Annotated in this window: 53 protein-coding genes and 1 pseudogene (1 of these 54 cut by a window edge); 37 read left to right on the forward strand and 17 right to left on the reverse strand. The window is 57.7% G+C overall.

Features of this window, described 5'->3' with window-relative positions:
• Both glyA and ACR0J2_RS06415 read left to right on the forward strand, forming a co-directional pair.
• Positions 1-176 (forward strand): annotated as a pseudogene (gene glyA, locus ACR0J2_RS06410) (serine hydroxymethyltransferase); the annotation flags it as partial.
• A gap of 18 nt (positions 177-194) precedes the next feature.
• On the forward strand, positions 195-1,172 hold the full coding sequence (locus ACR0J2_RS06415; protein ID WP_321253770.1) for a CoA ester lyase: 978 nt from the start codon (positions 195-197) through the stop codon (positions 1,170-1,172).
• A gap of 208 nt (positions 1,173-1,380) precedes the next feature.
• Here ACR0J2_RS06415 and ACR0J2_RS06420 read toward each other — a convergent pair whose 3' ends face one another.
• Positions 1,381-3,189, reverse strand: coding sequence for a caspase family protein (locus ACR0J2_RS06420; protein ID WP_480812038.1), 1,809 nt, complete (start codon positions 3,187-3,189; stop codon positions 1,381-1,383).
• A gap of 180 nt (positions 3,190-3,369) precedes the next feature.
• Here ACR0J2_RS06420 and ACR0J2_RS06425 point away from each other — a divergent pair, with 180 nt between their 5' ends.
• The gene (locus ACR0J2_RS06425; protein ID WP_480812039.1) at positions 3,370-4,023 is read left to right on the forward strand and encodes a DUF928 domain-containing protein; all 654 of its coding nucleotides are present in this window, start codon (positions 3,370-3,372) and stop codon (positions 4,021-4,023) included.
• 38 nt (positions 4,024-4,061) lie between these two features.
• On the forward strand, positions 4,062-5,927 hold the full coding sequence (locus ACR0J2_RS06430; RefSeq protein WP_480812040.1) for a CHASE2 domain-containing protein: 1,866 nt from the start codon (positions 4,062-4,064) through the stop codon (positions 5,925-5,927).
• Between the two features lie 372 nt (positions 5,928-6,299).
• Here the strand turns inward: ACR0J2_RS06430 and ACR0J2_RS06435 are convergent, their stop codons facing one another.
• Positions 6,300-7,397 carry a Gfo/Idh/MocA family protein gene (locus ACR0J2_RS06435; RefSeq protein ID WP_480812041.1) on the reverse strand — a complete coding sequence of 366 codons (1,098 nt, stop codon included), beginning with the start codon at positions 7,395-7,397 and terminating at the stop codon, positions 6,300-6,302.
• A 12-nt stretch (positions 7,398-7,409) separates the two neighbouring features.
• A complete protein-coding gene (locus ACR0J2_RS06440; protein WP_480812384.1) occupies positions 7,410-8,120 on the reverse strand; it encodes a GntR family transcriptional regulator in 711 nt (236 codons plus the stop codon).
• Between the two features lie 105 nt (positions 8,121-8,225).
• On the opposite strand from ACR0J2_RS06440, the gene ACR0J2_RS06445 reads away from it, so the two are divergent.
• From ACR0J2_RS06445 to ACR0J2_RS06470, 6 genes are read left to right on the forward strand one after another with little or no spacing between them, the layout of a single operon-like run.
• The gene (locus ACR0J2_RS06445; RefSeq protein WP_170806398.1) at positions 8,226-9,380 is read left to right on the forward strand and encodes an LLM class flavin-dependent oxidoreductase; all 1,155 of its coding nucleotides are present in this window, start codon (positions 8,226-8,228) and stop codon (positions 9,378-9,380) included.
• Positions 9,380-10,270, forward strand: a complete 891-nt coding sequence (locus ACR0J2_RS06450; RefSeq protein WP_480812042.1) for an aldo/keto reductase — start codon at positions 9,380-9,382, stop codon at positions 10,268-10,270. The genes ACR0J2_RS06445 and ACR0J2_RS06450 overlap by 1 nt, the downstream gene beginning before the upstream one ends.
• Positions 10,270-10,785, forward strand: coding sequence for a flavin reductase family protein (locus ACR0J2_RS06455; RefSeq protein WP_480812043.1), 516 nt, complete (start codon positions 10,270-10,272; stop codon positions 10,783-10,785). Before ACR0J2_RS06450 ends, ACR0J2_RS06455 begins: the two co-directional genes overlap by 1 nt.
• Before the next feature lie 53 nt (positions 10,786-10,838).
• The gene (locus ACR0J2_RS06460) at positions 10,839-11,426 is read left to right on the forward strand and encodes a TRAP transporter small permease (protein WP_170614655.1); all 588 of its coding nucleotides are present in this window, start codon (positions 10,839-10,841) and stop codon (positions 11,424-11,426) included.
• Positions 11,427-12,716, forward strand: coding sequence for a TRAP transporter large permease (locus ACR0J2_RS06465; protein WP_170680333.1), 1,290 nt, complete (start codon positions 11,427-11,429; stop codon positions 12,714-12,716). It begins immediately after the preceding gene.
• 24 nt (positions 12,717-12,740) lie between these two features.
• Positions 12,741-13,802: a TRAP transporter substrate-binding protein gene (locus ACR0J2_RS06470; RefSeq protein WP_170680335.1), complete on the forward strand. Its 1,062-nt coding sequence runs from the start codon at positions 12,741-12,743 to the stop codon at positions 13,800-13,802.
• A 29-nt stretch (positions 13,803-13,831) separates the two neighbouring features.
• Here the strand turns inward: ACR0J2_RS06470 and ACR0J2_RS06475 are convergent, their stop codons facing one another.
• Entirely contained in the window at positions 13,832-14,302 is a 471-nt protein-coding gene (locus ACR0J2_RS06475) for a tetratricopeptide repeat protein (protein ID WP_170680337.1), read from the reverse strand.
• 27 nt (positions 14,303-14,329) lie between these two features.
• On the opposite strand from ACR0J2_RS06475, the gene ACR0J2_RS06480 reads away from it, so the two are divergent.
• Positions 14,330-15,589, forward strand: a complete 1,260-nt coding sequence (locus tag ACR0J2_RS06480) for a cytochrome-c peroxidase (RefSeq protein ID WP_480812385.1) — start codon at positions 14,330-14,332, stop codon at positions 15,587-15,589.
• Positions 15,590-15,619: 30 nt separating this feature from the next.
• Here the strand turns inward: ACR0J2_RS06480 and ACR0J2_RS06485 are convergent, their stop codons facing one another.
• Positions 15,620-16,243 carry a TetR/AcrR family transcriptional regulator gene (locus ACR0J2_RS06485; RefSeq protein WP_321253792.1) on the reverse strand — a complete coding sequence of 208 codons (624 nt, stop codon included), beginning with the start codon at positions 16,241-16,243 and terminating at the stop codon, positions 15,620-15,622.
• A 137-nt stretch (positions 16,244-16,380) separates the two neighbouring features.
• Between ACR0J2_RS06485 and ACR0J2_RS06490 the strand changes: the two genes are divergently transcribed.
• From ACR0J2_RS06490 to ACR0J2_RS06520, 7 genes are all read left to right on the forward strand, one after another.
• Positions 16,381-16,845, forward strand: a complete 465-nt coding sequence (locus tag ACR0J2_RS06490) for a (2Fe-2S)-binding protein (RefSeq protein ID WP_170680341.1) — start codon at positions 16,381-16,383, stop codon at positions 16,843-16,845.
• A 3-nt stretch (positions 16,846-16,848) separates the two neighbouring features.
• A complete protein-coding gene (locus tag ACR0J2_RS06495; protein ID WP_480812044.1) occupies positions 16,849-19,035 on the forward strand; it encodes a xanthine dehydrogenase family protein molybdopterin-binding subunit in 2,187 nt (728 codons plus the stop codon).
• Between the two features lie 138 nt (positions 19,036-19,173).
• Entirely contained in the window at positions 19,174-20,493 is a 1,320-nt protein-coding gene (locus ACR0J2_RS06500) for a glutamine synthetase family protein (protein WP_170806403.1), read from the forward strand.
• 59 nt (positions 20,494-20,552) lie between these two features.
• Positions 20,553-21,233, forward strand: a complete 681-nt coding sequence (locus ACR0J2_RS06505; RefSeq protein WP_480812045.1) for a type 1 glutamine amidotransferase — start codon at positions 20,553-20,555, stop codon at positions 21,231-21,233.
• On the forward strand, positions 21,233-22,591 hold the full coding sequence (locus ACR0J2_RS06510; protein ID WP_480812046.1) for a glutamine synthetase family protein: 1,359 nt from the start codon (positions 21,233-21,235) through the stop codon (positions 22,589-22,591). Before ACR0J2_RS06505 ends, ACR0J2_RS06510 begins: the two co-directional genes overlap by 1 nt.
• Positions 22,592-22,603: 12 nt before the next feature.
• A complete protein-coding gene (locus tag ACR0J2_RS06515) occupies positions 22,604-23,908 on the forward strand; it encodes an NAD(P)/FAD-dependent oxidoreductase (protein WP_480812047.1) in 1,305 nt (434 codons plus the stop codon).
• Positions 23,909-24,039: 131 nt separating this feature from the next.
• Positions 24,040-25,254 (forward strand): DegT/DnrJ/EryC1/StrS family aminotransferase, encoded by a 1,215-nt coding sequence (locus tag ACR0J2_RS06520; protein WP_480812048.1) that lies wholly within the window; start codon positions 24,040-24,042, stop codon positions 25,252-25,254.
• A gap of 52 nt (positions 25,255-25,306) precedes the next feature.
• On the opposite strand, the gene phaR is transcribed toward ACR0J2_RS06520, so the two are convergent.
• The 3 genes from phaR to ACR0J2_RS06535 form a co-directional block, all read right to left on the reverse strand.
• Positions 25,307-25,861, reverse strand: a complete 555-nt coding sequence (gene phaR, locus ACR0J2_RS06525) for a polyhydroxyalkanoate synthesis repressor PhaR (protein WP_170614643.1) — start codon at positions 25,859-25,861, stop codon at positions 25,307-25,309.
• A 134-nt stretch (positions 25,862-25,995) separates the two neighbouring features.
• On the reverse strand, positions 25,996-26,442 hold the full coding sequence (locus tag ACR0J2_RS06530) for a phasin family protein (RefSeq protein ID WP_170614642.1): 447 nt from the start codon (positions 26,440-26,442) through the stop codon (positions 25,996-25,998).
• A gap of 130 nt (positions 26,443-26,572) precedes the next feature.
• Entirely contained in the window at positions 26,573-28,375 is a 1,803-nt protein-coding gene (locus ACR0J2_RS06535; protein ID WP_170614641.1) for a class I poly(R)-hydroxyalkanoic acid synthase, read from the reverse strand.
• A 111-nt stretch (positions 28,376-28,486) separates the two neighbouring features.
• Between ACR0J2_RS06535 and phaZ the strand changes: the two genes are divergently transcribed.
• Positions 28,487-29,758 (forward strand): polyhydroxyalkanoate depolymerase, encoded by a 1,272-nt coding sequence (gene phaZ, locus ACR0J2_RS06540; protein WP_480812049.1) that lies wholly within the window; start codon positions 28,487-28,489, stop codon positions 29,756-29,758.
• Between the two features lie 38 nt (positions 29,759-29,796).
• Here phaZ and ACR0J2_RS06545 read toward each other — a convergent pair whose 3' ends face one another.
• The 4 genes from ACR0J2_RS06545 to ACR0J2_RS06560 form a co-directional block, all read right to left on the reverse strand.
• Positions 29,797-30,513, reverse strand: a complete 717-nt coding sequence (locus tag ACR0J2_RS06545; RefSeq protein ID WP_480812050.1) for an alpha/beta fold hydrolase — start codon at positions 30,511-30,513, stop codon at positions 29,797-29,799.
• 83 nt (positions 30,514-30,596) lie between these two features.
• A complete protein-coding gene (locus tag ACR0J2_RS06550; protein WP_480812386.1) occupies positions 30,597-31,211 on the reverse strand; it encodes a hypothetical protein in 615 nt (204 codons plus the stop codon).
• A gap of 73 nt (positions 31,212-31,284) precedes the next feature.
• A complete protein-coding gene (locus ACR0J2_RS06555) occupies positions 31,285-32,277 on the reverse strand; it encodes an alpha/beta hydrolase (protein ID WP_480812051.1) in 993 nt (330 codons plus the stop codon).
• A complete protein-coding gene (locus ACR0J2_RS06560; RefSeq protein ID WP_480812052.1) occupies positions 32,277-33,026 on the reverse strand; it encodes an alpha/beta hydrolase in 750 nt (249 codons plus the stop codon). Before ACR0J2_RS06560 ends, ACR0J2_RS06555 begins: the two co-directional genes overlap by 1 nt.
• A gap of 218 nt (positions 33,027-33,244) precedes the next feature.
• Between ACR0J2_RS06560 and thrS the strand changes: the two genes are divergently transcribed.
• The 5 genes from thrS (at position 33,245) to ACR0J2_RS06585 (ending at position 37,929) form a co-directional block, all read left to right on the forward strand.
• The gene (gene thrS, locus ACR0J2_RS06565; RefSeq protein ID WP_480812053.1) at positions 33,245-35,203 is read left to right on the forward strand and encodes a threonine--tRNA ligase; all 1,959 of its coding nucleotides are present in this window, start codon (positions 33,245-33,247) and stop codon (positions 35,201-35,203) included.
• Between the two features lie 221 nt (positions 35,204-35,424).
• Positions 35,425-35,727, forward strand: coding sequence for a BufA1 family periplasmic bufferin-type metallophore (locus tag ACR0J2_RS06570; protein WP_170614635.1), 303 nt, complete (start codon positions 35,425-35,427; stop codon positions 35,725-35,727).
• A 71-nt stretch (positions 35,728-35,798) separates the two neighbouring features.
• Complete coding sequence (bufB, locus tag ACR0J2_RS06575) at positions 35,799-36,656, forward strand: MNIO family bufferin maturase (RefSeq protein ID WP_170680367.1); 858 nt, start codon at positions 35,799-35,801, stop codon at positions 36,654-36,656.
• On the forward strand, positions 36,653-37,414 hold the full coding sequence (locus ACR0J2_RS06580; protein ID WP_480812054.1) for an HvfC/BufC family peptide modification chaperone: 762 nt from the start codon (positions 36,653-36,655) through the stop codon (positions 37,412-37,414). Before bufB ends, ACR0J2_RS06580 begins: the two co-directional genes overlap by 4 nt.
• Positions 37,411-37,929, forward strand: coding sequence for a DoxX family protein (locus ACR0J2_RS06585; RefSeq protein ID WP_170614632.1), 519 nt, complete (start codon positions 37,411-37,413; stop codon positions 37,927-37,929). Before ACR0J2_RS06580 ends, ACR0J2_RS06585 begins: the two co-directional genes overlap by 4 nt.
• Before the next feature lies 1 nt (position 37,930).
• Here the strand turns inward: ACR0J2_RS06585 and ACR0J2_RS06590 are convergent, their stop codons facing one another.
• Positions 37,931-38,299: a hypothetical protein gene (locus ACR0J2_RS06590; protein ID WP_480812055.1), complete on the reverse strand. Its 369-nt coding sequence runs from the start codon at positions 38,297-38,299 to the stop codon at positions 37,931-37,933.
• A 41-nt stretch (positions 38,300-38,340) separates the two neighbouring features.
• Positions 38,341-38,658 carry an ArsC/Spx/MgsR family protein gene (locus ACR0J2_RS06595; RefSeq protein ID WP_480812056.1) on the reverse strand — a complete coding sequence of 106 codons (318 nt, stop codon included), beginning with the start codon at positions 38,656-38,658 and terminating at the stop codon, positions 38,341-38,343.
• 215 nt (positions 38,659-38,873) lie between these two features.
• Between ACR0J2_RS06595 and ACR0J2_RS06600 the strand changes: the two genes are divergently transcribed.
• Complete coding sequence (locus ACR0J2_RS06600; RefSeq protein ID WP_008758035.1) at positions 38,874-39,080, forward strand: cold-shock protein; 207 nt, start codon at positions 38,874-38,876, stop codon at positions 39,078-39,080.
• Positions 39,081-39,522: 442 nt separating this feature from the next.
• Here the strand turns inward: ACR0J2_RS06600 and thyX are convergent, their stop codons facing one another.
• The gene (thyX, locus tag ACR0J2_RS06605) at positions 39,523-40,434 is read right to left on the reverse strand and encodes an FAD-dependent thymidylate synthase (protein ID WP_170680383.1); all 912 of its coding nucleotides are present in this window, start codon (positions 40,432-40,434) and stop codon (positions 39,523-39,525) included.
• Between the two features lie 177 nt (positions 40,435-40,611).
• Between thyX and ACR0J2_RS06610 the strand changes: the two genes are divergently transcribed.
• From ACR0J2_RS06610 to ACR0J2_RS06630, 5 genes are all read left to right on the forward strand, one after another.
• Positions 40,612-41,040 (forward strand): VOC family protein, encoded by a 429-nt coding sequence (locus ACR0J2_RS06610; protein ID WP_170614628.1) that lies wholly within the window; start codon positions 40,612-40,614, stop codon positions 41,038-41,040.
• A gap of 680 nt (positions 41,041-41,720) precedes the next feature.
• A complete protein-coding gene (locus tag ACR0J2_RS06615; RefSeq protein ID WP_170619677.1) occupies positions 41,721-42,746 on the forward strand; it encodes an ABC transporter substrate-binding protein in 1,026 nt (341 codons plus the stop codon).
• A complete protein-coding gene (locus ACR0J2_RS06620) occupies positions 42,747-44,960 on the forward strand; it encodes an ABC transporter permease (RefSeq protein ID WP_480812057.1) in 2,214 nt (737 codons plus the stop codon). It abuts the gene before it with no gap.
• 11 nt (positions 44,961-44,971) lie between these two features.
• Entirely contained in the window at positions 44,972-46,033 is a 1,062-nt protein-coding gene (locus ACR0J2_RS06625; RefSeq protein ID WP_480812058.1) for an ABC transporter ATP-binding protein, read from the forward strand.
• Entirely contained in the window at positions 46,034-46,600 is a 567-nt protein-coding gene (locus tag ACR0J2_RS06630) for a histidine phosphatase family protein (protein ID WP_480812059.1), read from the forward strand.
• A 3-nt stretch (positions 46,601-46,603) separates the two neighbouring features.
• Here the strand turns inward: ACR0J2_RS06630 and ACR0J2_RS06635 are convergent, their stop codons facing one another.
• A complete protein-coding gene (locus tag ACR0J2_RS06635; protein WP_480812060.1) occupies positions 46,604-47,395 on the reverse strand; it encodes an inositol monophosphatase family protein in 792 nt (263 codons plus the stop codon).
• Positions 47,396-47,557: 162 nt separating this feature from the next.
• Here ACR0J2_RS06635 and ACR0J2_RS06640 point away from each other — a divergent pair, with 162 nt between their 5' ends.
• The 7 genes from ACR0J2_RS06640 to ACR0J2_RS06670 all read left to right on the forward strand — a co-directional run bounded on the left by ACR0J2_RS06640 (position 47,558) and on the right by ACR0J2_RS06670 (position 55,100).
• The gene (locus tag ACR0J2_RS06640; RefSeq protein ID WP_480812061.1) at positions 47,558-48,583 is read left to right on the forward strand and encodes a LacI family DNA-binding transcriptional regulator; all 1,026 of its coding nucleotides are present in this window, start codon (positions 47,558-47,560) and stop codon (positions 48,581-48,583) included.
• Positions 48,584-48,679: 96 nt separating this feature from the next.
• Positions 48,680-49,984 (forward strand): ABC transporter substrate-binding protein, encoded by a 1,305-nt coding sequence (locus ACR0J2_RS06645; protein ID WP_170614621.1) that lies wholly within the window; start codon positions 48,680-48,682, stop codon positions 49,982-49,984.
• A gap of 108 nt (positions 49,985-50,092) precedes the next feature.
• Positions 50,093-50,959, forward strand: a complete 867-nt coding sequence (locus ACR0J2_RS06650) for a carbohydrate ABC transporter permease (protein ID WP_170375757.1) — start codon at positions 50,093-50,095, stop codon at positions 50,957-50,959.
• A 12-nt stretch (positions 50,960-50,971) separates the two neighbouring features.
• Positions 50,972-51,802 carry a carbohydrate ABC transporter permease gene (locus ACR0J2_RS06655; protein ID WP_170614620.1) on the forward strand — a complete coding sequence of 277 codons (831 nt, stop codon included), beginning with the start codon at positions 50,972-50,974 and terminating at the stop codon, positions 51,800-51,802.
• 12 nt (positions 51,803-51,814) lie between these two features.
• Positions 51,815-52,819, forward strand: a complete 1,005-nt coding sequence (locus ACR0J2_RS06660) for an ABC transporter ATP-binding protein (protein WP_170619674.1) — start codon at positions 51,815-51,817, stop codon at positions 52,817-52,819.
• Positions 52,816-53,589 carry an L-iditol 2-dehydrogenase gene (locus tag ACR0J2_RS06665; RefSeq protein WP_170806423.1) on the forward strand — a complete coding sequence of 258 codons (774 nt, stop codon included), beginning with the start codon at positions 52,816-52,818 and terminating at the stop codon, positions 53,587-53,589. Before ACR0J2_RS06660 ends, ACR0J2_RS06665 begins: the two co-directional genes overlap by 4 nt.
• Positions 53,589-55,100 (forward strand): mannitol dehydrogenase family protein, encoded by a 1,512-nt coding sequence (locus tag ACR0J2_RS06670; protein WP_480812062.1) that lies wholly within the window; start codon positions 53,589-53,591, stop codon positions 55,098-55,100. Before ACR0J2_RS06665 ends, ACR0J2_RS06670 begins: the two co-directional genes overlap by 1 nt.
• Positions 55,101-55,200: 100 nt before the next feature.
• On the opposite strand, the gene ACR0J2_RS06675 is transcribed toward ACR0J2_RS06670, so the two are convergent.
• A protein-coding gene (locus tag ACR0J2_RS06675) for a molybdopterin-dependent oxidoreductase (RefSeq protein WP_480812063.1) crosses the window boundary here: on the reverse strand, positions 55,201-57,016 show its 3' portion. Its footprint extends 824 nt past the window's final position; the window shows 1,816 of its 2,640 coding nt (coding positions 825-2,640); the start codon falls outside the window, past its right edge; it ends in the stop codon at positions 55,201-55,203.

Here is a 57,016-nt window from a genome sequence, read left to right on the forward strand (position 1 = left end):
CCGGCACCACACGAGGCTTTGGCGAGGTTGAATTCCGCCAGATCGCGGACTGGATCATCGAGGTCGTCGACGGCCTCGCCGCCAATGGCGAGGACGGCAACGGCGCGGTCGAGGCCAAGGTCAAGGCCGAGGTCGCAGACCTCTGCGCCCGATTCCCCATCTACCCGAACCTGTAAGACGAAGGACCCAAACCCATGAGCTTTCATTCCATTGAACAGGCCCCCGCCCGCCTGAACCGCAGCGAACTGGCCGTCCCCGGCAGCCAGCCCGGCATGTTCGAAAAGGCGGCCAAGTCCGATGTGGACGTCATCTTTCTTGATCTGGAAGACGCAGTCGCACCGGACGAAAAGGAACAGGCACGCAGAAACATCATCGGGGCGCTGAACGATATCGACTGGGGCAACAAGACCATGTCGGTGCGGATCAATGGTCTGGATACTCACTACATGTACCGCGATGTGGTGGATGTGGTCGAACAGGCTGGAGAGCGGCTGGACCTGATTATGATCCCCAAGGTTGGCACCGCTGCTGATGTCTATGCCGTCGACATGATGGTCACGCAGATAGAAGACGCAAAAGGCTACAAGAAACGGATCGGATTCGAACATATCATCGAAACCGCGCTGGGAATGCAGAATGTCAGCGAGATTGCAGCAGCCTCGAAGCGCAACGAAAGCCTGCATTTCGGGGTCGCGGATTATGCGGCTTCGACCCGCGCACGGACCACGATCATTGGTGGTGTGAACCCGGACTATTCGGTTCTGACCGATCCTGACGCCGGGGCCAACCGGGCAACGCATTGGGGTGACATGTGGCACTATGCATTGGCGCGCATGGTCGTGGCGGCACGTGCAAATGGTCTGCGCCCCATCGACGGGCCATTCGGCGACTTCCAGGACCCCGAGGGATACAAGGCAGCCGCAAAGCGCGCCGCTGTTCTGGGTTGCGAAGGAAAATGGGCCATCCACCCCAGCCAGATCGCACTTGCGAACGAGGTGATGTCGCCCGGTGATGCCGAAGTGACAAAGGCCCAGCGCATTCTGGAAGCCATGGCCGAGGCCGAAGCTGCCGGAAAAGGCGCGGTTTCGCTGGATGGCCGCCTGATCGACTATGCCTCGATCCGGCAGGCCGAGGTGATGGTGGCGAAAGCGCGTCAGATCGCCGCTGCCTGACGTCACTAAATTCAGGTCTCACTTAGGACCTCTACGCATCCGCCAATAAGATCGCATTGGCGGATGCAAGCCCTGTCCCAATCTCCACGCAGACAGGCGAACAGACGCGGCTCAACGTTTCGGAAATGTGCGGCCTGACGCCTGACAATTCCGGAAGCTTCAAAACCTGACCAGGTCAAGGATTCAGGATTACGCCCGCTGGCGGTCGTCAGTTCAATCTGGCCTCCAACACGACCGAACGCACGTACCCACCCGAGCCATCGAACCATTTGGAAGGCACGACATTGCTCAGATCCCGCCTGCCGCGCTGCTCATACTGAAACTGGGCGAAAGCCTTGTTGCCTTTGCCGTGCGTCGTGTTGGGTTTTGACGGCAACCAGTTTGTGTATTTGACCGGCTCACCGCTATACCAGCGCCAGCCGATTATTGCATTGCCTTCACCGGGGTCCTTTCTGAAACCGAAATACGGCCCCGCCTTGTAACTGTAATTCGTCCTGCTGTCGTATCCGACGTCAAAAAAGGACGGGTCATTGGCAATCATGCGAACAATAAACGCATTCTCTTCGGCTGATGTTATTGCAGCAAGATCGACACCGCATTTCTGGGCTTCGCCGCGAGCATTCCGAATGTTGCCCGAGAAAACCATCACAATGTAAAGGCTGTCGCGAAACGTACCGTAGATGCTCTTTCTCAGCCCAAGACAGCCCAGGATCGACGTGATTTCCTCAGATTCGCCGAGCAACTCCAGTTCTTCGACGTTCTGACGAACTGCGAACGGGTTGCTGATGAAACTGTCGTCCGCCCCTTTTTGCAAACCGATCCCCAGACTGGCCAGCACGGCAAGATCTGCGTATCCGGTCTGCTCAAAACCATTCTCGGCCTGAAAAGACCGTATTCCAGCGCGTGTCCTTGGGCCAAAAGCGCCATCGGGCGTCCCAACATCAAAACCTGCTTTATTGAGTTCTTGCTGCAAACGCATTTTCTTTTCTCGATCCGGCAGCAACATGTCTTCCAACACACCGATACGCCCATCTTTTTTGACCCAATTTGGTGTTATTTCGGCCATACGGTTCAGCACTTCCGGTTCGACAATCGACGCCGCGCGGTATTTCTGGCTAATCAGACTCCAGCCCCGCATCGTGTTGACCGTCATCGCTGCTTCCATTTCGTCTTTGCGAGTTACAGTCGGTGCCAACGGAACAGGTGTAGCGGGTGCCTGTAATGCCGCCGTTTCCAGGCCAGGGACCAGAAAAATGTCCTGACCCGGAAGCGATCCATAGATGAAAGGCTCTTGAAAACCGTCCGTCAGTTCAAACACCCGGTCTCTTACCCGGCGGAACATCTTGCCCAGCTCCAACCCCGGCTGCTCGATATGCTCCAAAAGCGCCTGCGCGTAAGGGCTGTTCCGGCCTTCGCCATCCTGCGCCAGTGTGCCCCCGCGGGCGGCATATCCAACAACCACACCGCCCGGTTCCACCGCAGCCAGCCCGCGCCCGACCGACCGGGTCGCCGAAACGCGTGTCATCTGCGCCAGGAAAGGATTGTTCCGACAGGCGTCGACCAGCACGATTTTCAGCCCGGGGGCATCTGCAATGGCGTTCACGATCGCATCCAGACGGATGGCCTCGAACTCGACGTCCCGATCGCTTTTCAGCGTTGCGTTTACCGGTATCAGGTAGTTCGTGTTTTCGATTTCGATCCCGTGGCCGGCAAAATACACAAAAGCCACATCAGCGGCGGCGGCGGTTTCCGCAAAGTCGCGCAATGCGATGCGCATACCGTTGTAGTCGAGGTTCAGGCTTTCGGTGACTTCAAACCCAATGCGCCTGAGAGATGCCGAGATATCTTCGGCGTCATTGGCCGGGTTACTCAAGTCCGATACATGCTGATACGCGGAATTACCGATTACAAGCGCGACCCGGTTTTCCAGGGCTTCAAGCCGCAATGGTATCAGCAGGACAAGCAGGCCAAAGGACAGAAGCCAGATGCCAGTTCTCCAACAGCGACCAGAAGACATGCGCACTCACCCGAACTCATTCAAACAGCGCTGAGGACTTTAGCACAACTCTGCTCAACCTCAGAATCCGCCAGGGCAACGGGACACAGACGCGTCCCAAACTGGACTCTGACTTAGATCATGCTTACCGTTGCTTTTGAATGTTCTGTTTTATTAAGGGTTTACTGCGCGAGGCTTCGGGTGCCGTCGATCAGGGTTACAAAATTCGCACTGTTGTTCACGCTGGCACTGCCGGTGTTCTTTGACACTGGCGCTTTGGCGGCAAGTGAAGAACAAGTCACCAACGGGTCCAACGACGTTGTGTTTATCCCCCCTGAGATTGGTGCGCCCGGAGACCGAATGGGGGCCGGCACACGCGGCACACTTTCGGGCGATGACACAGAAATGCTGACGTTGTTGGTGCCGGAAGGTGGCGGCCTGACAACTCTTTCATCCCCCCCATTGGTCTGGCGTTTGGCACACGGCCACCGGGGAAACCTGATCATCGGCCTCAATCCACTTGGATCATTGGGCGTGGAGTTGCAATTACAGGGCCCATTTCCGCCGGGCGACTACGGGCTGGATCTTGGCAGGTCCGATTACACGCTGGAAACCGGCCGCATCTACGAATGGCATGTGGCGCTGATCGACCAGCAATCTGGCGCTGTTCTGGAGCGAGCGACAGCTTTGATCGAGCGGTTTCCGGATCAGATGAAGGCTCAGAACCCCGCAGCGGCAGGTCTTTGGTTCGACGCGCTTGCGCAACTGGTTGAAATTGGCCTCAGCGGTCGCGTGAGGGCCACTGACGCAACCGGGTTCGGGCAGCTTCTAGAAACAGCCGGTGTGGGCCGTTGAAATCAGAAGGTCAAAGACAGGCATGGCTGAGACCGTCAATGCTGATGCCAGTCTGGCAAAGCTGGGCACTGGTCGGCTTGATCACCCTTGTTGTCGGAGGTCTATTGGTCGAATTGCGGTTGAAGGGTCTGCTTGAGCCTCTCCAACGTGCCCAATACGACTGGACCACGTCGGTGCTTGCAACCTCTGAACAAACGAAAGATGTCCTTCTTGTCGCCATTTCCGACGACGATCTCGGGCAATGGGGTTGGCCAGTCCCCGACGCGCAGATCGCACAGCTGACGGAAACCTTGCTGGCTGCCGGCGCGACCGCAGTCGGGATCGATATATACCGGGATGTTCCTGCGGGCGATGGCCGGGACAGGCTGATCAACATACTGAACGATCCCAGAGTTGTCGTGATCTCGAAACTGGCCGACGCAGGCGGGACAGGTATCGACGCACCTGCAGGGGTAAAAACCGGGTTTTCGGACATTCCGATTGACCCCGATGGCGTTGTGCGGCGCGCCCTTCTGCTGGTCAACACGCCGGATGGGATCGCAGTGTCGCTATCAATGCAACTGGCGGCGATTTTTTCATCAAGCCCCCCATTGCAAAGCGACCCGGATAATCCGCGTTTTCTGGCCTTTGGGACAACGACCGCAGAGCCATTGGCCAAAGGGCAGAACTTGTTTCGCAACGCCGATACCGCCGGTTATCAGATCATGATCGATTATCTGAATGATCTTCCGATTGCCCACCGAGTCCCCGCAGCAGATGTATTGGCTGGGAAAGAGCTGGCGCAATTCGACGGAAAGACTGTCATCATCGGTGTTACCAGCCACTCGGTTAAGGACTACTTTTCGACACCCCTCAATCGGGCAACCGGGGCCAGTTTCACTTTCGGCGCGGAAGTTCACGCAGCCATTGCGCAACAGCTGATCGACTATTCGAATGATTTGCGTTCTCCGTTGAGCTCTCTGAGCGACCTTGCCTCCTCTATCATCATCCTGCTTTCAACATTTGCCGGCGCATGTGTGGCTGTATTCGTTCGAGTGACTTCGCGGGCCATCGGTTCGGCGACGGTGGGCGGGGCGGTCTTATTTGCCGGTCTGTCCGCCCTTCAAGCGGCAGCCCTGCTGGCGCCTGCAGCGACCACGTTGTTGGGCTGGGCTATTGGGTTTCTCATCGGGTTCGCCGTTATCGCCGGAATTTCACGCAACCAAAGACGCGCCATCGTTCAGGTGTTTTCATCACACCTGTCCGAGGAGCTTTCCGCCGAAATATGGCAGCAGCGAAAAAGACTGCTGTCCGGTGGCAAGCCAAGATCCCGCCGTCTGTTCGTCACCGCACTGCTGGCCGATATCGAAGGTTCAACGCGGGTCGGCAATTCGATGGATGCGGAAGATTTCATGGTGTGGGTATCGCGCATATTGGACAGGTTGGGTGAAATCGCACGCGAACATGGCGGGTTTGTCGAAAAGTTCACCGGAGATGGAATCCTCGTCGTATTTGGCGCTCCGATACCAAGCGAGACAGAAAGCCAACGGCAGGTCGACGCCCAGTCAGCCCTGCAATGTGCGCGCGCCATGCGCCAGGCCGCGATCGCACTGAACGCAGAATTGAACGATCAGCCGAAATACAATCTGCGAATTGCACTGAACAGCGGCGAGGCATTGGGAGGAACGCTGGGCGTGAGCGGCTCGCTGCACTACAATGTGATCGGTGACACAATCAACGTGGCCGCAAGACTGGAAAGCTGGACAAAATCCCTTGATCGCGACAGCGGCGGGTTCCGCCCTGTGTGCATGACCATGGCCACTGCGCGCACCATTGACCCCAATCGTGAATGGCCCGTGCTGTCCTCATTCCTTCACGACGATGGGGTTACCGATATTCAGGTCGTCGCCGTCGAAATGGAATAATGAGTACGGCCTTCTGAAAAATGTGCCGTGCTGGCAGAGCGTCGTGGGCACTCAACCTCCGCAATTGCATAGGTGCCTGCGCACCCCTCCACGGAAACAAGGGCTAGTACTGAACGCAGGAGAGTCAGGCAGTCTTTTGCACATAGGACTTTCCGCGATTTCAAAACGCCAGCGGATTGCCCTTGAAAGTAGTGCAGCGACGTCTCTTTTTGTGTGAAGAACCAGAATCAGTATCACAATCTTCAGCGACGCTCGACCACGTTAAGGTTACCGATCAAAGTATTGAATTGTCACTGCTCTGCATCGCTACACCAACCGAAAAAGAAAACTGCCTGCGCGATGTTTGATGACGAACATGGGCTGATCCACTCCTCACTCCAACAAGCGAACAGTCTCGCCCGTTTCCAGCGCCTTCTGGGCGGCAAGACCCATCTTCACGGCCCAGATACCATCACGCAAACTCACATCCGGGCCCGCCTTTTTGCCGCGCAACAGATCCAGGAACCCTTTGTGCTGATAGAATGTCGACCCGTTGTGATCCCCCGCCGCCAGAAGACGGGGATCGACGGGGATTTCCTGCGCGACAGGTCCTTTCGGATCCCGCGGGCTTAGAATAACCTGCGGCACCGGCGGCTCACCCAGATGCTTTGGCCAGAACCGGCCCGGCCCCGGCACCAGTGCTTCGATTTTTGCCTCCGGACCCACGGCCGAAATTTCTTCCTGATAGCGAGAGCCTTCCGCAAACATGCACAATTCCAGCATGGCTCGTGCGCCATTGGCAAAGTCGACAAGCACATAGCCGTGATCAAGAATATCAGGCACCTCGCCGTCATAGCTCTCGTTCAGATGGTTTACGGCCTGTCCGCCGCTGGCCGAGATGCGCACCGGGTCAGAGTGCAGGATCAGGCGCATCAGGTCGAAGAAATGGCAACATTTCTCGACAAAGGTTCCACCGGTGTTGCGATTGAACCGGTTCCAGTTGCCGACCTTCTCCAGAAACGGAAAGCGATGTTCGCGGATCGTCAACATACGGACCCCACCCGTTTCCCCGATCTTCTCGATCAGCGCAGCTATGGGTGGCATATAGCGATACTCCATCGCTACCCAGATCGGATGCGGATAATCGCGCTGCAAACGCTCCATCCGCGCCGCATCCTGCGGGTCGGTGAACAGGGGTTTTTCTACCAGCAGCGGCAGCGGGCGCATCTGAGCGATCTCGCAGATCTGCTCGACATGCAGGTGGTTCGGGCTGGCGATAACCAGACAGTCCAGCTCATTGACCGCCAGCAACTCCTGCACGGACCCCACCAGAACCGCATCCGGTGCGATGGCTTTCGCGGCATTTGCCATTGCCGGGTCAGGTTCGAAAATCGCCGCAACGCGCGCGCCTTCCAACAAGCCGATATTGTGCAGGTGTTCCTGCCCCATCATGCCGCATCCGATCAGCCCGTAATTGATGACCCGGGTCATGCGCGTTTCCTTTTACTTCAAACGTTGGACATAGGTGGCCCGATCGGGATCGAACCATGTTTTTGAGAACTCAACGGGCGCCGCCCCTTCAGACCAGCTGAACCGCTCGATATACCCTACGATCTGACCGGCGGGCTTGGTAAAGTCAGGTGGTGTCCAGTCGGGCAGCGCACCGACCGAAACCCGGTCCTCGGCCCGGGTGATCCAGAACCCCAAATGGTGCTGGTAGTAGCGGTAGAGAGAATCCGACAGCAGGTTGCGATCAATCCGACCGGCTGATTCGTCCAGCCAGATTTCCTCGACCGCGATAATTGTGTCATTCAGATAACGCATCCGGCGCACGCGGGACCCGGTTTCGGCGGTACCAAAATTTGGCAGATCAGACGGCTTGCGCAGATAGTCGACCGACAGGATATCCGCCCGCGGCAGGCCGCCCCCTTCGGGCAGTTCCAGCCGGAACATCGCGTAAACGCTGTTCTGGGTTCCCGTCTCGCGAACATAGTTTCCCGAACCCTGAATGCGTTCCAGCATCCCCTTTTTCTCAAGCTCCGATAGCGATTTTCGCAGCGTCCCGACCGAGACCTGAAGTTCGGCCGCCATATCCCGTTCGGGCGGCAGGCGTTCCCCGTCGATAAGACGGCCCGCCGCAATATCGCGGATCAGAAGTTCCGCGATCTGAACATAGATCGGCAATGCGTTTGGGTTTCGGCTGGTTGGGGACACGTCTGGCGCTTCATTCGGTCGCAGGAAAAATTGATACACTATTGATCTACATCAATGCGGTTGCTACGCAAGAGGAAAGTGGAAACCGCGCGGAGAACGACTCAGATGACCATCGTCCCCATCACTTCGCCCGATCTGGACGCGGCAGAAGTATCGTGGTTCGCGGCGCTGTGCTCGGACGATTATCAGTTTCTGGGCGTGCCGGATGGCAATCTGCGGTCCAGCTGGGAACATTGCTCCGGCATCGTGAAAGAAGCTGAAGCGCAAGGGTTTCGAAACATTCTGTGCCCCTCGTCCTATCAGGTCGGGCAGGACACGCTGAGCTTTGTGGCGGGCTGTGCACCAATCACAGATAGGATCAATTTGCTGGCCGCGGTTCGCTGTGGCGAAATGCAGCCAATCATGCTGGCTCGTACCATCGCAACGCTGGATCACATGCTGAAGGGGCGGCTGACGGTCAATATCATCTCGTCCGATTTTCCCGGCGAAAAGGCTGAAAGCGCCTATCGTTATCAGCGCTCTCGCGAGGTGGTGGAAATTCTGAAACAGGCCTGGACCCAGGATGAGATCAATCATGCGGGCGAAGTCTATAACTTCTTGGGCCTGACGACCGATCCGGCCAGGCCCTATCAGACCGGTGGTCCGTTGCTGTACTTCGGCGGCTATTCTCCGTCGGCCCTGGAACTTTGCGGCGAGCACTGTGACGTCTATCTGATGTGGCCGGAAACCAAGGATCAACTGGCCGAACGGATGAAAGCCGTCCATGCGGTCGCCGAGAACTACAACCGAACACTGGATTACGGCCTGCGCGTGCACATGATCGTCCGCGATACCGAGGCCGAAGCGCAGGAATACGCGGACTACATCGTCTCGAAACTCGACGATGAATATGGGCGCGCCATTCGTGAACGCGCGCTAGATGCAACCTCGCTGGGTGTGGCGCATCAGGCCAAGAACCGCGATCTGGCGGATGAATATGGCTATGTCGAACCCGGTCTGTGGACCGGCGTTGGCCGCGCAAGGTCCGGTTGCGGAGCCGCGCTGGTCGGGTCGACCGATCAGGTTATGTCCAAGATCGAAGAGTATCGGAAAATGGGCATCCGCGCGTTCATCTTCTCGGGCTATCCGCACATGGATGAAGCCAGGCACTTTGGCGCCCGCGTATTGCCCAATCTGAAAACCTGCTCGCTTCCCGAAGAATACGGGCGCGTGCCAAAGACGACCCCGGCCACACCGCTGGGCAACGGAGTTCGCCGCTGATGCAACGTGTAAAACTATCGGACACGCTGGAATTGAGCCGCCTTGTCTACGGAATGTGGCGGCTGGGCGATGACACTGATACCTCGGCGAACCATGTCGAAGCCAAAATCCAGTCCTGCCTGGATCAGGGCATCACCACCTTCGATCAGGCTGACATCTATGGCGGCTACGCAGCCGAAGCTGTGCTGGGTGCTGCGATGCGCGCCAATCCCGGCCTGCGCCAGCGGATGGAAATCGTTACCAAATGCGACATCATCGCACCTGTCGGGCGGTATTCGGATGCGAAGGTCAAATACTATGACACCTCGCGCGCGCATATCCTGCAGTCGGTCGACACCTCGCTTTCGGAAATGGCCATCGACCATATCGACTTGCTGCTGATCCACCGCCCCGACCCGTTGATGGACCATCATGAAACTGGCGCAGCACTGGATGAAGTTGTCACCAGCGGCAAAGTGCGCGCGGTCGGCGTGTCCAACTTCCGCCCTTGGGACTGGACACTGCTGCAATCGGCGATGAAGACCCAACTGGTCTCCAACCAGATCGAGATTTCTTTAGGCGAGATCAGCCCCTTCACCAATGGCGATCTGGCGTTCCATCAGCAGCATGGGCAACCGGTCATGGCGTGGTCGCCGTTGGGCGGCGGAATGTTGATGGCCGGGAACCCTCCGGTCGGAGTGGTGGCAGACGAAATCGCGCATGAGTTCGGGGTGGACCGGGCCGCCGTGGCGGTGGCTTTCCTGCTGGCGCATCCGGCGGACATTCTGCCGGTGCTGGGCACCAACAACCTGGAACGGATCAAGCGCATCTCGGACGCACTGAAGGTCAATCTGGATCGTGAAAGCTGGTTCCGCCTGTACGAGGCGGCGCTGGGGCATGAGGTACCATGATGAACGCAATTTCAAAGGACCTGACCCGCACCTTCATTCCGCACAAGGACGACACCCGCAGCCTGCGCGACGCCTTTGGCCGCTTTGCCACCGGTGTTACCATCGTCACCTGTGACAGCAAAGACGGACCGATATGCATCACGGCGAACAGCTTCTCGTCCTTGTCACTGGATCCGCCTCTGATCATGTGGGCTGCAGACCGCAATTCGCGCCGGTTCCCCTATTTCCACAAGGCGCGGCATTTCACCGTTCACGTGTTATCGTCTGAACAGGACGCACTTTGCTTTGGCTGTTCCAAGGACGCCCATGCGCTGCGTGACATCCGACATGAGCGTTGCACAAACGGAACGCCGCTGTTGCCGGATTGTCTGGCACGTTTTGAATGCGAGCAGCACGCCTATCACGATGCAGGCGATCACGTGATCGTGGTGGGCAAAGTCCTGAAGGCCAGCATGAGCGACGGAGACGCACTGACCTTCTATGCCGGAAAACTCGGCCAATTCGCGAAGAAATAAGCGCGTTCTGACGACTGCGGGACGAACCCGCAGCTGAACTTGGGAGGATCCGCATGGGCGGACTGGCATCGGTGCTTGCACCGATTGCATTCGTGAACGAAACCGTGCTGCGTCTGGGCCGCGCGGTTGGCGTTGTTGCGATTGCATTGATGGTGATCGCAATCCTGATTCAGGTGTTCTTCCGATATGTCCTGGGCAACGCTCTGCCCTGGCCGGATGAAGCCGCCCGGTTCTGCATGCTCTGGATGACCGGCCTGATGGCTCCGACGGCTTTTCGGCGTGGCGGCTTCGTGGCGATTGACATGTTGCAACGGTTCTTGCCACGCCTGCTGGGCCAGTCCCTCAATCTGTTCTTGTTGCTGATCTCGCTGATCGTCCTGCTGGTCGCCGTCAATATCGGCTGGTCTGAAGTCACAGGCTTTGGCGGCAGATTTGCCACTGCTGCTTTGTACCTGCCAACATCGTTCGGTTTCGATGAATGGTACCGTATTCCCCGCAGTTGGATGATGGCCTCGCTGCTGGTAGGGATCATCCTGCTGATCTCGGTGAATATCGAGCTGATCCTGCGATCCCTGATCACCATGCTGGGCGGCGCACATCTTCTGCCGGAAATTCCCGAAGCAGCCGTGGGGGCCGAATAGATGCTGATCTGGTTCCTGCCCACTTTCCTGGTTTTCCTGTTGATTGGCCTGCCGGTCTTTTTCGCGCTGCTGGCCGCGCCGGGTATCCTGCTGTGGCTCAACGGCCAAACGAATGACATTACGCTGCTCTATCGCAATGTCTATAATGGCATGGACAGCTTTCCGCTGATGGCCATCCCCTTCTTCATGCTCGCCGGAGAACTGATGAACCGGGGCGGCATCACCATTCGCCTTGTCGAGTTCTCGCAGGCCCTGATGGGGCACCTTCGCGGTGGACTGGCACATGTGAACGTGCTGAGCTCGATCCTGTTCGCCGGCCTCTCGGGCTCTGCCGTGGCCGACACATCCGCCTTGGGGTCAATGCTGATCCCAGCGATGGAGAAACAGGGCTATACCCGCAAATTCGCCGCGGCGATTACGGCGGCCAGTTCGGTTATCGGGCCGATCATCCCGCCCTCGGGCATCATGATCATCTATGCCTATGTCATGGGTGAAAGCGTCGCCGCCCTGTTTCTGGCCGGAATTGTACCCGGGATCATGGTCGGCGTCGGTCTGATGGTGATGATCAAGTTCATGGCTGATCGCTATGATTTCCCGGTCGCCAGCCGGAAATACACCTGGGATGAACGCCGCCAGGCCAGCCTCAAGGCGTTCTTTCCGCTGATGACACCCGTGATCATTCTCGGCGGCATTCTGGGCGGCATCTTCACGCCGACCGAAGCCGCTGCTGTCGCGGTCGGCTATGCGTTCATCATCGGTTTTTTCGTCCTGCGCACGCTGACACTGAAGGAAGTGCCTGAGGTTCTCAGTAATGCGGGCATGACCTCGGCCGTTGTGTTGCTGCTGGTCGGCGCCGCGATGGCATTCAAGACGGTGGTCAGCCTCAGCCACGCGCCCGAACAGCTGGCCTCGCTGATCCTCAGCCTGTCCGAAAATCCGTTGATCCTGCTGTTTCTGATCAACCTGCTTCTGTTCATCGTCGGCATGTTTCTGGACGCAGGTCCCGCGATCATCATACTGGGCCCGATCCTTGGCCCCATCTTCACCAGCCTAGGCGTCGATCCGATCCATTTCGCCATTATCATGAGCGTCAACCTGACTGTTGGTCTCGCCACGCCACCCATGGGGCTGGTACTGTTCGTGGCCGCCGCCGTGTCGCGCGAACGGGTCGAAACCATCGCCAAGGCGATCCTGCCGTTTCTGGCAGTCGAAATCATCGTGATCTTTCTGATCACCTATGTCCCCGCACTATCCATGACGATCCCGAGGATAACGGGATTTGCAAACTGACTGAGTACCACAGGGAGGAAACGCATGCTCAGACAATTTATCAAAACCGCTGCGGTGGCCACATCGCTTGTGGCCGCGTCCGCCATGGCCGCTGCGGCCGCAGATTACACGCTGCGGGCAACTGCGAACTCGAATGAAAACGACGAAGACTACGACGGCCTGATCGTTTTCAAGAACTATGTCGAGGCCGCGTCGAACGGAGCTATCGAGGTCGAGTTGTTCATCGGAACACAGCTGTGTTCGAACGGCGCGGAATGCCTGCAGGGCGTGGCTGACGGCACCATCGACATCTACATTTCCACTTCCGGCGGGGCCTCGGGCATCTTCCCATATGTGCAGGTTCTGGACCTGCCCTATCTGATGGCCGATGACCGGATTGCCGAGCATGTGCTGTCCGGTGACTTCACCCGCACCATGCGTAACATGGCGCTGGAAGATTCTGGCGGCGCGATCCGCCTTATGACCATCGGCAACACCGGTGGCTGGCGCAACTTCGCCAACACACAGCGCCGCATCGCCGAGCCTGCCGATATGGAAGGTCTGAAAATCCGTACCGTGGTCGCAGACCTGCCGCAGGAACTGGTGAAAGCACTGGGTGCATCCCCTACGCCGATCCCGTGGCCTGAGCTGTTTACCAGCTTCCAGACCGGCGTCGTTGAGGGCTCGAAGAATGGCATCACGGACATCATGGGCATGAAATTCCCTGATGCGGGTCTGCAATTCGTCACGCTGGATGGCCACGCCTACATGGGGGCGCTGTGGTGGATGAACAACGCCAAGTTCCAGGAAATGCCCGAGGACCTGCGCCGTGTGGTTGTCGACGGCTTCTATGCGTTGCAGCAGGCCACCTTTGCCTCGCCCAAGCGCAAGTCGATTCAAGCTTATGAGGATTTCGTCGCCGGTGGAGGTGATCTTTATGTCCTGACGCCCGACCAAAAGGCTGCGTTCAAGGAAGCCGCAACCCCCGTCTATGAGTGGTTCCAGTCCAACGTGGCCCGTGGTGATGAGATTTTTGGTGCGCTGACCGACGCGGTTGCTGCGGCTGAGGCCGACGTGAACGCGTCACGTGACGCGGATCTGAACTGATCTGGCGGGTCGGGCCTGTGGCCCGGCCCTCACCGAAACGGGTACATCCACCCTTTGTAATCGTTCACCAGAACATGCGCCCTTTCGATCTGCTCCGGCGACATTTTCTTGACCACTTCCTCAAGGCTGATCGCCGCGTCGGGATCGCCGCCAATGGCGCTGAGCGTGTACCACATGTAGGCCCGCACCAGATCGGGCGCGGGCATGCCAAGACCCAGCTCATAGTACCAGCCCACACCAGACTGCGCCCCGGGATGCCCTTTCATCGAGGCCCGCAGGTACCATTCGAACGCCCGTTCGTAATCCTGCGCGACTCCAAGACCCAACCCGTACATCACACCGATCAACTCTTCGGCTTCGGCATTGCCCGATCGGGCGGCCGGCAACAATTCCTCGCGCGCAGCTTCGAACTCTCCGGCCTCCATCATGTCGCGGGCCTGTTCCAACTCGGCCAGCGCAGGCGTCGCAAGACAGAAAAGGGCAAATACAAACTGGCGCATGGGGTGGCTGCTCTCCTTTGGGGCGGGATGGCGGCAGCGCAGGACTTGCCGCGCCCTTTGACCGACGATGACTTCATTTCTTTTGATATGAAACAGGCCGCCATTGGTCATCAACTGTTTTACGATCCAATCCTGTCGGGCAACCGGAACATCGCTTGCGCCCATTGCCACCATCCGGATTTCGGAACATCTGACGGGTTATCGTTGGGTATTGGTGAGGGCGGACAGGGGCTGGGACCGAAGCGTACCCCCGGAACCGGAGCCGACAGAATCCGCAAACGTATCCCGCGCAATTCTCCGGGTCTGTGGAACCTTGGCGCGAAAGACATTCACACGGTTTTTCACGATGGACGGCTCAGTGTTTCCGACGTCTACGGCAACGGCTTCAACTCCCCTGCGCAGGAATGGCTGCCGGAGGGGCTGAATTCTCTTCTGGCCGCGCAGGCGCTTTTTCCACTGACATCACAATTCGAAATGGCCGGGAACGTGGCTGAAAATCAGGTCACCGGAGCGGTACATGACCGGATCGACAAAGGCTGGCCGATCCTAGCCAAGCGTGTTCGTACCGAGCCTCGGTATGGCCCTGCCATGGTCGCGGCCTTCGATGAAATCGAAACCACCGAAGAAATCACGATCACCCAGATCGCCAATGCGCTGGCGGCTTTCATGGCCATCGAATGGCGCAGCACGGACAGCCCGTTCGACCAATTTCTGGCGGGCGATGCCGATGCCCTTTCACTTAAGCAGAAAAACGGCATGAACCTGTTTTATGGAAAGGCAAAATGCGCCACCTGCCATTCCGGGCCTTTGATGTCAGATCAGAAGTTTCACGCGTTGGGCCTGCCGCCCTTCGGCCCCGGCCGCACCCGACAATGGGACCCTTTTGTACGCGACGTGGGCCGAATGGGTGAAAGTGACCGGCTGGAGGACGCCTACCGTTTCCGCACCCCGATGCTACGCAACGTTGCCCTGACCGCACCTTACGGCCATAACGGCGCATTCCCGGACCTTGAAAGCATGATCCGCCATCATCTGGACCCACAAACCAGTCTGGCGAACTGGACACGCGACATGGCGGCTCTGCCCCCGGTTCCCTGGCTTCAGGATGCGGACTTTGTCGTTTGGGACGACCGGTTTGAAATGGAACGTCAGCGCAACAAGGTCGATATTGCCCAAGTCACATTGACCGACGCGGAAATCGACAACCTCGTGGCCTTTCTGCATTCCTTGACGGGTGTCAGCGTAGACGCCCCGCCCTTTGGCGTACCAGCAGGGTTCGTTCCCTAGCGCATCTTACTCAAAACAAAGAAAGGGTTCTCAGGGTCTAGACGCCGCGGCTCCCGGACCATAGCGGCACAGCATCATATCGACGCTGCTTTCGATGGTTTCGGTCATTTCCGCGTGGCTGAGCACGCCGCCACTGAACATCATGGGCCAGAACGCCTTTGCCTTGATCAGTCCGATAAACTCCTTACCCGCCTGATCAGCGTCTTCGATCTGCAACTGGCCGTCCTTGGCGGCGTCTTTCAACATGGCGATGAATGTCGAGGTCTTGTCCAGCTTGCCCTGTGCTGCCGCCGCCAGATCCGGGTTGCGCAAAGTTTCGCTGATAATCATCCGCGACATCGCAATCACGTCCGGGCGCATCAGAATCCGGCCCTCAGCCCAGGCCAGATCCGTCAACTGCTCGCGAATATCGCGCCCCGGCTGATACCGGATCTCCAGGACTTCGGCAAAACGGCCGGACAGTTCGGCTACAATTGAACGAAAGAGATTTTCCTTACTTTCAAAGTACTTGTAAAGCGTGCGCTTTGACACTTCGGCCCGCGCCGAAATGCGATCCATACTGGCAGAAGCAAAGCCCTTGTCCTGAAACTCGGCCACGGCGGCCTCAATGATCTGGGCGTATTTGGACTCATTCGGTGAATTGCATTCGTTCATGTTCCACCTATAGACCCATCACGTCCGGCCGGTCAAACAACTGTGTAAACTTGAGAGTTTACACAAGCTGATTTGACACTTAAGGTAAACGCGCCAGTTTACCGATTCAGGTATCCAGCCCAACAGGAGAACCCCTCATGGCTCTGACATTGAAGTTAAACGGTGAAACCCACACGGTCGACGCCGAACCCGGCACGCCCCTGCTCTGGGTGATCCGGGACGAACTCAAACTGACCGGCACCAAGTTCGGGTGTGGTGTCGCATCGTGCGGTGCCTGTACCGTACACGTGAACGGCGAACCAGTTCGTTCGTGCCAGACCTTTGTAGAAGACATTGAAGACGCAGAAATCACCACAATTGAAGCCGTTGGCGACGGAAAGATCGGCGCAGCAGTGCAACAAGCCTGGGTCGAACTGGACGTGGTCCAGTGCGGTTATTGCCAGTCCGGTCAGGTGATGTCGGCGGTCGGACTTCTGTCAGAAAACCCAAAGCCCAGCGTCGAAGAGATTGATGACTACATGTCCGGCAATGCCTGCCGCTGCGCCACTTACCAACGCATCCGCGCCGGTATTCAGCGCGCTTCTGAAATTCTGGAGGCCTAATCCATGACCATCAACACTTCTCGCCGTGGATTTCTGAAAGGCGCTGCTGCCGCTGGTGCCGTCCTGCTGGTTGGCGCCCGCCCCGATGGCGTTCTGGCTGCGGCCTCATCCGAGACTGCGCAGTTCAACCCGTTCGTGAAAATTGACGCCGATGGCACCGTGACCGCCATCGTCAAGCACTTTGAAAAGGGTCAGGGCCCTGCAACCGGTTTGCCAACGCTGATCGCCGAGGAAATCGGCCTGACCATGGATCAGATCGAATACGAGTTCGCGCCCTCTGATCCGAACGTCTATAACAACCTGCTGTTTGGCCCCTTCCAGGGCACGGGCGGGTCGACCGCGATGGCAAACTCGTGGCTGCAGTACCGCCAGGCCGGTGCTGCTGCGCGTGAAATGCTGATCACTGCGGCTGCCCAAAGCTGGGGTGTGGATGCGTCAGGCATCACTATCGAGGAAGGCATTGTCAAGGCGGGCGACAACTCCGCACCGATTGCGGAGTTCGTTGCGGCGGCCTCTCAATTAGAGGCTCCGGCCGAGCCGCGCCTGAAAGACCCGTCAGAGTTCCGTCTGATCGGCAACGAAGCGGTGCGCCGCAAGGACTCGGCCATCAAGGGCAATGGTCAGGCTATGTATGCCATGGACGTTCACCTGCCCAACCAGATGGTTGCCATGATCAAGCGCCCGGAGTCGAAGGGCGGCGTCGCGCTTGGTTTTGACGACAGCGCGTCGAAAGAGGTTAAGGGTTACATCAACGCCGCCGTCCTGCCCAACCAGGCGGGCGTCGCGGTTTATGCCGAAAACACCTGGGCCGCGATTCAGGCACGTGACGCGCTTGAGGTCGAATGGGACATGTCGGGTGCCGAAACCCGCGACTCGGATCAGATCAGGACCGAGATCATGGCCGCCCTGGACGCTGAACCCACGTACAACGTGAACAAGGCAGACGTTGCGGCTGTGGCGGCGGCCATCGAAGGCGCGGAAAAGGTAGTCGAAAAGACCTTCTACTTCCCGCTGCTGGCGCATGCGCCGATGGAGCCGCTGAACTGCACCATCGAACAGACGGCCGAAGGCGACATCGTCCTGCATGACGGGGCGCAGATGCCAACCGGCCCGCATATGGCCTATCAGCAGATCTTCCAACTGCCGCCTGAGAAGATCCACATCAAGACGATGCTGGCCGGTGGCTCGTTCGGTCGTCGCGCAACGCCGGATGCGGATTATCAGGTCGAGGCCGCGCTGGCTTTTGTGATCACCGACCGTTCGCGCCCTGTGAAACTGGTCTGGACACGAGAGGATGACATTCGCAGCGGTTATTACCGACCTGCATTTGGCCACAAGGTGCGTGTGGGTCTGGATGGAGAAGGCAACATCGTTGGCTGGCAGCATCAGGTGGCCGGACAATCGGTGATCAAAGGCACGCCGTTCGAAGCCGTTCTGGTAAAAGACGGGATCGACCACAGTTCGATCGAGGGGATTGCTGACAGCCCGTACACAATCCCCGGCATGGCTCTGGGTCTGACCGACACGCCCAAAGCTACAACCGTTCTGTGGTGGCGCTCGGTCGGTCACACCCACACCGGCTACGTGATGGAGGCCATGATGGACCTTGTCGCCGAAACAGCGGGCCGTGATCCGGTGGAGTTCCGTCTGGCACATCTGGCAGATACCAGCGACGCCGATCAACAGCGCAAAGCAGGCGTCCTGAAACTTGCCGTTGAAAAAGCTGACTGGGGCAACGCACCGGCAGGTCGCGCGCAAGGGATTGCCGTGCACAAATCCTTCGGATCCTACGCGGCTCAGGTCGTCGAGGTTTCGGGCGATCCAGAGAACGGCATCAAGATCGAAAAGGTCACTTGCGCCGTGGATTGCGGGATTGCGGTGAACCCCGATGTGGTGCGCGCCCAGATGGAGGGTGGTATCGGCTACGGTATCGGTCATGTCATGCGGGATCAGATCACGCTGACCGGAGGTGTCGTGGACCAGTACAACTTCCCGGACTACGAGCCTTTGCGCATCGGCGACATCGCAGAGATCGAAGTTCATATCGTACCTTCCGCCGAGGCCCCGACCGGTGTCGGTGAGCCGGGCACCCCCCCCTCGGCCCCAGCCCTTGCCAACGCGATCCGCGCGCTTTCGGGCATCAAGGTGACCTCGTTGCCAATGGCGGAAAACGGCGTCAACTTCGTCTGACGTCCTGTGGTCCCGCGCCAGCGTTGGTTGGCGCGGGACTCAAAGCCTTCTCCGCCTACAGGATAAATTTGATCAAATTCCGTGACAAGACGCGCGGTCTCGACTACATCTCGGGAAACGAGAGTATTGGAGACCAAAATGGACCTGAGCGCCCTGCCCGGTTTTCGTGTTGCTGCCTGTGACCTTAACGGTCAGATGCGCGGCAAACGCGTGCCGTCCTCTTATGCAGAAAAGCTGAACAAAGGCGCGGTCCGCATGCCGTTTTCGGCGCTGAATGTCGATCTTTGGGGCGCGGATATCGAAGGCAGTCCGCTGGTATTTGAATCCGGCGATGCCGATGGGATGCTTCTGCCGACCGATCGCGGACCGATTCCCATGCCCTGGCTTGATGCCGAAACCGCGCTGGTCCCGATGTCATTATATAATGACAAGTCCGAGCCATACGCAGGGGATCCCAGACATGCGCTTGCCGCAGTTCTGGCCGACTATGCAAAGCGCGGCTGGTCCGTGATCGCGGCAACTGAACTGGAGTTCACGCTGCTTGATGCATCGGGATCACAACCCGGAGCGCCTGCCAATCCGGTCACGGGTCGCAGATTGTGCGACGAGGCTGTCCTGTCCCTTGCGGAGTTGGACGCCTTTGATGCGTTCTTTACCGAGCTCTATGACGGTTGCGTGGCCATGGACATCCCCGCCCAAACCGCCATTTCTGAAAGCGGAATCGGCCAGTTCGAGATCAACCTGAACCATCAGGAGGCCATGCGCTGCGCCGATGACACGTGGCTGTTCAAGGCCTTGACCCGTGGACTGGCCCGCAAACACGGCTTTACGGCGACCTTCATGGCCAAACCTTATCCGCAAGACGCAGGCAACGGGATGCACGTCCATTTTTCCGTGGTCGATTCATCGGGCCGCAATGTGTTTGACAATGGTGGCCCCGATGGCAGCCACGAGTTGCATGCGGCTGTTGCAGGCTGTCTTGCCGCGATGCCGGGCAGTACGCTGGTTTTTGCCCCTCACGGAAACTCCTACACGCGCCTCGTGCCCGGGGCGCACGCTCCAACCGGGGCAAGCTGGGCTTATGAGAACCGAACCGCTGCCATCCGTATTCCCGGCGGCGCGCCGGTGGCACGTCGAATTGAACATCGCGTGGCTGGTGGCGACATCAACCCCTACCTGATGCTGACAGCTGTGTTGGGGGCAGCATTGGCCGGTATCGATGACGGGTTGCAGCCGCCCCCGCCGATTACCGGAAATGCCTATGAAATTGCCGGGCTACCGCAATTGGCAGGCGACTGGTCCTCGGCCATATCCGCGTTCGAGGCCGACCCGATGATCCGGCGGATCTTTCCCGCTGAACTGATCCGTAATCTTGTCATGACAAAACGGCAGGAGATCGCGCGGTTTTCCGAGCGCGCGCCAGAGACGCACTGGCTCAGTTACCTCGAGGCCGTATGACCCCCTTGCCCGCGATAAAGGACTCGCGTAGAATAAAATTTGATCAAATTTGGTGAATCATGAAAATCGGAATCCTAGTTACCGGCCACGCACCTGAACAGCTGGCTGACGACTTCGGCGAATATGATGCGATGTTTCGCGCCCTGCTGGATGGTCATGACTTCGAATTCGTGACCTTCCAGGTGGTCGACAATCAGTTCCCGAAGGACGTCTCTCAGGCTGACGGTTGGATCATCACGGGATCGCGTCACGGCGCTTACGAAGATCATCCGTGGATACCCCCGCTTGAGGACCTGATCAGGGAAATCCAGAATTCCGGAAAGCCGCTGATCGGCGTGTGCTTTGGCCACCAGATCATCGCCAAGGCGCTGGGTGGAACGGTAGAAAAGTTCCAGGGCGGCTGGGTTGTCGGACGCACGGATTATGAACTGGACGGCGAGACGGTTTCCCTGAACGCCTGGCATCAGGATCAGGTAACCCGGTTGCCCGAAGGCGCACGCGTGGTTGGTCAGAACGGGTTCTGCCGCAACGCAATGATCGCTTACGGAGACACGATCTGGACGGTGCAGGCGCATCCCGAATACTCCGATGACTTTATCGAGGGCCTGATGAGGACGCGCGGAAAAGGCGTGGTCCCGGACCCCATTTTGCAGGATGCGGCCAACCGCACGCGCGGACCGATCGATAATCCCGCAATTGGCCGTCAGATGGCAGAATTCCTGAAGAAAGAGAGGGCCTGATGGCCGACTGGAAAAATCAGCTGCCAGAGGCAGCGCGCGAGTATATTGAAGGCCAACGTCTGGATGAGGTCGAGTGCATTATCTCGGATCTGCCGGGGATTGCCCGCGGCAAGGCCGTGCCTGCATCAAAATTTGCCAAGCAATCCTATTTTCATCTGCCCGACAGTATCTTCTATCAGACGATCACGGGTGACTGGGGCGAGGCAGCGGGCGAAGATGGCTTCATCGAACGCGACATGATCCTCAAGCCGGATTTCTCGACCGCTTCGGCGGCGCCCTGGACGGGTGACTGGACGCTACAGGTTATCCATGACGCCTATGACCGGGACGACAATCCGATCCCGTACAGCCCGCGCAATGTACTGAAACGCGTCGTGCAGCTTTATCATGACCGGGGCTGGAAGCCGGTCGTCGCACCCGAGATGGAGTTCTTTCTGGTCGCCCCCAACGTCGATCCGGCGCAGGAAATCAAGCCGATGATGGGCCGTTCGGGCCGTCCGGCTGCAGCGCGGCAGGCATATTCGATGACTGCGGTGGACGAGTTCGGCCCGGTGATCGACGACATCTATGACTTTGCCGAACATCAGGGATTCGAAATCGACGGCATCACGCAAGAAGGCGGCGCGGGCCAGTTAGAGATCAACCTGCGCCACGGCAGCCCGGTGAAACTGGCCGATGAGGTCTTCTACTTCAAACGCCTGATCCGCGAAGCTGCACTGCGTCACAACTGCTTTGCGACCTTCATGGCCAAACCCATCGAGGACGAACCGGGCTCGGCGATGCATATTCACCACTCGATCATTGATATCGAAACCGGTGAGAACATCTTTTCCGGGCCGCAGGGGGGCGAGACGGACGCGTTCTATCATTACATCGCCGGATTGCAGAACCACCTGCCCGCCGGTCTGGCCGTCATGGCACCTTATGTGAATTCCTATCGCCGCTATGTGAAGGACCACGCCGCCCCGATCAATCTGGAATGGGCGCGTGACAATCGGACGACGGGCATCCGTGTTCCGCTGTCCAGCCCCGAAGCGCGTCGCGTTGAGAACCGCATCGCGGGTATGGATTGCAACCCCTACCTGGGCATCGCCCTGTCTTTGGCCTGTGGGTATCTGGGACTGACACAGCAGGAACGGCCCCGGCGCCAGTTCTACGGCGACGCCTATGAAGGCGACGGTGACATCCCGCAAGTCATGGGCAGTGCGCTGGATCTGTTTGACGAGGCCACAGCCCTGCACGAGGTTCTGGGACCGGAATTCGCCCGCGTCTACAGCATCGTCAAACGGGCGGAATACGAAGAATTTCTGCAGGTGATTTCCCCGTGGGAGCGCGAGCATCTTCTGCTGAACGTTTAAGGTACTTGCGCGATGAACCTGCTCTATTCCAATGACCGCAAGGCGGAATACCCGCCCAGTTGGTATGCCGCGACCGCACATGCGGCTGATCCTAGTCCTGCCCTGACCGGCGATTGCACCGCGGATGTCTGTGTTGTCGGTGGCGGATACACCGGCCTGTCCGCAGCGCTGCATCTGGCTGAAGCCGGATTTGACGTCGTTCTGCTGGAAGCGCATCGCGTGGGCTTTGGTGCCTCGGGGCGCAACGGCGGCCAGTTGGGCAGCGCGCAGCGAATGGATCAGGAAGATCTGGAGCGCCTGGTTGGCGATGATGACGCCGCCAAGCTTTGGGATCTTGCCGAAGACGCCAAGGATCTGGTCAAGTCCCTGATCTCCAAACACCGGATTCAATGCGACCTGAAGCCCGGAATCGCCAATCTGGGGCTAAGCAAATCAGATCGGGTCGGACTGCATTCTCATGCGGAACACCTGTCCAAGCGGTATGGCTATGACGAGATGCAGTTGCTGGACCGCGAGGCGGGCCATGCGCTCTGCCCTTCTCCGACTTATCAGGGCGGGTATCTGGATATGGGGGCAGCGCATCTGCACCCCCTAAACTACGCTTTGGGACTTGCGCAGGCGGCCCGAAAGGCTGGTGTTCGTATCCACGAGGGGACCGAAGTCCTTAATATCTCGGATGGTAATGGCGTAAGTCTTCGGACGGCACAGGGAACAGTCAAGGCTGACCACGTCATACTGGCCTGTAATGGCTATCTCGGTGATCTGAATCGCAAGGTTGCCGAACGTGTCATGCCCATCAACAATTTCATAGCGGCCACCGAACCGCTGGGAGACGACGCCGCGCGCGTCCTGACGCGGGATGTGGCCGTTGCCGACACAAAATTCGTTGTGAACTATTTCCGGCTCAGCGCGGATGGCCGCCTTTTGTTTGGCGGCGGCGAAAGCTATGGCTATCGCTTTCCCACTGATATTGCAGCAAAAGTCCGCAAACCGATGGTCGAGATCTTCCCGCATCTGAAAGATGTCAGGATCGATTACGCCTGGGGTGGAACTCTGGCCATAACGATGCGTCGGATGCCTTATCTGGCGCGACTTGCCCCGAATATCCTGTCTGCCTCAGGCTACTCAGGTCACGGGGTCGGCACGGCCACCCATGCTGGTCAGTTGATGGCTCTGGCCATTCAGGGACAGGCCGAAGGATTCGATACGATGGCGCGCGTTCCCGCCCAACCGTTTCCCGGCGGCCCTGCCCTGCGCAGCCCACTGCTGGTTCTTGCCATGACGTGGTTCGCCTTGCGCGACCGTCTGGGCCTTTAGTCTGATCTGGGGATCAGGACCGACTAAACTTGCGACAATTTGGTGAAATTTCGCCGACGGGCGATTACGCTCTTGGCTTGTCGGCGTTGTGAATTTATATTTACAAAAGTTAGAATTCAGGAAAACCAAATATGTCGCTGCCACCCAATGTTCACGAAGCCGAACCCATCCCCGCAGCCGCGCGCGAAGCGATTGATGCGCTGATGCAATCCGGCGACCTGTTTCGCTACACAGCACCCCAGGATTCACCCGTCGCACTGCTAGAGGCGGAATTTGCCGCGCTTTTGGGATCCAAATACGCTTTGGCGGTTTCATCCTGCTCGGCCGCACTGTTCCTGTCCCTGAAGGCGCTGGGTTTGCCACGGGACGCGCGGGTGCTGATACCCGGCTTCACCTTTGCCGCAGTGCCATCTTCCATCGTTCATGCCGACTGCGTCCCTGTCCTGTGCGAGGTTGGAGAAAACTACCGCATCGATCTAAAGGATTTTGAGGCCAAGCTGGACGGCGTTCAGGCGGTCATCATCAGCCACATGCGCGGCCATACCTCGGATATGGATGCCATTATGGAGCTGTGCAATGCGCGCGACATCCCTGTAATCGAGGATGCGGCCCACTCGCTTGGCACCACCTGGCACGACCGCAACATCGGAACGATCGGCAAAATGGGCTGTTTCTCGTTCCAGTCCTACAAAATGATCAACGCGGGCGAAGGCGGTATTCTGATCACCGATGATGCCGATCTGGTGGCGCAGGCCGTTATCATGTCGGGTGCCTATGAGCATAACTGGAAAAAGCATAAAACCCCGCATGGCGATAACTCGCCCGAGTTGGATCTGGCATTTGCGCGCTGGCAGAACCGGTTGCCGCTATACAACCTGCGCATGAGCAACCTCAGCGCCGCCGTTATCCGCCCGCAAATTCCGGAACTGGCCCGTCGTGTCCGGGACGGCCTGGCAAATCACGACTACGTGGCGGATCGTCTGAACGCGTCACCCAACATTTCCGTGCCCGCCCCGCTTGATCCTGAAAAGCGCGCACCGGATTCAATTCAGTTCAACCTTGTCGGCATGAACGAGGACGAGATCCGCGCCTTTGCAACCGCAGCAGAGTCTCGCGGTGTGAAAGTGCAGGTTTTTGGCCTGAGCGAGGACAACGCGCGCGCGTTCTGGAACTGGCAGTTCTTGCCGGAAACGTTCGACCTGCCGGAAACCCGCGCAATGCTGATGAAAGCTTGCGATGTTCGTCTGCCCGTGCGCCTGACCCGTGAAGAACTGGATGTGATTGCGGATATCCTGCTGGCTTCGGTCGGTGACGTGACAGCGCCGGCGATGGCTTTTGGAACCTGAAAAACCAAAAGGCCCGCCGCTGGCGGGCCTTGTTAGCTTCGGGTCTTCACCCTCAGTTCAGTTTGGATAGTTTTTTCTGCAGCTCAGCCAGCTGCTTTTTGATCTCATCCAGGTCTTCTTTAGGCTCTTCCTTCGCCTCGTCGTCCTGGGTCGGCGCCGACCACCCGCCCGACAATCCGCTGGTCATCGCCTTCAGGAAAGCCTGCTGCTGCGCCTGCATCGCCTCAAACCCTGGCATGTTGCTCATGGGGTTCATGGCGTTCATGTTTTCCATCATCTTGCTTTGGCTTTCGCGCAGCATTTCGAACGAGCTTTGCAGAAATTGCGGCATCATGCCCCCACCGGGCACCATGTAGCTGCGCACAAGATCGTTCAGCACGTTTACCGGCAGAACGTTTTCACCCCGGCTTTCATGTTCAGCGATGATTTGCAGCAGGTATTGCCGCGTCAGGTCGTCCCCGGATTTCAGGTCGATTATCTGAACTTCGCGGCCATCCCGGATAAATCCGGCGATATCTTCAAGTGTTACGTAGTCGCTGGTCTCGGTGTTATACAGCCGGCGACTGGCATAGCGCTTGATCAATAACGGTTTTTCTTGGTCCGACACCCTTTACCCTCCCCAAGGATGATGCGTTGCAGCACAGGTTATGCGAGTGCAGCACAAAAAGAAAGGGCAGGTCAATCGACCTGCCCAGCGCGATGGCACCAAATGGGAGGAGAGGGTGCGCCTCGCGGACGTTCTTACTTGGCAGCGGTTGCCTTTTTGGCCGCAGCAGTCACGTCGTTGGTGGCTTTCTTGACAGCCGAGCTTGCTTCTTCAGCAGCTTCTTTGCCGGCAGCCATCAGCAGTTCGACGGTTTCGCTCTGCAGTTTCTTGGCGATTTCAGCGAAAGCAGCCATGTTTTCAGCAGCAACTTCAGCCGAAGCGCTGGCGAAATCGGTTGCGGCTTTTGCGTAGTCGGCAGGCTCTGCCTTTGCTTTCGACATTTCGGTCAGTTTGGCCAGAGTGTCTTTGGTCCATTTGCTGGAGATTTCTGCCGATTTTTCAGCAGCTTCCAGAGCAACGCCCGACAGCTTTTCGTTCAGCGAAGCGGTCGATTTGAACGCGTCTTCCAGTGCGGTTGTGTCAACCGGGAATGCACCCATCATGTCTTTCATGACGGCGGTAAAATCCTGAGTCTTTGCCATTGTCTTAATCCTCTTTGCTGGACCGGGCCCACCCCGGCGTTCGTCAGCTTGAGGACAATATGCTTTCTGCATCGCAGCATTTCAAGTTCTTTTTGCTGCGATGCAGAAAAAATTTAGTTTCAGAATTAAATCAGCGATTTGCCTTGACCAGAACATAGGTCCCTGGGGCCGGACACAGGCTCGGATGTTTCGAATCGCCCGTTTCGCGGGCCGGTATCTGTTTGCCAGACCGCTTTTTTAGCCAGGCTTCCCACATCGGCCACCAGGATCCTTCGTGAAAATCCGCTTCTTTCAACCAGGTGTCCGCGTCCGTCTTCAGGTCCGGGTTCGTATAGTGCCCGTATTTCTTCTTGCTGGGCGGGTTCACAATTCCGGCAATATGACCGGATTCCGAAACAACAAAGGCTTTCGAGCGCGATCCCATCTGCTGAACACCGCGATAACAATCCTTCCAGGCTGCTATGTGGTCCGTCTCGCACGTGATGGCCATCAACGGGACATCCACGTCGCTGATATGCAGATTTTCGCCCAGCAGTTTGAACCCATCAGTAACAAATTCATTGTTCTGACAAAGCCCGCGCAGGTATTGGATTGCCATTCGGCCCGGTAGGTTTGCGCCGTCTCCGTTCCAATACAGCAAATCGAATGCCGGCGGTGTTTCACCCATCATGTAGCTGCGGATTGCAGGTGTGTAGATCAGATCCCGCGACCGCAGGAAGGACATTGTGCGTCCGATAATCCAGGCCTTTAGGATGCCATCCTTTGACACCTGATCCTCGATCCCGTCCACAAAATCGTTCTGCAGGAAAGGCGTGAACTCGCCCTGCTCTCCGAAATCGGTCAGCGTTGTAAAGAACGTGGCCGATTTGACCGATTTATCACCACGTTTCTTCAACAGCGAAAGCGTCAGGCTAAGCGTAGTGCCGGCAATGCAATAGCCCACGGCGTTTACCTGTTTGACCTTGCAGATATTCTTGGCCTCTTCGATCGCGGCCAGAAACCCTTCTTCGATATAGTCCTCAAGTCCGATATCTGCATGTGAACTGTCTGCGTTGACCCAACTGACGACAAACAGGGTATAGCCCTGCTCTGTCACCCACTTGATCAGGCTGTTCTGCGCTTTCAGGTCCAGGATGTAAAACTTGTTGATCCAGGGCGGGAACAGGACAATGGGCGTTTCATGGACTGTTTCGGTCGATGGCTTGTACTGGATAAGCTCCATCATGCGGTTGCGAAACACCACATCGCCGGGCGTGGTCGCGATGTTTCCACCGATCTCAAACGCGCTCTCATCCGCCAGCCGAACCACAAGTTCGCCGTCGTTGGCCTCAAGATCCGCAACCAGGTTCTCCAACCCCTGGATCAGCGACTGACCGTCGGTTTCGATGGCTTTCTCGAGTGCGTCAGGGTTGGTAGCCAGAAAGTTGGTCGGAGCCATCATGTCGATGATCTGACGAGAGAAGTAGGCCAGTCTGCGCTTGTCCTTGTCTTCAAGGTCTTCAACCGAGGCTACGGCTTGCGAGATCGCTTCGGCATTGGTCTGATACTGTTGACGGATAAAGCGGAAATAGGGGTTGTTTTCCCACATCGGGTTAGAAAACCGCCGGTCTTCGGGCAGTTTGTCTTCGGTATCAGGCTCACCTTTAGACAATACCTGCTGTGCTTCGGCAAAGTTCAGAACCGACTTGCCCCAGAACTCGATCTGATGCTCAAGCAGCTTGGCCGGGTTCTGCATCGCTTCGGCCCAATAGGCCGTTGCTGCTTTTGCAAAAAGCTCTTGATTCGGGCCATCCAGGGCGGGGGTGTGCGACTTTTTTCCAGCCATCACTTCAACAAGCCGTTTCGAGAGGTCTTCGACTTTGGACAAATTTTCCTTAAGACGTTCAATATGTTCGTCCGACAGGTCCGGCGTATTGTCTTCGGTAGTTGTCATTATAAGGATTCCCCCCTAACGTCGCTGCTATGCAGAATAACGTCGTGAACGCGTAGCGCAAAGCGGCGAATGGTCCGAAATCTCAGGATAATACTCAGGAGGCCCGAATACATGCGCTATATGATGACGTATGACCTGATGGAAACCATGCGCAATACCAACCAATGGTTGGGTGCAACCGCCAGCGCCATGGCCTCTTATCCGCTTTTCGCAATGGCCCCGAGCCCTGCGTTCAGCATGATGGCTGCCTGGGGAGAGGTTACCGAACGGACGTTTCAGCGCATGGTCGTCAAACCGGACTGGGGTATTCGGACCTTCACCTGCGAAGATGGCAAGGACCACCTTGTCGACATCACAACCGTTGTCGAACGCCCTTTTGGCGATCTGATCCATTTTCGGGTCAACGGTCGCGAAGAACAGCCGCGCAAGGTTCTGCTGGTGGCGCCGATGTCCGGGCACTACGCCACTCTGTTGCGCTCGACCGTCAAGAGCCTGCTGGTAAATTGCGAAGTCTACATAACCGATTGGCATAACGCGCGTGATATCCCGGTGTCCGAAGGCAAATTCGATGTCGAGGATTACACGCTTTACCTTGTCGATTTCATGAAGGAACTGGGTCCGGACACACATGTTGTTGCCGTGTGTCAGCCCGCGCCGCTGACACTGGCCGCAACAGCCTATCTGGCGGAACATGATCCGAAGGCGCAGCCCAGCACACTGACGCTGATCGGCGGCCCAGTCGATCCGGATGCCACCCCGACCGAAGTTACCGATTTCGGGCGCAGAGTGACAATGGGCCAGCTGGAAGAGACAATGATCCAGCGCGTCGGTTTCAAATACAAGGGCGTCGGCCGCATGGTCTATCCCGGCCTGTTGCAACTGGCGTCGTTCATGTCGATGAACGCGGACCGTCACTCCAAGGCGTTTTCGGATCAGATTCAGCGAGTTATGCGCAACGAAGCCTCAGACCACGACGCCCATAACCGGTTCTATGATGAATACCTCGCAGTCATGGACATGACGGCCGAATTCTACCTGTCCACTGTGGAACGTGTTTTCAAAAATCGCGAAATTGCCCGAAATGAGTTCATTGTGGCCGGTCACAAGGTGGATATCGGGAAAATCACAGATGTCGCGGTCAAATCCGTTGAAGGGGCCAATGACGACATCTCGGCCCCTGGCCAGTGTATTGCGGCACTGGACCTGTGCACCGGTCTGCCGGACGGCAAGAAGGCCAGCCATGTCGAACCCGGGGCCGGTCACTACGGCATCTTTGCCGGGCGCAGCTGGCGCGACAATATCCGGCCCCTGGTGATCGACTTCATGAACGCCAACAGCCGCAAACCCCAACACACGGCCGCAAACAAGAACAAAGTGGCCTGATCCTAAGCCTGAGGCAGGCCACCTTTTTCCAAACAGCGTTATATGTGACTGATCCGCGCCGGACGGGAAAGCCAGCGCTGCATTGCATCCGTTACGGCTTGCGGCGATTCCAGCATTGGCACATGCCCGGCGTCGTCAATCACCTGCAACTCCGCATTCGGAATGAGCTCGGTCATAAAGGCATGTTTTCGCACCGGTGTCAGCGTATCATGCACCCCACACAGGATCAGCGTCGGGACATTGATCCGCCGCAATGCACCCTGCTGATCCGAGCGGCGCTGAAGGGCGCGCATCTGGCGCACAAACAGGTCAGGACCCAATTCTACCGCCATCGTCAGAAGTTCATTCAGAATCGGGATGCGGTTGGGCCCCGGGGCCAGCGCATCCGAACCGATAACATCGCGCATGATGTCTTCAAGTCGCCCGGCCTGCGCACCCACTATCAGATCCTCGCGCGCTGCGGCCAATTGCGGGGTGTCTGCCTGCGCATCGGTCGACATCAGACACAGGCGCGAGACTCGCTCGGGCGCGCGGCGTATAATCTCAAGCGCAACGACGCCGCCCATACTGAACCCGGCCAGCGCAAAACATCGAGGCAACACATCCAGAAGCGAAGAGGCTATCTCCTCAATCCGCTCACCGGTCGAGACCGGGGCCACGGTCACTGCACGCTCATGCGACAGGACAGTCATTTGCGACTGAAACAGCCGAGCGTCGCACATCAATCCAGGCAAGAATACCAGCGGCTCGATCACGCGGGGCCTCCACCCTTCCGCCAATCCCGGCGTCTCCGTTTCTTTCAGGATGGAAGTTTTGCAAGTGGCCGACAAGCTGTTATTCAGGGGTATCGGATGGCCCGGAACCCGGGGAAATCACTGTAACGCCCGCGTCGTGTTTTGGCATCTTCTTCTGGCTCTGCACCGGGCCGCAACAGACATCCGCGTGGCGCGATGTAACTGTCGATCCGCCTTTGCGGCTTTGGTCGCCAAACCAGGTTAAAGGCGCACAGTTTCGGGAAAAACCAAATCTCCGAATAATCCAGATGATCATGCATCCACCAGGCCAGATCGCGCCAGTCCCGCCCTTCGTCATATTGATCCGCAAACCATGGAATGACGATGGACGCCCCGGCTATTCTGGCATCCCCGGTTCCACGATCCCAGATGTGGCACTCCAACGGATGGTCGTTCCGCGCGCAATTCAGCCGGTTTTCGTTCCCGAATCTGTTCAGAGACGGCGACCGGTATCCCGACCGAACGGCCACCCGGCCAAATGTTTCTTCCAGCGGGTCCAACAGGGTCTGGCAAAACGCCCGGCCAGTCTCGATGGCCAGGTCCGGGTTTTCTGGCAGGTTCTGCTTTTCGTGGAAATTACCGATTTCGGAATACAGGAAGTCACGCATGAAAAAATGCCGGGACAGGCGCACCCGGCCCAAGGTCTCAAGGCTCCACATGCCGCCCGGCTTGCGCATTCTCAACCTCCGCCCAAGGCATCGCGCCTGTGCCGACTTGGTGCTTCTCCCGGCATCATTCCACACCCAGCTCCTTTAGCCAGCCCAGTATGCCTGCGACGGTTACATCGGTCTGCCCGGGTGACATCAGACGTCCGGCAATCACGTGCGAAGACGGATCGTCCCCCGGCCCCATCGTCACAAGATGTACTGTCGCGGGCGCGCCCCAGGCTTCTGCAACCCTATGTGTTCGGTCAGGCCGCACCACCTTATCGTCATCTGAAAACCAAAACAGAGCAGGAGTTTTTGCTTCTGCGAAGTCCAATTCATTGACAGCCTCGACCAGCACGGTCAGTGGCACCACCGCCTCCCATGGGTAGACTGTCGACCAGTATTTGTTCTTTTCCGGGTTCGGCCCTGACACATCCCTGTCCTGCCCCATGATCAGCGGCAACCAATGCCGGGCCCAAGGCAGGCCAGGAAGCCAAGCCGCCGTCGTGTTCACACCGAAATTAGGTGAGACAAAGACCAGACCCACTACATCGCGGCTCAGATCCTCATCCAATGCGGCCGCCGCGGCCAACGTGCCACCGGTCGAGGTCGAGATCACCACCACCCGGTCGCCCACCGCCCGCGCCGCCGCCAAACCTTCGGCGTAGTCCTGCATCCATCCCGAAGCCGTACCTTCGGCCATGGCGTCGCCGCTCCGCCCGTGACCTTGCAGACGCGTGTAGACCAGATTGGCCCCCAGCGCATCAGCCACCATATCGGGCACCGGGCGAATTTCTTCGGAAGATGCCGAAAACCCGTGAACGTAAAGCACGGAAACAGGCGTTCGCTGCTCCTTATATCCGTCCTGCCAGATTACCCGCTTTTCAACACTCGGCACGATGTCGTCAAACGCAGACTCAGTGCTTTCGAAATAGACCTGCACGCCTTCGCCGAATTTCCTCGCATCAAAGTCTGGGTGCAGATTGACCTCTTCGCGGGGACCGAACCAATAGATCACCCCGCCGGCCAAAAGCACCACAATCAGAAAACGTCCGAGAAACCAGCCAAAACGCCGCATCAGCGATCCCCCATCACATCCAGCACGGCGTCTTCAATCAACCCCAGACAACGATCATCCGAGAACCTGTGATCGGCGTCCTTGACCAGCAACAGACGCATGTCTGGCCCTGCCGCACGCTCCAGCAAACGCATGGCGGTTTCGGTCGATACGGCAGTGTCTGCCGTTCCCTGCAAAAAACGGACCGGAAAAGGCAAACGCAACGGATCGCGCAAAACCAGATGTTCCCTTCCATCCACGATCATCCGCTTGGTGACGACATAGGGCTCCATGTAGTCCGACGGCAGTTCCACATGCCCATCCGACTCGATTGCCGCTTTCTGTTCGGCAGAGAATGAGGCCCAGTACCCGTCCTCGGTGAAATCCGGCGCGGCCGCGATCGTAACCATCCCGGCAATCCGGTCAGGCAATTCGCGCGCCAGCAGCAGGGCCTGCCACCCGCCCATGGACGATCCAACAACAATCAACGGTCCATCGGTCAATGCGGAAACCGCGGCCACGGTATCCTGATGCCAGTCGCCAATACATCCCTCCTCGAACGAGCCGGAGCTTTCCCCATGCCCGGAATAGTCGAACCGCAGAAAGGACTGCCCCCGCGCGCGCGCCCATGCCTCCAGATGAACGGCCTTGGTGCCCTCCATATCCGACTTGAGCCCGCCCAGAAAAACTATGGTCGGCCCCGCGCCCTCGCTCTTGTGATAGGCCAGTCGGCGACCTTGCGCCGTTTCAAGAAATTCCGTCGCTGCCATGAAATCCTCACTTCCTTGTCAGCATCATGCACGCCGCTCGCCCAAGTGCAATTCCCTGACCATTTCATCTTTTTGAAAATACTCCGGGGAGCGCGAGGGGCTGGCCCCTCGCCTGCGCGGTGCTTGACACTCTGCCTTGCACCTGCCAAAGCATCCGCACACACATAACCCGCAACCGGGCGTTCAGTGGGCGCCAAACCGACGAGGAGAGCCAGATCATGGCCCTGGATTCCCAATCCGTCTCACTCACCTTTCCCGATGGCAATGCACGTTCTTATGACGCAGGCGTAACGCCCGCGCAGGTGGCTGCCGATATCTCAACCTCACTGGCAAGAAAGGCCATCTCGGCCACTGTGAACGGCCAGCACTGGGACCTGCAATGGCCCATCGAAGCGGATGCCGACATCGCCATCCACACCATGAAGGACGAGGTTCAGGCCAATGAACTGATCCGTCACGACCTGGCGCATATCATGGCCCGCGCCGTGCAGGAAATCTGGCCCGACACCAAAGTCACCATCGGACCGGTCATTGAAAATGGCTGGTACTACGACTTTGACCGGGCGGAACCTTTCACGCCCGAAGACCTTGGCCTGATCGAGAAAAAGATGAAGGAAATCATCAACAAGCGCGACCCTGTGACCACCGAGGTCTGGGATCGTCAGCGTGCGATCGATTTCTACACCGCCAATGACGAGCCCTATAAGGTCGAACTGATCGACGCCATTCCGGGCGACGAACCGCTGCGCATGTACTGGCACGGCGACTGGCAGGACCTGTGCCGTGGCCCGCATCTGCAACACACCGGGCAGGTGCCGGGTGACGCGTTCAAGCTGATGTCCATCGCGGGCGCCTATTGGCGCGGCGACAGCAGCCGCGCGATGTTGCAGCGCATTTATGGCGTGGCCTTCACCGGCAAGGAAAAGCTCAAGGCCCACCTGCATATGCTGGAAGAAGCCGCCAAGCGGGACCACCGCAAGCTGGGCAAGGAGATGGACCTTTTCCATCTGCAACCCGAAGCACCGGGCCAGATCTTCTGGCACCCGAATGGCTGGACCATCTATACCCAGTTGCAGGACTACATGCGCCGTCAGCAGAAACGCGGCGGCTATGTCGAGGTGAACACGCCGCAAGTTGTGGACCGCAAGCTTTGGGAAGCCTCCGGCCACTGGGACAAATATCAGGAAAACATGTTCATCGTCGAAGTGGACGAGGAGCACGCGCGCGACAAGGCGATCAACGCGCTCAAACCGATGAACTGCCCCTGCCACGTGGAGATCTTCAAACAGGGCCTCAAATCCTATCGCGACCTGCCGCTGCGCATGGCCGAATTCGGATCGTGCAACCGGTACGAACCGTCGGGCGCGCTGCACGGCATCATGCGGGTACGCGGGTTCACCCAGGATGACGCGCATATCTTCTGCACCGAAGAGATGATCGCGGACGAGACCAAGCGGTTCCTCGACTTCCTGTCGAATGTCTACAGGGATCTCGGGTTCGAGAATTTCAAGGTCAAATTCTCGGACCGCCCCGAGGTGCGTGCGGGCACGGATGAACAATGGGACAAGGCCGACGAGTTGCTGAAAGCCGCCTGCGATGCTGCGGGCTGTGCCTATGACCTGAACCCGGGCGAAGGCGCATTCTATGGACCGAAGCTGGAGTTCGTTCTGACAGATGCCATCGGACGCGACTGGCAGTGCGGCACCCTGCAGGTGGACTTCATCATCCCGGAACGTCTGGGCGCGACCTATATTGCGGCGGATGGTGAACGGCACACGCCGGTCATGCTGCACCGTGCCTGCCTCGGATCGTTCGAACGTTTCATCGGCATCCTGATTGAGGAACATGCGGGCAAGCTGCCGTTCTGGCTAGCGCCGCGTCAGGTCGTCGTGGCCTCGATCACTTCCGATGCGGACGATTATGTCCTGGAAGTTGTCGAAACGCTGAAAGCCGCCGGTGTCCGTGCCGAGGCCGACATCCGCAATGAAAAGATCAACTACAAGGTCCGCGAGCATTCGGTCGGCAAGGTGCCGGTCATTTTGGCCGTCGGACACCGGGAAGTTGATGAGCGTACTGTCAGCGTCCGGCGCCTGGGTGAAAAACAAACGCAGGTACAGTCACTTGATGCTGTAACAAAAGAGCTGGCTCAGGCCGCAACCGCGCCCGACCTGCTGTAACATTCGGCGGCAATTCGCCCTGAATCCGGCCCCACATCCGGGGCCGGATTGAAACAAAATCTAATTTTCATTTCAAAAACAATTTGTTAACCTGCAAGAGGGCATGACGCTCTTTGACGGGGTTGTGAGACACGGGCTCGTGAATTCAACTATGAGCTTCAAGCCACTACCTTTGTCATTGTCGAACACAGACATACGCAGTCACTAAAAGGATTAACGAGATGTCGAACACCGCAAAAACCCTTGTCATCGCAAGCGCAGTCGCAGCCGCTGTTTCTGGTGCCGCAACCACCGCAACAGCGCAAGCGAAAGAGAAATGCTATGGCGTTTCGCTGGCCGGTCAGAACGACTGCGCCGCAGGACCCGGCACCACCTGCGCGGGCACCTCGACCGTAGATTATCAGGGTAACGCATGGACCTTGGTTGACGCAGGCACCTGCGCCGATATCGAATTGCCCAAAGCCGCTGATGGCGCGGCCCGCAAAGGTTCGCTGGAACCGCTCGAGCGTGATCTGCCGGCATAAGGCCAGCCACACGAGATTACCGGGGCGGGCAATGTCGCCCGCCCTTTTCGTCGTGATCAGGAAAAATGCTCATGCTGGATGATGCACTCAGATCAAACCGGTTGCCTGCGGCACCCGGTGTTGGCTACAAACCGCAACATTTTGCGCAAATCCTTGAACACGCGAAACCGGTGGCGTGGCTGGAAATCCATGCCGAGAATTATATGGGCGACGGCGGTCGCCCGCTGGCGCAGTTGCGTCACCTGTCCGAACAATTTCCCATTTCCGTTCATGGCGTTGGCCTATCCATCGGTGGCGAAACGCCGCTGGACCCGGATCATCTGGCCCGCCTTAAACATCTGATCGGCTGGCTGAACCCCGCCAGCTTTTCCGAACATCTGGCCTGGTCTACGCATGACAGTCACTTTCTGAACGACCTGCTGCCCCTGCCCTATACTGATGCGACGCTGGATCGCGTTTGCGACCACATCGATCAGTTGCAGGAAACCGTTGGCCGCCAGATGCTGCTCGAGAACCCGTCCAGCTACCTCGCGTTCGAAGAAAGCACATGGTCCGAACCCGATTTCCTGCGCGAAATTTCGCGTCGCACAGGCTGTGGCCTGCTGCTGGATGTGAACAACGTATTTGTATCTGCCACAAACCTGGATTTCTCGCCTCAGGGCTATATCGATGCCTATCCGCTGAACAAGGTCGGCGAGATCCATCTAGGCGGACATGATGAGGATGAAGACGATCACGGGCACCCGCTGTTGATCGACAGCCATGGGCGCGAAGTGGTCGATCCGGTCTGGGCACTGCTGGATTATGTTCTGGAGCGTTCGGGCCCGAAACCCGTTCTGATAGAATGGGATACCGACGTCCCCGAATGGCCCGTTTTGCGCGCCGAAGCCGAACGCGCGCAGTCAGCGCTGGACCGGGTTCCAGCATGAGCGTTTCTCAGTCGGTCTTCCATTCCGCGTTGCTGGATGCGTCTGTTTCGGTTCCCGACGGGTTGCTTGACGCGGCGGACCAGCCCGCCGGGCGCAGGTTCAGCGTCTATCGCAATAATGTCGCCGTCTCGTTGACCGAAGCGTTACATCAGGCTTTTCCCGTCATCGCCAAGTTGCTGGGCGCGCAGAACATGGACGGTCTTGCCGGGATGTTCTTGAGACAGCACCCCCCGTCTTCCCCGTTGATGATGTTCTATGGCGAAGCGTTCCCCGGTTTTCTGGCTGATCTGCCACAACTTGCGCATCTGGGATATCTGCCGGACATGGCGCGCCTGGAACTGGCTCTGCGCCGATCATACCACGCCGCCGACTGCACACCTGCGCCAGCTGACGCCCTGAATTTGTCACCCGAAGACATTATGCGATCGCGGCTGAGCTTTGCTCCTGCGATGCAGGTCATGCAATCGGATTGGCCGGTACACGCGATCTGGCGTTTCAATACTGAAGACAATGCCCCAAAACCCGAACCCGGCCCGCAAGACGTTCTGATTACGCGTCCCGAATATGACCCGATTCCGCATCTTTTGCCCGTGGGCGGCGCCAAGTGGATCAGCCATCTGCAAACAGGCGACACAATCGGTGAAGCGTATGAAAAAACGGCTGAAACCTGGCCCGAGTTCGATCTTGGAACCACACTGGCCATCCTATTGCAGGGCGGCGCAATAACCTCTGTGACTATTGAAAGGCTGGAGACATGACTGCTCTGATCTCAACCTACAACAACACGATGGAAAAGGTGGACCTGGCATCCAATTGGCTGACACCGACGCTGGCACGACTGGTGTTTGTCGCCGTCCTTCTGGTTTATTACTGGAACTCAGCGATGCTGAAGATCGATGGCTCGATCTTTTCGCCATCCGCAGGTGCCTTTGGCCAGATTTTCCCCAAGGCGGCCGAAGCCGTTCTGTATGATGTCAGCCAGATGACCTTTTTACAGCGTATCGTGATCTTCTTTGGAACCGTCGCCGAGTTCGTTCTGCCGGCATTGTTGCTGGTCGGGCTGTTCACACGCCTGGCCGCACTTGGCATGATCGGGTTTGTCTGGGTGCAAACCCTGACCGACGTAACGGGCCATAACGTTCCGTTGGGCAGCCTGTTCGACAACGCCATCTCGCTGATGGATCAGCGTGTGATGTGGACCTTCATGTTCCTGGTCATTGTCATCAACGGCGCAGGTCCAATATCGCTGGATCGGCTGTTGCGACTGAAGTGAACTAGAAATGAGCCTTGGGCTGGTCAGGTTTTCCCGCAGCCAGCCCAAACAGGCCGGCAACTGCTGCAAAAGCGACCGGGAACATCGTAAACGCGTTGAAACCAAAGGCATAGTACATCCCGACGGCCGACAGCAGCAGCAAGACGCCGGCGATCAGAGCACGGGCATGGGCCATGGCTCCGCCCGCTATGGCGAGCAACGGCGCAAGGATCGAAGTGGTCTGCACCAAAGTGGCGTTTTCGACCTGCTCGGCAACGCCTTCGATCTCGCCAAACCGGTTGACCAGTTCGACGTAGCCATAGCCGAAAAAGCCCACGACCATTCCGATCAGCCCGGCGATAACACCCAAGATCATTGCAGCGTTACGCATAATCTTCCCTTCTGTCTGCGCTTGAGCAGATAGTCATCCGATCACGCAACTCCAAGTGCCGTACGTGTTTCCGGCGTCCAGCCCAGCAACAAAGCCCCCCCGGATTCGATCAACGGGCGTTTCATCAACGTCGGGTAATCGGCGAGAAGCTCTTGCGCTGGACGCGACCGCTGTTCTTGGTCCAATCCACGCCACGTTGTCGAACGGGTGTTCAGCAAGGCTTCGCCGAATTGCTCCAGTGCCTGAGACAGCACCGAGGCCGGGACACCCTGGGTCCGGACATCCACAAACTCTGCATCTGGAATTGATTTCAACGCCTTACGGCACGTATCGCAAGTCTTCAAACCATAAAGGCGCATCTTACTTCTGTTCCTGTTTCTGCTTGGGATTTAGGCAAAATCACCGGTTTTCTTCGGTAATTCTTGATTTTTTACTTCACCGTGCAATGTTGAAAAAGACGAAACACGCAATTCGGGCCGTATCGTTTGGGCGAAACAGTGATGTGTTGCGGTTACGTCAACCACTGCCCCCACCAATTTGTGGGACAACGTGAAAGTAGAAGGAGACACGGGAAATGCCAACTGGCACCGTGAAATGGTTCAATACGACCAAAGGCTATGGATTTATTGCTCCCGATGAGGGCGGCAAGGACGTTTTTGTTCACATCTCGGCCGTAGAACGATCCGGTCTGACCGGGCTTGCTGACAATCAGAAGGTCTCGTACGAGTTACAAGACGGACGTGACGGCCGCCAGATGGCAGCTGATTTGAAGCCTCTTTAACCCCCCGCCAAGTGTGGGAAGATCAATAAGGTCGGCGGCCAATTTCAGGCCGCCGACCGTTTCAAAAGGTCCCAATCCTTACCCTCGCGCCGATTTCGCTCCGGCATGAGTGTGCTCGTCTTGTCCCATCGCAACGATACAGGACGTGCCGCTGGAATGGGTAACAACCATGGTTCAGTCACCCGATTTGCTGACCCAGACTTCCATGATCAACTCGGGCGCCTGCACCCCAGAGGCTGCACGGCTTGCACCGCACTGACGCTCGGGTTTCGAGTGCAATCTTGATGTGGGCTCGCAAATCACCTCGGCGATCGGGGATTTTGCAGGTGCGGGATTGGCCCGTATCATGCAGATCCCAAAAAAGCATACTGCACATAACATGCGGCCAGCGTGACAGCCGCATGGCACGATTTAAGGACCACCAACAGTTCGGAGACTTGCATCAACCCTGCCGGATCACGTCCTCGAATTCGCGCCATTCACGCGCTGTCATGCCAGAGTTTTCCTGCGTAACGGCCTCACCCGCCAGCATTCTGCGCAAGCTGTCGACCATCTGCGCGGATAGATTCACGGCACCCAGGCGGTAGTCTTCGAAGGCCCTGTAGGCAAAGGGAACCCAGTCTGCCACGATTTTGCACATTGTGTCGGCATAAACCCGAATCTCGTACTGGGCATGCGGGTCAGCGCGCAGCCGCAGGAAGTGGAACAGGTTGTGTAGATCGACCTTCCAGTACCATTGCGTGTAAACATTGGCGGGTAGGTTCATCCGCGCAAGTTCACGCGCCAGCCCCTGCTGCCCTTCCTGGCTGATCATGGCTTCGTAATTGTCATAGCACCGCGTGCTGTCGGCTTTGAGAATTTCCAATACACGCGCCGCTTCTTCGCCCTCCAGGGCTGAGCCCCGCCCCTGGTTGTTCACCTCGGACTGGGCCGCCACATGGTCGGGGGCCGGGATATAGAATTCGCGATCCAGAATGGAGTACCGCGCCGAGTATTCGTTCACATTGGCCGTACGATGACGAATCCACTGGCGGGCCACAAAGACCGGAAGTTTTACGTGCAGCTTGATCTCGCACATCTCGAACGGGGTCGAATGCCAGTGCCGCATCAGATAGCGGATCAGCCCCTCGTCATTCTGCACCGATTTGGTGCCTTTGCCATAAGACACACGCGCGGCCTGACAAATCGCGGCATCATCGCCCATATAGTCGATGACGCGGACAAATCCATGATCCAGCACCTGATGGGCCGTATACAGATGCTCCTCCATTCCCGCTGCGACGACGCGGCGTGTGGGATGCGATTGCGCGCGTTGCGCTTCGATCTCGGCCAGTTGGTCAGAAGACAGCGGCATGAAATGGTCCTTTCCAGCAATGAGTCGCCGCCCACTATATATCGGTAGATCAGGCACAGGAACCGCGATATGTGCGCCCAATTGCCCAAACGCACAATTGTTTGCCCTCTGCCCCTCGACACCTTGCCTTGGCGCGCTAAGCTGCAGCGCATCACCTGCACAAAAAAGGATGGCACGATGGGGCTGACTTATCTTCACACCATGGTCCGCGTGAAAGATCTGGAAAAATCACTGGCTTTCTACGAGCTGCTGGGACTGAAGGAAACGCGACGTTATGAAAGCGAAGCAGGGCGTTTTACCCTGATATTTCTGGCACCACCGGGTCAGGAAGATGCACCGATCGAGCTGACGTATAATTGGGATGGCGATGATGCACTGCCCAGCGACAGCCGCCATTTCGGGCATCTGGCCTACGGCGTCGACAACATCTATGAGACGTGCCAGCACCTGCAGGACAACGGAGTAATCATCAACCGCCCGCCCCGCGACGGACGCATGGCCTTTGTCCGCTCGCCTGACAACATCTCGGTTGAATTGCTGCAAAACGGCAATGCCCTTGAGCCGGCCGAACCCTGGGCAAGCATGGAAAGCACCGGCCACTGGTGATCGACAGATGCTCAATCGGGGGCCGGCCTTAGCGGCCCGCCCCACTCAGTGTGACGCTGGTTAATCTGCCAACCGCAGGACAGGGGCATCAGGCTCATTCGCGCGGTCCGCCTCATGCGCTCCCACAGATCTGAAATCTCGCCTCCGACGTAGCTGAAACGCTGGCTCAGTTTCCAGCTACTTCAAGACTTCCGCATTACCGGTTCCTTGTAACAACGGGCGCGATGGTCGAGGCCAATAACCATCGCGCCACCCTTTCGAATGAAGTGACATAGCTTGGAACAGCCAAACCAAATGTCTTTCGAAATCGTTACCTTATCACCCAACTGCCCAATCTGCTTGACCGGATGCAGCCCAAAGCCATCCAATTGATCGCTCTTGTATCGAAACCAGACCTTGCCCGATCCGGGCCAAGTTCTTCTGGGCAGACCTTTTTTGTTGCACAACGCACATTTCATTGTGAGAATTCAGAAGGCTGCACGGAGATCTGGAAGCAAGACACATTATTCAACGATTGACCCCGCTCACGAAACCGCCCGGCAACTGGCGCCACCAGAAATCCAGCGCAGGTTGTCATTGAGTACGAATTGGCGCTTCAGGGTCTACGAAACACCGCATGAGGAAGAGCTTAAAAGATCCGGGAAACCCGGACAAATTATTCTCAAAGGGAGGAACGTATAATGAAGAAATTGACATCTACGGCCGTCGGGTCGCTGATTGCCCTAGCTGCCTCCATGTCGGCGGCGCAGGCAGACAAGCTGACCTTCTATTGCTCGGCCCAGGAAGATTGGTGTCAACTCATGGCACGCAGCTTCGAAGATGCGACAGGCATCGATGTGAACATGACCCGGAAATCGTCGGGTGAAACCTTTGCGCAAATTCGCGCCGAAAGCTCGAACCCGAAAGGCGACGTGTGGTGGGGTGGCACGGGCGACCCGCACCTTCAGGCCGCCGAAGAAGGGCTGACAATGGAATACGTGTCTCCAATGCGCGACCAACTGCACGACTGGGCGATTTCCCAGGCTGAAAGCGCCGGCAACCGGACGATCGGTATCTATTCAGGTGCGCTTGGCTATGGTTACAACGCAGACCTTGTCGCGGCGAACAACCTGCCCGAACCTGCCTGTTGGAAAGACCTTCTGAAGCCCGAGTACAAGGGCCACGTTCAGATGGCGAACCCAAACTCATCGGGCACGGCCTATACGACGCTGGCCTCGATGGTACAGATCTTCGGCGAGGATGAAGGCTTTGAGTTCATGAAGGGCCTGCATTCGAACATCAACCAATACACCAAGTCAGGCTCGGCCCCGATCAAGGCCGCGGGGCGCGGTGAAAACACCATCGGTATTGTATTCATGCATGACGCCGTGAAGCAGGCTGTTTCAGGTTTCCCGATCAAGGTCGTGGCGCCTTGCGAGGGTACCGGTTACGAAATTGGCTCGATGTCGATCATCGAAGGTGCCCGCAACGTGGAAGAGGCGAAGAAGTTCTATGATTGGGCGCTGTCGCCCGAAGCTCAGAACCTTGCCCTTCAGGTCAACGCGTTCCAGGTTCCATCGAACAAAAGCGCCGAAACCTCGGAAAGCGCGCCTGACATGAGCCAGATCAAGCTGATCGACTATGATTTCAAAAAGTATGGCTCGTCAGACGAACGGAAGCGGTTGTTGCAGAAATGGGATGAAGAGGTTTCAGTTCTGCCACAATAAATGACTGACAAGACGACAAAAACGACCCATCCGGTCCTGATCTTTTGGATCATTGCCGGTTGGGTCGGATTCTGCCTGTTACCCTGGTACATGGTTGACGGCGGCCTGTGGTCGTTCGAATGGCTTTTTGACGGCTACCCGTTCGACGAAGATTATGCACCCGCAGCATTTCTGATCGGACAAGGCGAGAAGCTTTGGCTTGCACCGCTTGTGATTGCCCTTTTGCTGCCTTTGCTTGCACTGGGGCGCGTCAAATCCGACCCGCTTTATGCTCGCATTCTGATCCTGTCCGGCGCACTCGGCTTCGGCTGGCTGATTGCTCAGGGGTTCAGTATCGGCATCAGAGGTTTCAACTTCGATTGGATGGAAGCGTTTTTTGGTGAACTCGGCGACCGCCAGTTCGGCATGGGCTATGGCGCGATGATATGCGCATCGAGCTTTTTGTTCCTGCTGACCCAGGGCATCGCGGCACGAGGCGCCATCAACGGTGATGTCTTCGTCGTCAGCGCAATCGGAGGCGTGATCACCATCGTCACCGCCTTTGTCTTTTTCCCTATCGCAAAGATGTTGTTTGCCGCCTTCGTCACCGAAGATGGCGCCTATTCAATTTCGGTGTTCTTTTCAAAATTCTTCGATGACCGGCTTTGGGGATTGGGTTGTTTTTATGGGGCCAAGTGCGGCGCAGCCTGGAATTCCCTGTTCCTTGCCATCGTGGTCGGCTTCGTCACTACGATCCTGGGCCTGTGTTTCGCTTTGGTCGTGACGCGCTCGGGCTTCCGCTACAAGCGCGCATTGCGGGCCCTGACCGTTCTGCCAATTATCACGCCGCCCTTTGTGATCGGCCTTGCCCTCATCCTGCTGTTTGGCCTTTCCGGGTCTGTTACCCGCTTCATTGCCGATCTTTTGGGCACGCAACCAACACGGTGGCTGTACGGAATGCCCGGCATTCTGATCGCGCAGACGCTGGCGTTCACGCCCATTGCCTTTCTCGTTCTGATCGGCGTGGTGGAAGGCGTCTCTCCTTCGATGGAGGAAGCAGCCCAAACGCTCCGCGCCAGCAGATGGCAAACGTTCAAGACGGTCTCCCTGCCCCTGATGCGCCCGGGTCTTGCCAATGCCTTTCTTCTAGGTTTCATCGAAAGCATGGCCGATTTCGGAAACCCGCTGGTGCTGGGCGGAAACTTCGACGTTCTGTCGACCGAGATCTTCTTCGCAATCGTAGGCGCTCAATATGATCAGGGTCGCGCTGCCGTTCTGGCCATGGTGCTTCTGTTTTTCACCTTGTCAGCCTTCTACGCGCAGCGGGTCTGGCTGGGCAAGAAAAGCTATACCACTGTGACCGGTAAAGGTGACGCAGGAGTGCACCCATTGATGCCGACCGGCCTGTCTGTCCCGGTGTTGGTTGTCGCGCTTGGCTGGGCGCTGTTCACCGTCATCGTTTATGCAATGATCGTATACGGCAGCGTGGTCGAGTTGTGGGGCGTCAACAATTCATTGACCCTTAAGCACTATGTGACCGCCTTTTCTGTGCGTTTCGAAGAAGAAGGCATTCGCTGGACCGGTGCAGCTTGGGACAGCTTCTGGACCACCATTACAATCGCCGCCATTGCCGCGCCGCTGACTGCAGCCGTAGGATTGGTAACGGCATATCTGCTGACCCGGCAAAGCTTTGCGGGCAAGAACGCTTTTGAGTTCGGAACCATGCTGTCATTCGCGATCCCCGGAACGGTGATCGGTGTCAGCTACATCCTTGCGTTTAACGTCCCTCCTATCGAAATCACAGGTACGGGCGTCATCCTCATTGTCAGCTTCATCTTCCGCAACATGCCGGTCGGCGTTCGCGCAGGCATTGCCAGCATGTCGCAGCTTGACCGCAGCCTGGACGAATCCTCGCTAACACTTGGGGCAAACTCGTGGCAAACGTTCCGGCGTATCATTCTGCCGTTGCTGCGCCCCGCGATACTGGCCGCGCTGGTCTACAGTTTCGTGCGCGCCATGACGGCGATCTCTGCCGTTATCTTTCTGGTCAGCGCGGAATATGACATGGCAACCAGCTATATTATCGGGCGGGTCGAAAACAACGACTATGGTCTTGCCATCGCCTATTCGACCACACTGATTTTCGTGATGCTGTCGGCAGTTGCGCTTATGCAGTTGATTGTCGGGCGGACTCAGATCGGACGGCGAATGACCCAGTCGCGCACTAATGTTTAGGAGAGAATGACATGAGCCTGCAGTCCAAAGCCGCGCCGGTTCGGTTCGAATCCGTTACAAAAATGTTCGGCAAGGATGTGGTCGCCGTTGACAACATCAATCTGCATGTCGAGGCTGGCAAGTTGGTTACGCTGCTGGGTCCTTCCGGGTGCGGGAAAACTACGACCTTGCGTATGATCGCAGGGTTGGAAATGGCAAGCTCGGGCACGATTCTGATCGGTGACCGGGACGTGACCAAACTGCCTGCGACCGACCGCGACGTGTCGATGGTATTCCAATCCTACGCGCTTTTTCCGCATATGAGTGTATTGGAGAACGTCATGTACGGCCTGACGTTTTCGGGCTTTGCGAAGGACGAAGCCCGAAGTCGCGCCCTGAACGGTCTGGAACTGGTTGGCCTCAAAGGGTTCGACAGTCGTCTTCCGTCCGAACTGTCCGGCGGTCAGCAACAGCGTGTCGCCGTCGCCCGGGCGCTGGTTCTTGAGCCTCAGGTGCTGCTGTTTGATGAGCCGCTGTCCAATCTCGACGCCAAGCTTCGTCGTCAGGTGCGTGAGGACATCCGGGCCATCCAGCAAGACCTTGGCCTGACTGTCGTCTACGTCACGCACGATCAGGAAGAGGCTCTGGCGGTTTCGGATGAGATCGTCGTGATGCGCAACGCGGCCATCGCTCAGATGGGCACCCCGCGCGAGCTATATGATGCGCCCAACGACCGTTTCGTTGCAGACTTCATAGGCGAGGCAAACCTGCTTGATTGCCAGATCGTTGGCACGGATGGTGACACCGCCACAATCGAAATCGAAGGCTACCGCCATACGCTGCCGCGCCGTGGTTTGACACCGGGCGGCGCCACCATCGCCGTCCGACCCTCGCGTCTGGTGATCGGCTCTGATCTGGGTATCCCCGCTACCGTGGCCAAGGCGACATATGTCGGCGTCCGGATGGAATACACGCTGACTGGCATTTTCGGTCAGGCCTTTGCTGTTCACGACGACGTCGACGCACCACTTGAGCCGGGCGCTGAGGTCAGGATGAGTTTTGCCGATAAGGGGCCAGTGCTACTGCCCGATTAGATGCCGAAACTTCTGATCATCACACATCCCGAGGTTTCAATTGATCCGGGCATCCCGATCACGGATTGGGGGCTGAGTGCCGTCGGCCGTGATCGTGCAAGAGTATTCGCCTTGAATGGTGTTCTTGCGAATGTCACCCAGATTTGGACCAGCAACGAGCAGAAGGCCCGCGAAACGGGCGAGATCCTTGCCGCCGCTCGAAACCTGCGCCCGCGACAACATGCGGGCCTTGGCGAAAACGACCGCAGTGCAACCGGATTCCTACCCAGGGATGAGTTCGAAGCCGCCGCTGACGCGTTTTTTGCCCGACCGGAAACCAGCTATCGCGGTTGGGAAACAGCGGTCGAAGCGCAGGCGCGCATTCATCGGACGGTGACCGAGATTGTAGGAATGCACCGGGGTAAAGACCTGGCCATAGTCACTCATGGGGCGGTCGGAACACTATTATGGTGCGCACTTTCTGGCCGTTCAATTGACCGCCGTTACGATCAGCCTTCACAGGGTCATTTCTGGCAGGCAGATCTTTTGACACTCAGACCTCAGTCCGGGTGGGTCGCCTTTACCTAGAGGTCAAGAGTTCCACGCGTCCTCGGCGATCTCAAGCAAGGTCTCGAAGACATCTGGCGTGCCCACAATGACACGCCCTCCGTCCCGGATCATTGCATCTGCGTCCTGATCTTCGATTGTGCCACCAGCCTCCGCGACCAGCAATTGCCCGGCCAGACAATCCCAGGCGTTCATATGCTCTTCCACATAACCCAGAAGTCTTCCTGCGGCGACATAAGCAAGTGACAGCGCCCCGCTGGCGTTCCGGTGGAACATGGCCCCACGTTCGATCAGTTCTGCAACGACAGGCAGGACATGGCGTGTTTCGACCCGGTTTGAATATCCTACGGCTACGGTTCCATCCCGCAACGCCACTCCGGATGCGACGTGAATCGGCGTACCGTTCAAGGTCGCCCCCTCTCCGCGCGTTGCCACAAATGTCTCATCGACATTTGGTTCATGGATCACCCCGACCATGGTGCGCCCTTCAGCAACGCCGGCCAGAACAATGGTATAAGCCGGAATGCCGTTAACAAAATTCGTCGTCCCGTCGATGGGGTCTATCACCCAATCGAAGCCACTTTTCCCTTCGGTCGCACCATACTCTTCACCGAACACTCCATCCTCGGGCCAGAATTCCGCGATCCTCTGACGAATGAATGTCTCGACGTTCCTGTCCGCTTCGCTGACCCAGTCCTGAGCGCCCTTTTGGTCAACGACAAGATCGCCCCTGTCCGCAAAGTATTTTTTGGCGATTGCCCCAGCTTCTTTACAAACCGCAACAGCAAAATCGCGGCGTTCCGATAGTCGAGACATGGCCATTCCTTTTCCAGTTGAAAGACTGTTGCGCAAGTTCCCGCAATGGCCGGCACGCTGTCAACACCTGTTGCCAGCCGGGCTATTGATTTTTTAGCGCGCGCAAAGAATATGTAAAGCTACGATAAGATCAAGGCGGACAGTATCCGCAGGCAGACTGGCATGACCAAAATAAAGAATATGGAAGAGTTCGCGGCCCTCAGCGGGATTTCGCGACCGACGGTATCCAAGTACTTTCACGACCCCGATAGTGTTCGCCCGACGACACGGGCCCGCATCGAAGAAGCGCTGGAACGGTTTGACTATCGCCCCAATATCTTTGCGGTGAACCAGAACCGGAAGCTGACCAAGAATATCGGCATTGTCGTTCCCTATCTGGCCGATCCGTTCTTTGCCGAAATCGCGCGTTATCTGGAACAAAGCTGTATAGCGGCCGGGTATCGCCCTTCCCTGTTCAGCTCTCATGGCGAACAGAAGCTGGAAAACGAAATCCTGGACGGGCTGCAATCCCTGAAACCCGCCGGGGTTTTGCTGGCGCCATTGGGGCGGATTTCAGACCGTTCGGCGATCGAAAAGTTCTGCTCCAATGTGCCGACAGTTCTGTTTGACAGTAACCTTGATGGCCTTGGCGCGGCATTCGTCGGGTCGGACAATTTCAGTTTTGTCTCGCAAACTGTGGAATACATGACGCGCACAGGCGAACCGCCCTCGTTCTTCGAAATGCGGACGCCTGCCAACCCGAACGCCAACAAAAGACGCAAGGCCTATGTTGAGGTCATGGAGCGTCTCGGGTTTGAGCCACATATCATCAAGGTCGACGGCACGGGCTGGGCGTTTGAAGAAATTGGCCACAGGGGTGCACTGAAGGTTCTGGAAGAGCGCATGTTGCCAAGCGACTCGGTGTTATGCAGCAATGACCGGCTGGCCATCGGCTTTCTTGCGGCCTGCTACGAACAGGGGATTCGGGTCGGTCGCAAGGATGATTGCGCGCTTCGCCTGGCCTCGAATGACGACCATCCTTTCGCAAAGTTTACGTGCCCATCCCTGACAACAGCCGCGCATGACTATGACAATGTTGCCGGGCGCAGCGTCGAGACGCTGTTCGAACTCATTGAAAGTGGCGGGAAATTTGAAACGAGGACAGAGACGCTGTTCCCTGCAAGGCTTGTTTTAAGGGATTCTGCGTAGCTCCAATTTTTTTAACGCGCGTAAAGTTTTTATTGACGCCGCGACAATTTACGCTCTAACCTCTCTGCACGACATCCAAGCTCAGGGAGGACAGGGATGTATCTGAAGAACGCACTTCGTGCGGCGACTGCACTGACATTCGTCGCCACGGCAGCAGCCCACGCGCAATCCATCACGATCGCTACAGTGAACAATGGCGACATGATCCGGATGCAGGGCTATACCGACAAATTCACCGAAGCGACCGGGATCGATGTGGAGTGGGTGACGCTCGAGGAAAACGTCCTGCGTCAGCGCGTGACCACCGACATCACCACCAAAGGCGGTCAGTTCGACATCATGACCATCGGCATGTACGAGACGCCGATCTGGGGTGCAAATGGTTGGCTGGTGCCGCTGGACGGAATGTCCGCGGAATATGACGTCGACGACATTCTGCCCGCGATGGCCGGTGGCCTGAGCCATGAAGGGACGCTTTATGCGGCGCCGTTCTATGGCGAAAGCTCGATGATCATGTATCGTACGGACCTGATGGAAAAGGCAGGTCTGGAAATGCCCGAGGCACCGACCTGGCAATTCATTCGCGAAGCGGCGGCGGCAATGACCGACCGCGACAACGACATCAACGGCATCTGCCTGCGCGGCAAAGCGGGCTGGGGTGAAGGCGGCGCCTTCATCACGGTGACCGGAAACTCATTCGGTGCGCGGTGGTTTGACGAAAACTGGAAACCTCAGTTCGATCAGCCTGAATGGAAAGAGGCCCTGACCTTCTTTGTCGATATGATGGGTGAGTCCGGCCCCGCTGGCTATGCCACCAACGGCTTCAACGAAAACCTGTCGCTGTTCCAGCAGGGCAAATGCGGCATGTGGATTGACGCAACGGTCGCCGCTTCTTTCGTGACCAACCCCGATGATTCCACAGTCGCCGACAAGGTGGGCTTCGCACTGGCGCCCAATTCGGAAGGCGTGGACAAACGCGCCAATTGGCTTTGGGCTTGGGCCTTGGCAATTCCGGCAGGCACTCAGCAGGAAGACGCTGCCAAACAGTTTATCGAATGGGCGACCTCGAAAGACTACATCGAGCTGGTGGCCGAAAATGAAGGCTGGGCCAATGTGCCTCCGGGCGCACGGACGTCGCTTTATGAGAACGACAACTACAAGGCAGTCCCGTTCGCAAAAATGACGCTGGAGTCAATCCTGATGGCCGACCCGCAGAATTGCTGCGCACAGCCGACGCCCTATACCGGCATCCAGTTTGTCGCGATCCCGGAATTTGCGGGTATCGCCACTCAGGTAAGCCAGGAGTTCTCGGCAGTCTATGCCGGGCAGCAGACAGTGGACGAGGCCCTTGCCAAAGCGCAAGCCTTCACGGCTGAAGAAATGGAAGCCGCAGGATACTGAGGCATCCCTCCCCGGTGGGTGGGCAATGTCCCACCCGCCACTCTGACTTCCACAATTCCCGTTTTTCTCGCAGGCTATACTTACGCCTGAACAGAGAGGTCTTGCATCATGGCTACTCAACACTCCCGATCCGTTGCGCGCCTGATGATGGCACCTGCCGTGGTCCTTCTGCTTGGCTGGATGCTCGTGCCTCTGACGATGACACTGTATTTTTCCTTCAAGAAGTATCTGCCGCTGCGCGGCGGTGATCTGGGCTGGGTTGGTTTCGACAACTATGTCCGGTTCGTCTCATCCAGTTCGTTCTGGCCCGCGGTGCAAGCAACGCTGGTTATTGTCGGCGGCGTTCTGGTGATCACGGTTATTCTGGGCATTCTATTGGCGATGTTGCTGGACCAGCCAATGTGGGGACAAGGCGTCGTTCGGATCCTCGTGATCGCACCGTTTTTTGTCATGCCCACTGTGTCCGCGCTGGTCTGGAAGAACATGTTCATGGACCCGGTCAATGGCTTGCTTGCCCACTTGTGGCGCTTTTTCGGGGCCGAACCAATTTCGTGGCTGTCCGAGGCGTCGATGACCTCGATCATCATGATCGTGTCGTGGCAGTGGCTGCCTTTTGCGACGCTGATCCTGCTGACCGCAATCCAGTCGCTGGACAGTGAACAACTGGAAGCGGCCGAGATGGACGGCGCGCCGGTGCTGAAGCGGTTCTATCACATCATCCTGCCGCACCTCAGCCGCGCGATTACCATCGTGATCCTGATCCAGACGATCTTCCTTCTGTCGATCTTCGCCGAAATCTTCGTGACCACCGGCGGCGCGTTCGGCACCCGCACACTCACCTACCTGATCTTCCAGCGCGTTTTGGAAAGCCAGAATGTCGGCCTCGGATCAGCCGGAGGTGTTTACGCCATCATCCTAGCCAACATCGTTGCGATCTTCCTGATGCGCATCGTTGGCAAGAACCTGGACGCGTGAGGAGGTAAGACCATGGCCCGCGCCGTCACAACCCGCCGCAAATCGCTGAACACTGCCCTTGCATGGGCCGTCGGTTTGCTGATCTTCTTCCCGATCCTCTGGACCATCCTGACAAGCTTCAAGACCGAGGCGCAGGCGATCGCCAGCCCGCCGCTGTTCCTGAATTTCGACTGGACGCTGGAGAACTACGCGATCGTACAGGAGCGCTCAGACTACATGCGGTTCCTGTGGAATTCGGTTATCATCGCGGGCGGATCAACCATTCTGGGCGTGATAATCGCAGTGCCCGCCGCCTGGGCCATGGCATTTGTCCCCTCGAAACGCACCAAGGACATTCTGCTGTGGATGCTGTCCACCAAGATGTTGCCTGCCGTTGGCGTGCTTTACCCGATCTACCTGCTGTTCATCCGGTTGGGTCTGCTGGACACGCGCGGGGGGCTGGTCGTGGTTCTGATGTTGATCAACCTGCCGATCATCGTCTGGATGCTCTACACCTATTTCCGCGAGATCCCGGGTGAAATTCTGGAAGCCGCGCGGATGGATGGCGCGACGCTGAAAGAGGAAATCCTCTATGTCCTCACGCCCATGGCCATCCCGGGCATCGCCTCGACGGTTCTGCTGAACTTCATCCTGGCTTGGAACGAGGCGTTCTGGACCCTCAACCTGACCGCCGTCGACGCGGCTCCGCTCACCGCGTTTATCGCCAGCTATTCCAGCCCCGAAGGCCTGTTCTTTGCCAAGCTCAGCGCGGCCTCGACCATGGCGATTGCACCAATCCTGATCCTTGGCTGGTTCAGCCAGAAACAACTTGTCCGCGGCCTGACCTTCGGCGCTGTGAAATAAGGAACACGACACATGGGACGTATTCAACTCAAGTCCGTGACCAAAAGCTTCGGCGACGTACAGGTCATCCCCCCGCTGGACCTGACCATCGAGGATGGTGAGTTCACCGTCTTCGTCGGTCCGTCGGGGTGTGGCAAGTCTACCCTATTACGCCTGATCGCGGGGTTGGAGGATATCACGTCGGGTTCCATCGATATTGACGGATCGGATGCCACCGATGTCCCACCTGCCAAGCGGGGGCTGGCGATGGTGTTCCAGTCCTACGCCTTGTACCCGCACATGACTGTACGAAAGAACATCGCCTTTCCCCTGCGCATGGCAAAGCTGGATCAGGCCGAGATCGACAAACGCGTCGAAGGCGCGGCAAGTGTTCTGAACCTGAGCGACTATCTGGACCGCCGCCCCGGGCAGTTGTCCGGCGGGCAGCGCCAGCGCGTTGCCATTGGTCGCGCCATCGTACGCGAGCCGGCAGCGTTTCTGTTTGATGAACCCTTGTCGAATCTTGACGCCGCGTTGCGCGTCGGCATGCGGCTTGAGATCAGCGAACTGCACGAACGCCTAGCGACAACAATGATATACGTGACCCACGATCAGGTTGAAGCCATGACAATGGCCGACAAGATCGTCGTTCTTCAGGCCGGAGTGATCGAACAGGTCGGCACCCCGCTGGAACTGTATCGCACGCCACGCAATCTGTTTGTGGCAGGGTTCATCGGTTCACCCAGGATGAACTTTATCGAAGGCCCGGAGGCCGCAAGACATGGCGCGCAAACCATCGGAATTCGCCCCGAACACATAGGCGTTTCCGAGACCGAAGGAGAATGGTCCGGGGTCGTCAGCGTCTCCGAACATTTGGGCTCGGACACCTTCTTTCACGTCCACGAAACCGGTCTGGCTGAAACAATCACGGTCCGAGCAGATGGCGAGGTCGGTTTCCGCCACGGCGACCGCATCCACCTGACCCCGCGTGCAGATGTGATCCACCGGTTTGACGCGCAAGGCCTGCGGATCGAATGACACGTCTGGCAGGCAAAACCGCCCTGATCACCGGGGCCGCGCGTGGCATCGGGCTGGCCTTTGCCAAAGCCTATGTGGCAGAAGGCGCGCGGGTCGCAATCGCCGACATTGACAGCAAACGTGCGCAGGAGGCGGCCGGTGAAATCGGCGAAGCTGCCCTGGCCGTCGAGATGGACGTGACCCGCCAGAACAGCATAGATGACGCCGTCGCGCGAACAGCCGCACATTTCGGTCCGATCGACATTCTGATCAACAACGCGGCCATCTTCACTGCCGCACCAATCGTTGAGATTGAGCGTGCCGACTACAATCGTGTCTTTGACATCAACGTTTCTGGTGTGCTCTTCACGATGCAGGCTGTTGCGCGCCACATGATCGAACACGGGATCAAGGGCCGGATCATCAACATGGCATCGCAGGCTGGGCGAAGGGGCGAACCTTTGGTCGCTGTGTACTGTGCCAGCAAGGCCGCGATCATATCGCTGACTCAATCAGCCGGCCTGAACCTGATTTCCCATGGGATCAACGTGAATGCCATCGCCCCGGGCGTTGTCGACGGGGAACATTGGGACGGTGTGGATGCGTTTTTTGCAAAACACGAAGGCAAGGTCCCCGGTCAGAAAAAGCGCGAAGTGGCGGCCGCCGTTCCGTATGGCCGGATGGGCCGCGCCGAAGATCTGACCGGGATGGCGGTGTTTCTGGCCTCTGACGAGGCCAAGTACATCGTCGCTCAAACCTACAATGTCGATGGCGGAAACTGGATGAGCTGATGGACCCCATGGCGAACGCAAAACCTCCGGTTCGGGTGCGGCGCGACAGCCTTGAAGGCCTGCCGGCATCCGTCAGAACACCGGATTATGATGGCGCGGACCTGAGACCGGGCATCGTTCATATAGGTTTGGGTAATTTTCACCGTGCGCATCAGGCCTGGTATATCCACCAGTTGATGCAGCAGGGTCAGGCATTTGACTGGGCGATTATCGGGGCGGGTGTGCGAAGCTACGACGCCGATATGCGAAAGAAACTGCTGGCGCAGGACTGCCTGACAACACTGATCGAACTGGACCCCGAGGGAATATCTGCCGAGGTGATCGGCCCTATGATCGACTACCTTCCGATTCAGGATGGCAACGCATCTCTGATCCGCAAGATGGCTGATCCGGCCATCCGGATCGTATCGCTGACCGTGACCGAAGGCGGGTATTTTCTGGACGCCAAGACCGGTGCGTTCAACCTGAACCACGATGATATTCGCCATGACGCGGCAAATCCCAACCAGCCCCGCACCGCTTTTGGCGCCATTGTTGCCGCGCTCGGGCAGCGCCGGGCGAACGGTCTGAAACCCTTTACCGCGCTCAGCTGCGATAACCTTCAGGGCAACGGTGCGATTTTGCGAAACTGTATCGTTGGATTGGCCCGTATGTCCGACCCCGATCTGGCCGATTGGATAGACCGGAATTGCGCGTTTCCGAACTCGATGGTGGACTGCATTGTGCCCGCGACGACGGAACAATTAATATCGCAATGCCGCAACCTCGGCATCGACGACCGCGCGCCGGTCTCGCATGAAAACTTTCGCCAGTGGGTGATCGAGGACGATTTTTGTGACGGGCGGCCGCCGCTGGATGAGGTTGGCGTGACGCTGACCCAAGATGTCCATAGTTACGAGACAATGAAACTGCGCATACTGAATGGCGGCCACCAATTGCTGGCAAATGCCGGGGAAATTCTGAATGTCCCCACGATTGCAGATTGCATGCAGGACCCCGACATCGTGTCGTTTTTCCGCAAAGTTCAGGCCGAAGAAATTCTTCCCCATGTCAAACCTGTCCCCGGAACAACCGCGACTGAATATCTTGGATTGGTCGAGGGGCGTTTTTCGAATACCGCAATCCACGATTCGACGCGTCGGGTTGCGTTCGACGGATCATCACGCCATCCGGGGTTCTTGCTACCCTCGATGCGCGATGCGCTTGCAGCCGGTTCATCCCTGAACGGGCTTGCGCTGTCCCAAGCTTTCTGGTGCCGGATGTGCGCGGGGGTTCGCGAGAATGGATCCGAAATAGCCCCAAACGACCCTCACTGGGAGGACTTGAAAAAAACGGCGCTGGCATCAAGGGCCAATCCGCAACTGTGGATCGAACAAAGCCAGTACTGTGGTGCGTTTGGTCGAGACACTCCCTTCGCCAACGATTTCGCCCGCTGGCTGACCGCGATCTGGCAGCGGGGATGCCGGGCAGCGATAGCTGAGTATCTGGCTTCGACTCCCTCTCCAGACTGATCCGGCACCGAAAAAAAGGGGGCCCTCTCAAGCCAAATGGACGTAGAAAATAGAACCTGGCTTCGCTGTTTCCAGACGCTGGACAGCCCCCTACTCCACCTCAGGCCAAGTTCGTCTGGCAAAGCCGTTCCGAATGTTCAACGACCAAATCGGCAAGCTCCGGCCGACACGAACCACAATTCGTTCCAGCTTGAAGGGCGTCTCCGATTTCATCCACATCAATCAGTTTTTCGTCGTGAATTGCGCGGATTATGGCTTTTAGCCCGACGCCGAAACACGAACAAATCATCGGGCCGCAGTCTTCCAGTTCCGCTGATGACCGACCGGACAAAATCTGGTGTGGTGCGACCTCGGGCAAAGCTGCGAGATAGTCTCGCATCAGCGTGACCGGCTCAGAAGATACAAACAGCACCGCCAACAGGCGTTGCCCCTCTGAGAACGCAATTCTGAATGACCCGCGCCTTTGATCTTCTATCAAAGTAGACACGGCATCGGGCAGGCCGAACCATTCTCGGGCAGTACTCTCCCAATCCTCGGCAACATGGTATCCTGCCAGTTCCAGCCTGTAACCTTTGTCCGTCTTTGCAATCGCCCAATACTCCGACTTTGGCGATGGGCCCCCAACAGAGACTGCAAACCCGTACCAGGCAGCATTCATGCGCCGAACAGACACGGCCGTTGCCTTACTCTCCGGTTGTCCCGAGATGGGGTCCGTCACAGTTGGAATCAGCGCATCCACACGGGCCGCCGGGGCCGTTTCCCCCGTCCAGTGAATCGGCGCGAACACTTGGCCGGGCGCGACGGTGTCGGTGATGCGAAGTCGAAATATCCCAGTTCCGACCGAACTATTGATCTCGACCAAATCGGCAGAGCCGAGGTTCAGATGGCGCGCGTCCTCGGGGTTCACTTCCACATAAGGTTCGGCGAGATGAGCCGATAGACGAGGTGACAATCCGGACCGGGTCATCGTGTGCCACTGGTCCCGATTTCGCCCCGTATTCAAAAGAAATGGGTATTGCGTTGATGTTTTCGCAACCGGTGGCTTATGGGAAACGGGCACAAAACGTGCTTTCCTATCAGGATGGAAAAACTGACCGTCACCAAAGAACCGTCCGTCCGTTCCACCAGGTATCACCGGCCATCGCGTCGGGCTTAGTTCATTGTATTCTTCCTCCGTAATATCCGCGAGCTTTGAGACGTCAAAATCCCTGCCAAACGATTTAGCCACTGAAGACAACGCCGCGTATTCCCGAAAAATCTGCGCCGGAGAGTCGTAGCTGAATGGCGTTTTCCACCCCATGCGACGACCGACGTCCGAAAGGATATCCCAGTCTGCACGTGCCTGCCCGGGAGGTGCCAGAACGGCGCGCTGTCTGCTGATTGTGCGATCCGAATTGGTTACGGTGCCACTTTTTTCCACCCAGCCTGTCGCTGGCAACAGCACATCCGCAAGACGTGCCGTATCCGTCCGGACCGTCAGGTCACTGACAACGGTGAAGGGACATTGCTCAAGGGCTTGTCGCACGCTATCCGCATCAGGCATTGAAACCGCAGGATTGCTGTGAATGACCCAAAGCGCCCTGATCTGACCCTCTTTCACGGCACGAAACAGGTCCACTGCCTTAAGCCCCTGTTTTTCACAGATCTTCGGCGCGTTCCAGAAATGTTGAACGGCCGTGCGGTGGCTTTCATTCTCGATATCCAGGTGACAGGCCAGCATGTTGGCCAATCCACCCACCTCTCGGCCACCCATGGCATTGGGCTGACCGGTAACGGAAAACGGGCCCATCCCTTCGCGCCCGATCCGACCCGTCGCCAGATGACAATTGAGGATCGCGTTCACTTTGTCCGTCCCGCTAGAGGATTGGTTCACGCCCTGACTGAAGATGGTGACCACACGCTCGGTCCCGGTCCAA

The organism is Ruegeria sp. CG4 (genome assembly GCF_056537185.1).

What these genes read in the sequence shown, in the direction of transcription:
- ACR0J2_RS06415 (WP_321253770.1), top strand. Translation starts at nt 195, where the DNA reads ATGAGCTTTCATTCCATTGAACAGGCCCCCGCCCGCCTGAACCGCAGC.
- ACR0J2_RS06420 (WP_480812038.1), bottom strand. Translation starts at nt 3,189, where the DNA reads ATGTCTTCTGGTCGCTGTTGGAGAACTGGCATCTGGCTTCTGTCCTTT.
- ACR0J2_RS06430 (WP_480812040.1), top strand. Translation starts at nt 4,062, where the DNA reads ATGCTGATGCCAGTCTGGCAAAGCTGGGCACTGGTCGGCTTGATCACC.
- ACR0J2_RS06435 (WP_480812041.1), bottom strand. Translation starts at nt 7,397, where the DNA reads ATGACCCGGGTCATCAATTACGGGCTGATCGGATGCGGCATGATGGGG.
- ACR0J2_RS06445 (WP_170806398.1), top strand. Translation starts at nt 8,226, where the DNA reads ATGACCATCGTCCCCATCACTTCGCCCGATCTGGACGCGGCAGAAGTA.
- ACR0J2_RS06450 (WP_480812042.1), top strand. Translation starts at nt 9,380, where the DNA reads ATGCAACGTGTAAAACTATCGGACACGCTGGAATTGAGCCGCCTTGTC.
- ACR0J2_RS06455 (WP_480812043.1), top strand. Translation starts at nt 10,270, where the DNA reads ATGAACGCAATTTCAAAGGACCTGACCCGCACCTTCATTCCGCACAAG.
- ACR0J2_RS06460 (WP_170614655.1), top strand. Translation starts at nt 10,839, where the DNA reads ATGGGCGGACTGGCATCGGTGCTTGCACCGATTGCATTCGTGAACGAA.
- ACR0J2_RS06465 (WP_170680333.1), top strand. Translation starts at nt 11,427, where the DNA reads ATGCTGATCTGGTTCCTGCCCACTTTCCTGGTTTTCCTGTTGATTGGC.
- ACR0J2_RS06470 (WP_170680335.1), top strand. Translation starts at nt 12,741, where the DNA reads ATGCTCAGACAATTTATCAAAACCGCTGCGGTGGCCACATCGCTTGTG.
- ACR0J2_RS06475 (WP_170680337.1), bottom strand. Translation starts at nt 14,302, where the DNA reads ATGCGCCAGTTTGTATTTGCCCTTTTCTGTCTTGCGACGCCTGCGCTG.
- ACR0J2_RS06480 (WP_480812385.1), top strand. Translation starts at nt 14,330, where the DNA reads ATGGCGGCAGCGCAGGACTTGCCGCGCCCTTTGACCGACGATGACTTC.
- ACR0J2_RS06485 (WP_321253792.1), bottom strand. Translation starts at nt 16,243, where the DNA reads ATGAACGAATGCAATTCACCGAATGAGTCCAAATACGCCCAGATCATT.
- ACR0J2_RS06490 (WP_170680341.1), top strand. Translation starts at nt 16,381, where the DNA reads ATGGCTCTGACATTGAAGTTAAACGGTGAAACCCACACGGTCGACGCC.
- ACR0J2_RS06495 (WP_480812044.1), top strand. Translation starts at nt 16,849, where the DNA reads ATGACCATCAACACTTCTCGCCGTGGATTTCTGAAAGGCGCTGCTGCC.
- ACR0J2_RS06500 (WP_170806403.1), top strand. Translation starts at nt 19,174, where the DNA reads ATGGACCTGAGCGCCCTGCCCGGTTTTCGTGTTGCTGCCTGTGACCTT.
- ACR0J2_RS06505 (WP_480812045.1), top strand. Translation starts at nt 20,553, where the DNA reads ATGAAAATCGGAATCCTAGTTACCGGCCACGCACCTGAACAGCTGGCT.
- ACR0J2_RS06510 (WP_480812046.1), top strand. Translation starts at nt 21,233, where the DNA reads ATGGCCGACTGGAAAAATCAGCTGCCAGAGGCAGCGCGCGAGTATATT.
- ACR0J2_RS06515 (WP_480812047.1), top strand. Translation starts at nt 22,604, where the DNA reads ATGAACCTGCTCTATTCCAATGACCGCAAGGCGGAATACCCGCCCAGT.
- ACR0J2_RS06520 (WP_480812048.1), top strand. Translation starts at nt 24,040, where the DNA reads ATGTCGCTGCCACCCAATGTTCACGAAGCCGAACCCATCCCCGCAGCC.
- ACR0J2_RS06530 (WP_170614642.1), bottom strand. Translation starts at nt 26,442, where the DNA reads ATGGCAAAGACTCAGGATTTTACCGCCGTCATGAAAGACATGATGGGT.
- ACR0J2_RS06535 (WP_170614641.1), bottom strand. Translation starts at nt 28,375, where the DNA reads ATGACAACTACCGAAGACAATACGCCGGACCTGTCGGACGAACATATT.
- phaZ (WP_480812049.1), top strand. Translation starts at nt 28,487, where the DNA reads ATGCGCTATATGATGACGTATGACCTGATGGAAACCATGCGCAATACC.
- ACR0J2_RS06550 (WP_480812386.1), bottom strand. Translation starts at nt 31,211, where the DNA reads ATGTGGAGCCTTGAGACCTTGGGCCGGGTGCGCCTGTCCCGGCATTTT.
- ACR0J2_RS06555 (WP_480812051.1), bottom strand. Translation starts at nt 32,277, where the DNA reads ATGCGGCGTTTTGGCTGGTTTCTCGGACGTTTTCTGATTGTGGTGCTT.
- ACR0J2_RS06560 (WP_480812052.1), bottom strand. Translation starts at nt 33,026, where the DNA reads ATGGCAGCGACGGAATTTCTTGAAACGGCGCAAGGTCGCCGACTGGCC.
- thrS (WP_480812053.1), top strand. Translation starts at nt 33,245, where the DNA reads ATGGCCCTGGATTCCCAATCCGTCTCACTCACCTTTCCCGATGGCAAT.
- ACR0J2_RS06570 (WP_170614635.1), top strand. Translation starts at nt 35,425, where the DNA reads ATGTCGAACACCGCAAAAACCCTTGTCATCGCAAGCGCAGTCGCAGCC.
- bufB (WP_170680367.1), top strand. Translation starts at nt 35,799, where the DNA reads ATGCTGGATGATGCACTCAGATCAAACCGGTTGCCTGCGGCACCCGGT.
- ACR0J2_RS06580 (WP_480812054.1), top strand. Translation starts at nt 36,653, where the DNA reads ATGAGCGTTTCTCAGTCGGTCTTCCATTCCGCGTTGCTGGATGCGTCT.
- ACR0J2_RS06585 (WP_170614632.1), top strand. Translation starts at nt 37,411, where the DNA reads ATGACTGCTCTGATCTCAACCTACAACAACACGATGGAAAAGGTGGAC.
- ACR0J2_RS06590 (WP_480812055.1), bottom strand. Translation starts at nt 38,299, where the DNA reads ATGCGTAACGCTGCAATGATCTTGGGTGTTATCGCCGGGCTGATCGGA.
- ACR0J2_RS06595 (WP_480812056.1), bottom strand. Translation starts at nt 38,658, where the DNA reads ATGCGCCTTTATGGTTTGAAGACTTGCGATACGTGCCGTAAGGCGTTG.
- ACR0J2_RS06600 (WP_008758035.1), top strand. Translation starts at nt 38,874, where the DNA reads ATGCCAACTGGCACCGTGAAATGGTTCAATACGACCAAAGGCTATGGA.
- thyX (WP_170680383.1), bottom strand. Translation starts at nt 40,434, where the DNA reads ATGCCGCTGTCTTCTGACCAACTGGCCGAGATCGAAGCGCAACGCGCG.
- ACR0J2_RS06610 (WP_170614628.1), top strand. Translation starts at nt 40,612, where the DNA reads ATGGGGCTGACTTATCTTCACACCATGGTCCGCGTGAAAGATCTGGAA.
- ACR0J2_RS06615 (WP_170619677.1), top strand. Translation starts at nt 41,721, where the DNA reads ATGAAGAAATTGACATCTACGGCCGTCGGGTCGCTGATTGCCCTAGCT.
- ACR0J2_RS06620 (WP_480812057.1), top strand. Translation starts at nt 42,747, where the DNA reads ATGACTGACAAGACGACAAAAACGACCCATCCGGTCCTGATCTTTTGG.
- ACR0J2_RS06625 (WP_480812058.1), top strand. Translation starts at nt 44,972, where the DNA reads ATGAGCCTGCAGTCCAAAGCCGCGCCGGTTCGGTTCGAATCCGTTACA.
- ACR0J2_RS06630 (WP_480812059.1), top strand. Translation starts at nt 46,034, where the DNA reads ATGCCGAAACTTCTGATCATCACACATCCCGAGGTTTCAATTGATCCG.
- ACR0J2_RS06635 (WP_480812060.1), bottom strand. Translation starts at nt 47,395, where the DNA reads ATGTCTCGACTATCGGAACGCCGCGATTTTGCTGTTGCGGTTTGTAAA.
- ACR0J2_RS06640 (WP_480812061.1), top strand. Translation starts at nt 47,558, where the DNA reads ATGACCAAAATAAAGAATATGGAAGAGTTCGCGGCCCTCAGCGGGATT.
- ACR0J2_RS06645 (WP_170614621.1), top strand. Translation starts at nt 48,680, where the DNA reads ATGTATCTGAAGAACGCACTTCGTGCGGCGACTGCACTGACATTCGTC.
- ACR0J2_RS06650 (WP_170375757.1), top strand. Translation starts at nt 50,093, where the DNA reads ATGGCTACTCAACACTCCCGATCCGTTGCGCGCCTGATGATGGCACCT.
- ACR0J2_RS06655 (WP_170614620.1), top strand. Translation starts at nt 50,972, where the DNA reads ATGGCCCGCGCCGTCACAACCCGCCGCAAATCGCTGAACACTGCCCTT.
- ACR0J2_RS06660 (WP_170619674.1), top strand. Translation starts at nt 51,815, where the DNA reads ATGGGACGTATTCAACTCAAGTCCGTGACCAAAAGCTTCGGCGACGTA.
- ACR0J2_RS06665 (WP_170806423.1), top strand. Translation starts at nt 52,816, where the DNA reads ATGACACGTCTGGCAGGCAAAACCGCCCTGATCACCGGGGCCGCGCGT.
- ACR0J2_RS06670 (WP_480812062.1), top strand. Translation starts at nt 53,589, where the DNA reads ATGGACCCCATGGCGAACGCAAAACCTCCGGTTCGGGTGCGGCGCGAC.